This is a genomic window from Curtobacterium sp. AB451, from assembly GCF_050585845.1.
Classification (GTDB): domain Bacteria; phylum Actinomycetota; class Actinomycetes; order Actinomycetales; family Microbacteriaceae; genus Curtobacterium.
On record NZ_JBOBQG010000002.1, the window covers coordinates 505,547 to 560,560 of the forward strand.

The 55,014-nt window shown below is 71.3% G+C and carries 59 protein-coding genes, 2 tRNA genes and 1 riboswitch (2 of these 62 only partly in view); of the genes, 27 read left to right on the forward strand and 34 right to left on the reverse strand.

The features are described from left to right. Nucleotides 1-262, reverse strand: the start of a protein-coding gene (locus ACQXVK_RS06240) for a MalY/PatB family protein (protein WP_430853041.1). 926 nt of this gene lie to the left of the window's left edge; 262 of the gene's 1,188 nt are visible here — the first part of the coding sequence; the start codon lies at nucleotides 260-262; its stop codon lies off the left edge, out of view. A 142-nt stretch (nucleotides 263-404) separates the two neighbouring features. Between ACQXVK_RS06240 and ACQXVK_RS06245 the strand changes: the two genes are divergently transcribed. Both ACQXVK_RS06245 and ACQXVK_RS06250 read left to right on the forward strand, forming a co-directional pair. After that, on the forward strand, nucleotides 405-2,861 hold the full coding sequence (locus ACQXVK_RS06245) for a GH92 family glycosyl hydrolase (RefSeq protein WP_430853042.1): 2,457 nt from the start codon (nucleotides 405-407) through the stop codon (nucleotides 2,859-2,861). Nucleotides 2,862-3,146: 285 nt separating this feature from the next. After that, a complete protein-coding gene (locus tag ACQXVK_RS06250) occupies nucleotides 3,147-3,449 on the forward strand; it encodes a hypothetical protein (protein ID WP_430853043.1) in 303 nt (100 codons plus the stop codon). A 5-nt stretch (nucleotides 3,450-3,454) separates the two neighbouring features. On the opposite strand, the gene nagA is transcribed toward ACQXVK_RS06250, so the two are convergent. From nagA to clpS, 8 genes are all read right to left on the reverse strand, one after another. Further along, complete coding sequence (nagA, locus tag ACQXVK_RS06255) at nucleotides 3,455-4,585, reverse strand: N-acetylglucosamine-6-phosphate deacetylase (protein WP_430853114.1); 1,131 nt, start codon at nucleotides 4,583-4,585, stop codon at nucleotides 3,455-3,457. A gap of 83 nt (nucleotides 4,586-4,668) precedes the next feature. Next, a complete protein-coding gene (locus ACQXVK_RS06260; RefSeq protein WP_022908302.1) occupies nucleotides 4,669-5,067 on the reverse strand; it encodes a YrdB family protein in 399 nt (132 codons plus the stop codon). Nucleotides 5,068-5,074: 7 nt separating this feature from the next. Next, a complete protein-coding gene (gene purU, locus ACQXVK_RS06265) occupies nucleotides 5,075-5,953 on the reverse strand; it encodes a formyltetrahydrofolate deformylase (RefSeq protein WP_402266968.1) in 879 nt (292 codons plus the stop codon). A 189-nt stretch (nucleotides 5,954-6,142) separates the two neighbouring features. Then, nucleotides 6,143-7,495 (reverse strand): MFS transporter, encoded by a 1,353-nt coding sequence (locus tag ACQXVK_RS06270; RefSeq protein WP_430853044.1) that lies wholly within the window; start codon nucleotides 7,493-7,495, stop codon nucleotides 6,143-6,145. 165 nt (nucleotides 7,496-7,660) lie between these two features. Next, entirely contained in the window at nucleotides 7,661-8,086 is a 426-nt protein-coding gene (locus ACQXVK_RS06275) for a MarR family winged helix-turn-helix transcriptional regulator (protein WP_430853045.1), read from the reverse strand. Nucleotides 8,087-8,098: 12 nt separating this feature from the next. Further along, complete coding sequence (locus tag ACQXVK_RS06280; protein ID WP_022906662.1) at nucleotides 8,099-8,224, reverse strand: hypothetical protein; 126 nt, start codon at nucleotides 8,222-8,224, stop codon at nucleotides 8,099-8,101. Further along, nucleotides 8,221-8,697 (reverse strand): DUF2017 family protein, encoded by a 477-nt coding sequence (locus ACQXVK_RS06285; protein WP_430853046.1) that lies wholly within the window; start codon nucleotides 8,695-8,697, stop codon nucleotides 8,221-8,223. Before ACQXVK_RS06285 ends, ACQXVK_RS06280 begins: the two co-directional genes overlap by 4 nt. Beyond that, nucleotides 8,694-8,981 (reverse strand): ATP-dependent Clp protease adapter ClpS, encoded by a 288-nt coding sequence (clpS, locus tag ACQXVK_RS06290; RefSeq protein ID WP_022906660.1) that lies wholly within the window; start codon nucleotides 8,979-8,981, stop codon nucleotides 8,694-8,696. Before clpS ends, ACQXVK_RS06285 begins: the two co-directional genes overlap by 4 nt. 37 nt (nucleotides 8,982-9,018) lie before the next feature. After that, nucleotides 9,019-9,104: riboswitch (ZMP/ZTP riboswitch) on the forward strand. Nucleotides 9,105-9,164: 60 nt separating this feature from the next. Between clpS and glyA the strand changes: the two genes are divergently transcribed. The 4 genes from glyA (at nucleotide 9,165) to ACQXVK_RS06310 (ending at nucleotide 12,570) form a co-directional block, all read left to right on the forward strand. After that, nucleotides 9,165-10,448 carry a serine hydroxymethyltransferase gene (gene glyA / locus ACQXVK_RS06295; protein WP_430853115.1) on the forward strand — a complete coding sequence of 428 codons (1,284 nt, stop codon included), beginning with the start codon at nucleotides 9,165-9,167 and terminating at the stop codon, nucleotides 10,446-10,448. Next, on the forward strand, nucleotides 10,445-11,368 hold the full coding sequence (locus ACQXVK_RS06300) for a tetrahydrofolate dehydrogenase/cyclohydrolase catalytic domain-containing protein (protein WP_430853047.1): 924 nt from the start codon (nucleotides 10,445-10,447) through the stop codon (nucleotides 11,366-11,368). The genes glyA and ACQXVK_RS06300 overlap by 4 nt, the downstream gene beginning before the upstream one ends. 216 nt (nucleotides 11,369-11,584) lie before the next feature. Beyond that, nucleotides 11,585-12,037: a hypothetical protein gene (locus ACQXVK_RS06305; RefSeq protein ID WP_022906657.1), complete on the forward strand. Its 453-nt coding sequence runs from the start codon at nucleotides 11,585-11,587 to the stop codon at nucleotides 12,035-12,037. Beyond that, entirely contained in the window at nucleotides 12,034-12,570 is a 537-nt protein-coding gene (locus ACQXVK_RS06310; protein ID WP_430853048.1) for a hypothetical protein, read from the forward strand. Before ACQXVK_RS06305 ends, ACQXVK_RS06310 begins: the two co-directional genes overlap by 4 nt. A 31-nt stretch (nucleotides 12,571-12,601) precedes the next feature. On the opposite strand, the gene galK is transcribed toward ACQXVK_RS06310, so the two are convergent. Both galK and galT read right to left on the reverse strand, forming a co-directional pair. Next, entirely contained in the window at nucleotides 12,602-13,738 is a 1,137-nt protein-coding gene (gene galK / locus ACQXVK_RS06315) for a galactokinase (RefSeq protein WP_402266987.1), read from the reverse strand. Then, nucleotides 13,735-14,844 (reverse strand): galactose-1-phosphate uridylyltransferase, encoded by a 1,110-nt coding sequence (gene galT, locus ACQXVK_RS06320; protein ID WP_430853049.1) that lies wholly within the window; start codon nucleotides 14,842-14,844, stop codon nucleotides 13,735-13,737. Before galT ends, galK begins: the two co-directional genes overlap by 4 nt. Nucleotides 14,845-14,908: 64 nt before the next feature. Between galT and ACQXVK_RS06325 the strand changes: the two genes are divergently transcribed. Next, nucleotides 14,909-15,769: a DeoR/GlpR family DNA-binding transcription regulator gene (locus tag ACQXVK_RS06325; protein ID WP_402266993.1), complete on the forward strand. Its 861-nt coding sequence runs from the start codon at nucleotides 14,909-14,911 to the stop codon at nucleotides 15,767-15,769. Continuing rightward, entirely contained in the window at nucleotides 15,766-16,698 is a 933-nt protein-coding gene (locus ACQXVK_RS06330) for an aldose 1-epimerase family protein (protein ID WP_022906653.1), read from the forward strand. Before ACQXVK_RS06325 ends, ACQXVK_RS06330 begins: the two co-directional genes overlap by 4 nt. Before the next feature lie 187 nt (nucleotides 16,699-16,885). Here ACQXVK_RS06330 and ACQXVK_RS06335 read toward each other — a convergent pair whose 3' ends face one another. From ACQXVK_RS06335 to ACQXVK_RS06355, 5 genes are all read right to left on the reverse strand, one after another. After that, a complete protein-coding gene (locus ACQXVK_RS06335) occupies nucleotides 16,886-17,206 on the reverse strand; it encodes a hypothetical protein (protein ID WP_022906652.1) in 321 nt (106 codons plus the stop codon). Between the two features lie 165 nt (nucleotides 17,207-17,371). Then, on the reverse strand, nucleotides 17,372-18,181 hold the full coding sequence (locus ACQXVK_RS06340; protein ID WP_430853050.1) for an SGNH/GDSL hydrolase family protein: 810 nt from the start codon (nucleotides 18,179-18,181) through the stop codon (nucleotides 17,372-17,374). Between the two features lie 63 nt (nucleotides 18,182-18,244). Continuing rightward, entirely contained in the window at nucleotides 18,245-19,348 is a 1,104-nt protein-coding gene (locus ACQXVK_RS06345; RefSeq protein ID WP_430853051.1) for an acyltransferase family protein, read from the reverse strand. Between the two features lie 247 nt (nucleotides 19,349-19,595). After that, nucleotides 19,596-19,668, reverse strand: a tRNA-Lys gene (locus ACQXVK_RS06350). Nucleotides 19,669-19,720: 52 nt separating this feature from the next. After that, nucleotides 19,721-19,882, reverse strand: coding sequence for a hypothetical protein (locus ACQXVK_RS06355; RefSeq protein WP_022906645.1), 162 nt, complete (start codon nucleotides 19,880-19,882; stop codon nucleotides 19,721-19,723). 125 nt (nucleotides 19,883-20,007) lie between these two features. Between ACQXVK_RS06355 and ACQXVK_RS06360 the strand changes: the two genes are divergently transcribed. The 3 genes from ACQXVK_RS06360 (at nucleotide 20,008) to ACQXVK_RS06370 (ending at nucleotide 22,694) form a co-directional block, all read left to right on the forward strand. Continuing rightward, the gene (locus ACQXVK_RS06360) at nucleotides 20,008-20,637 is read left to right on the forward strand and encodes a DNA-directed RNA polymerase subunit beta (protein ID WP_402267005.1); all 630 of its coding nucleotides are present in this window, start codon (nucleotides 20,008-20,010) and stop codon (nucleotides 20,635-20,637) included. Between the two features lie 579 nt (nucleotides 20,638-21,216). Continuing rightward, complete coding sequence (gene sigK / locus ACQXVK_RS06365; protein ID WP_022906643.1) at nucleotides 21,217-21,816, forward strand: ECF RNA polymerase sigma factor SigK; 600 nt, start codon at nucleotides 21,217-21,219, stop codon at nucleotides 21,814-21,816. Then, complete coding sequence (locus ACQXVK_RS06370; RefSeq protein ID WP_402267008.1) at nucleotides 21,813-22,694, forward strand: anti-sigma factor; 882 nt, start codon at nucleotides 21,813-21,815, stop codon at nucleotides 22,692-22,694. The genes sigK and ACQXVK_RS06370 overlap by 4 nt, the downstream gene beginning before the upstream one ends. A gap of 522 nt (nucleotides 22,695-23,216) precedes the next feature. Here the strand turns inward: ACQXVK_RS06370 and pstB are convergent. The 8 genes from pstB to ACQXVK_RS06410 form a co-directional block, all read right to left on the reverse strand. Continuing rightward, a complete protein-coding gene (gene pstB, locus ACQXVK_RS06375; RefSeq protein ID WP_416394363.1) occupies nucleotides 23,217-23,996 on the reverse strand; it encodes a phosphate ABC transporter ATP-binding protein PstB in 780 nt (259 codons plus the stop codon). A gap of 31 nt (nucleotides 23,997-24,027) precedes the next feature. Beyond that, nucleotides 24,028-25,113 (reverse strand): phosphate ABC transporter permease PstA, encoded by a 1,086-nt coding sequence (gene pstA / locus ACQXVK_RS06380; RefSeq protein WP_430853052.1) that lies wholly within the window; start codon nucleotides 25,111-25,113, stop codon nucleotides 24,028-24,030. A 13-nt stretch (nucleotides 25,114-25,126) separates the two neighbouring features. After that, the gene (gene pstC, locus ACQXVK_RS06385; RefSeq protein ID WP_416394365.1) at nucleotides 25,127-26,074 is read right to left on the reverse strand and encodes a phosphate ABC transporter permease subunit PstC; all 948 of its coding nucleotides are present in this window, start codon (nucleotides 26,072-26,074) and stop codon (nucleotides 25,127-25,129) included. Between the two features lie 144 nt (nucleotides 26,075-26,218). Then, entirely contained in the window at nucleotides 26,219-27,328 is a 1,110-nt protein-coding gene (locus tag ACQXVK_RS06390; RefSeq protein WP_022906638.1) for a phosphate ABC transporter substrate-binding protein PstS, read from the reverse strand. 265 nt (nucleotides 27,329-27,593) lie between these two features. Next, on the reverse strand, nucleotides 27,594-28,541 hold the full coding sequence (locus tag ACQXVK_RS06395) for an NUDIX hydrolase (RefSeq protein ID WP_416394367.1): 948 nt from the start codon (nucleotides 28,539-28,541) through the stop codon (nucleotides 27,594-27,596). Then, nucleotides 28,538-30,703, reverse strand: a complete 2,166-nt coding sequence (locus ACQXVK_RS06400; RefSeq protein ID WP_402267020.1) for an RNA degradosome polyphosphate kinase — start codon at nucleotides 30,701-30,703, stop codon at nucleotides 28,538-28,540. The genes ACQXVK_RS06395 and ACQXVK_RS06400 overlap by 4 nt, the downstream gene beginning before the upstream one ends. Nucleotides 30,704-30,794: 91 nt before the next feature. Then, a complete protein-coding gene (mshD, locus tag ACQXVK_RS06405) occupies nucleotides 30,795-31,598 on the reverse strand; it encodes a mycothiol synthase (RefSeq protein ID WP_430853053.1) in 804 nt (267 codons plus the stop codon). Next, complete coding sequence (locus ACQXVK_RS06410; protein ID WP_022906634.1) at nucleotides 31,598-32,281, reverse strand: winged helix-turn-helix domain-containing protein; 684 nt, start codon at nucleotides 32,279-32,281, stop codon at nucleotides 31,598-31,600. The genes mshD and ACQXVK_RS06410 overlap by 1 nt, the downstream gene beginning before the upstream one ends. A 117-nt stretch (nucleotides 32,282-32,398) precedes the next feature. On the opposite strand from ACQXVK_RS06410, the gene ACQXVK_RS06415 reads away from it, so the two are divergent. The 3 genes from ACQXVK_RS06415 to ACQXVK_RS06425 all read left to right on the forward strand — a co-directional run bounded on the left by ACQXVK_RS06415 (nucleotide 32,399) and on the right by ACQXVK_RS06425 (nucleotide 34,531). After that, the gene (locus tag ACQXVK_RS06415; RefSeq protein ID WP_148286910.1) at nucleotides 32,399-32,680 is read left to right on the forward strand and encodes a hypothetical protein; all 282 of its coding nucleotides are present in this window, start codon (nucleotides 32,399-32,401) and stop codon (nucleotides 32,678-32,680) included. A gap of 163 nt (nucleotides 32,681-32,843) precedes the next feature. After that, nucleotides 32,844-33,446: an FABP family protein gene (locus tag ACQXVK_RS06420; protein ID WP_022906631.1), complete on the forward strand. Its 603-nt coding sequence runs from the start codon at nucleotides 32,844-32,846 to the stop codon at nucleotides 33,444-33,446. Beyond that, a complete protein-coding gene (locus ACQXVK_RS06425) occupies nucleotides 33,446-34,531 on the forward strand; it encodes a YgfZ/GcvT domain-containing protein (RefSeq protein ID WP_430853054.1) in 1,086 nt (361 codons plus the stop codon). The genes ACQXVK_RS06420 and ACQXVK_RS06425 overlap by 1 nt, the downstream gene beginning before the upstream one ends. A 149-nt stretch (nucleotides 34,532-34,680) precedes the next feature. On the opposite strand, the gene ACQXVK_RS06430 is transcribed toward ACQXVK_RS06425, so the two are convergent. Next, nucleotides 34,681-35,454, reverse strand: coding sequence for a class I SAM-dependent methyltransferase (locus ACQXVK_RS06430; protein WP_430853055.1), 774 nt, complete (start codon nucleotides 35,452-35,454; stop codon nucleotides 34,681-34,683). Nucleotides 35,455-35,510: 56 nt separating this feature from the next. On the opposite strand from ACQXVK_RS06430, the gene ACQXVK_RS06435 reads away from it, so the two are divergent. Next, the gene (locus tag ACQXVK_RS06435; protein ID WP_022906628.1) at nucleotides 35,511-36,257 is read left to right on the forward strand and encodes a phosphoglyceromutase; all 747 of its coding nucleotides are present in this window, start codon (nucleotides 35,511-35,513) and stop codon (nucleotides 36,255-36,257) included. A gap of 57 nt (nucleotides 36,258-36,314) precedes the next feature. Here the strand turns inward: ACQXVK_RS06435 and ACQXVK_RS06440 are convergent, their stop codons facing one another. Together ACQXVK_RS06440 and phoU are read right to left on the reverse strand one after the other, a co-directional pair. Next, nucleotides 36,315-36,863: an AAA family ATPase gene (locus ACQXVK_RS06440; protein ID WP_430853056.1), complete on the reverse strand. Its 549-nt coding sequence runs from the start codon at nucleotides 36,861-36,863 to the stop codon at nucleotides 36,315-36,317. Between the two features lie 148 nt (nucleotides 36,864-37,011). Continuing rightward, a complete protein-coding gene (phoU, locus tag ACQXVK_RS06445) occupies nucleotides 37,012-37,683 on the reverse strand; it encodes a phosphate signaling complex protein PhoU (protein ID WP_022906626.1) in 672 nt (223 codons plus the stop codon). Between the two features lie 156 nt (nucleotides 37,684-37,839). On the opposite strand from phoU, the gene ACQXVK_RS06450 reads away from it, so the two are divergent. Together ACQXVK_RS06450 and ACQXVK_RS06455 are read left to right on the forward strand one after the other, a co-directional pair. After that, nucleotides 37,840-39,003, forward strand: coding sequence for a sensor histidine kinase (locus ACQXVK_RS06450; protein ID WP_022906625.1), 1,164 nt, complete (start codon nucleotides 37,840-37,842; stop codon nucleotides 39,001-39,003). Continuing rightward, nucleotides 39,000-39,680, forward strand: coding sequence for a response regulator transcription factor (locus ACQXVK_RS06455; protein ID WP_022906624.1), 681 nt, complete (start codon nucleotides 39,000-39,002; stop codon nucleotides 39,678-39,680). The genes ACQXVK_RS06450 and ACQXVK_RS06455 overlap by 4 nt, the downstream gene beginning before the upstream one ends. Nucleotides 39,681-39,767: 87 nt before the next feature. On the opposite strand, the gene ACQXVK_RS06460 is transcribed toward ACQXVK_RS06455, so the two are convergent. Next, on the reverse strand, nucleotides 39,768-40,358 hold the full coding sequence (locus ACQXVK_RS06460; RefSeq protein WP_022906623.1) for a hypothetical protein: 591 nt from the start codon (nucleotides 40,356-40,358) through the stop codon (nucleotides 39,768-39,770). Nucleotides 40,359-40,515: 157 nt separating this feature from the next. On the opposite strand from ACQXVK_RS06460, the gene ACQXVK_RS06465 reads away from it, so the two are divergent. From ACQXVK_RS06465 to rlmB, 4 genes are all read left to right on the forward strand, one after another. Beyond that, nucleotides 40,516-40,998 (forward strand): CarD family transcriptional regulator, encoded by a 483-nt coding sequence (locus ACQXVK_RS06465; RefSeq protein WP_017888066.1) that lies wholly within the window; start codon nucleotides 40,516-40,518, stop codon nucleotides 40,996-40,998. A 49-nt stretch (nucleotides 40,999-41,047) separates the two neighbouring features. Next, nucleotides 41,048-42,223 (forward strand): 2-C-methyl-D-erythritol 2,4-cyclodiphosphate synthase, encoded by a 1,176-nt coding sequence (gene ispF / locus ACQXVK_RS06470; RefSeq protein ID WP_430853057.1) that lies wholly within the window; start codon nucleotides 41,048-41,050, stop codon nucleotides 42,221-42,223. Nucleotides 42,224-42,286: 63 nt separating this feature from the next. After that, entirely contained in the window at nucleotides 42,287-43,696 is a 1,410-nt protein-coding gene (gene cysS, locus ACQXVK_RS06475; protein WP_430853058.1) for a cysteine--tRNA ligase, read from the forward strand. Between the two features lie 28 nt (nucleotides 43,697-43,724). Beyond that, nucleotides 43,725-44,735: a 23S rRNA (guanosine(2251)-2'-O)-methyltransferase RlmB gene (rlmB, locus tag ACQXVK_RS06480; protein ID WP_022906620.1), complete on the forward strand. Its 1,011-nt coding sequence runs from the start codon at nucleotides 43,725-43,727 to the stop codon at nucleotides 44,733-44,735. Between the two features lie 174 nt (nucleotides 44,736-44,909). Here the strand turns inward: rlmB and ACQXVK_RS06485 are convergent, their stop codons facing one another. Together ACQXVK_RS06485 and ACQXVK_RS06490 are read right to left on the reverse strand one after the other, a co-directional pair. Next, the gene (locus ACQXVK_RS06485; protein ID WP_402267045.1) at nucleotides 44,910-46,211 is read right to left on the reverse strand and encodes a DUF4032 domain-containing protein; all 1,302 of its coding nucleotides are present in this window, start codon (nucleotides 46,209-46,211) and stop codon (nucleotides 44,910-44,912) included. A gap of 82 nt (nucleotides 46,212-46,293) precedes the next feature. Next, nucleotides 46,294-47,394: an ABC transporter ATP-binding protein gene (locus ACQXVK_RS06490; protein ID WP_022906618.1), complete on the reverse strand. Its 1,101-nt coding sequence runs from the start codon at nucleotides 47,392-47,394 to the stop codon at nucleotides 46,294-46,296. Nucleotides 47,395-47,636: 242 nt separating this feature from the next. Between ACQXVK_RS06490 and ACQXVK_RS06495 the strand changes: the two genes are divergently transcribed. Next, nucleotides 47,637-48,575, forward strand: a complete 939-nt coding sequence (locus ACQXVK_RS06495) for a DsbA family protein (protein WP_430853059.1) — start codon at nucleotides 47,637-47,639, stop codon at nucleotides 48,573-48,575. Between the two features lie 16 nt (nucleotides 48,576-48,591). Here ACQXVK_RS06495 and ypfJ read toward each other — a convergent pair whose 3' ends face one another. Beyond that, the gene (ypfJ, locus tag ACQXVK_RS06500) at nucleotides 48,592-49,485 is read right to left on the reverse strand and encodes a KPN_02809 family neutral zinc metallopeptidase (RefSeq protein ID WP_430853060.1); all 894 of its coding nucleotides are present in this window, start codon (nucleotides 49,483-49,485) and stop codon (nucleotides 48,592-48,594) included. 59 nt (nucleotides 49,486-49,544) lie between these two features. Here ypfJ and ACQXVK_RS06505 point away from each other — a divergent pair, with 59 nt between their 5' ends. Next, entirely contained in the window at nucleotides 49,545-50,486 is a 942-nt protein-coding gene (locus ACQXVK_RS06505; protein WP_430853061.1) for a 2-deoxy-5-keto-D-gluconate 6-phosphate aldolase domain-containing protein, read from the forward strand. A gap of 4 nt (nucleotides 50,487-50,490) precedes the next feature. On the opposite strand, the gene ACQXVK_RS06510 is transcribed toward ACQXVK_RS06505, so the two are convergent. Then, nucleotides 50,491-51,255, reverse strand: a complete 765-nt coding sequence (locus ACQXVK_RS06510) for an NAD(P)H-hydrate epimerase (RefSeq protein WP_430853062.1) — start codon at nucleotides 51,253-51,255, stop codon at nucleotides 50,491-50,493. A 34-nt stretch (nucleotides 51,256-51,289) separates the two neighbouring features. On the opposite strand from ACQXVK_RS06510, the gene ACQXVK_RS06515 reads away from it, so the two are divergent. Together ACQXVK_RS06515 and ACQXVK_RS06520 are read left to right on the forward strand one after the other, a co-directional pair. After that, nucleotides 51,290-52,090 carry an alpha/beta fold hydrolase gene (locus ACQXVK_RS06515; RefSeq protein WP_430853063.1) on the forward strand — a complete coding sequence of 267 codons (801 nt, stop codon included), beginning with the start codon at nucleotides 51,290-51,292 and terminating at the stop codon, nucleotides 52,088-52,090. Nucleotides 52,091-52,143: 53 nt separating this feature from the next. Then, complete coding sequence (locus tag ACQXVK_RS06520; RefSeq protein WP_022906612.1) at nucleotides 52,144-53,175, forward strand: aldo/keto reductase; 1,032 nt, start codon at nucleotides 52,144-52,146, stop codon at nucleotides 53,173-53,175. Nucleotides 53,176-53,362: 187 nt separating this feature from the next. Here the strand turns inward: ACQXVK_RS06520 and ACQXVK_RS06525 are convergent. After that, a tRNA-Thr gene (locus ACQXVK_RS06525) sits at nucleotides 53,363-53,435 on the reverse strand. A 58-nt stretch (nucleotides 53,436-53,493) separates the two neighbouring features. Beyond that, nucleotides 53,494-53,898 (reverse strand): peptide-methionine (R)-S-oxide reductase MsrB, encoded by a 405-nt coding sequence (msrB, locus tag ACQXVK_RS06530; protein ID WP_022906611.1) that lies wholly within the window; start codon nucleotides 53,896-53,898, stop codon nucleotides 53,494-53,496. Between the two features lie 81 nt (nucleotides 53,899-53,979). On the opposite strand from msrB, the gene ACQXVK_RS06535 reads away from it, so the two are divergent. Beyond that, complete coding sequence (locus ACQXVK_RS06535) at nucleotides 53,980-54,468, forward strand: GNAT family N-acetyltransferase (protein WP_022906610.1); 489 nt, start codon at nucleotides 53,980-53,982, stop codon at nucleotides 54,466-54,468. After that, nucleotides 54,468-55,014, forward strand: the 5' portion of a protein-coding gene (locus tag ACQXVK_RS06540) for a DUF2332 family protein (protein WP_430853064.1). Its footprint extends 524 nt past the window's final position; 547 of the gene's 1,071 nt are visible here — the first part of the coding sequence; its start codon is at nucleotides 54,468-54,470; its stop codon lies off the right edge, out of view. The genes ACQXVK_RS06535 and ACQXVK_RS06540 overlap by 1 nt, the downstream gene beginning before the upstream one ends.

Here is a 55,014-nt window from a genome sequence, read left to right on the forward strand (position 1 = left end):
TCGTCCGGACCATGTCGGGGTCGAGCCGCCACGACCAGCGGGCCTCGGCGAAGTCGGCGAACGCCTCGGGGAGCGCCCGGCCGTGCCCGACGTAGCCGGTGTCGCCGTTCGTGACCGCGGCCACGAGGGCGTCCCGCACAGGCTCGGCGAGCATGCTGTCCATCTCGGCGACGAACATCGGCAGCACCTCCGGCGGGTGTGCCGTGTACTTCTCGCTGGTGCGGGTGCGGTGCGCATCGAAGAGGGAGACCATGACGCTCATGGGGCCATCCTCGCAGCGGACGGTGTGATCTGGACCTCAGTCGAGGTCGGCGAGGGTGTACGGTCCACGCCGACGTGAACAGCGGGGGAGCGCTCGGTGACCGACCGCACGTCCCCCGTCCGAGGGGTCTAGCGTCGCCGACGTGAACCGTTCCCGCGTGCACCGTCGCCCGCTCCTCCGTCCGCTGCCGCTCGCCGCGGTGGCCACGATCGCCGCGTTGCTCGGGACGGGGATGGTCGCCGCACCGGCGGTCGCCTCGCCCTCGGGACAGGTAGGGCAGGGGACCCGGACCGTCTCCGACCCCGCCCGGTACGTCGACCCGTTCATCGGCACGAGCGGCGACGGCAACACCTGGCCCGGTGCCACCGCGCCGTTCGGCATGCTGCAGTGGAGCCCGACCGGCACCGCAGGCGACCAGACCTCGACCCCGGTCGCGAACGGCTACTCGTACGACGTCGACCGGCTGCGTGGCTTCAGCCTGACGCACCTCAACGGCGCCGGCTGCGCACCTGGGGCCGCGGGTGACGTGCCGATCATGCCCGTCACGACCCCGGTCACGACGTCGCCGTCGGCCGACTCCACCGACGCGGTCTACGCCGCCGGCTACTCGCACGACGACGAGTCCGCGAGTCCCGGTCGGTACAGCGTCGCGCTCGACAACGGCGTCCGCACCGACCTCGCCGTCACGACGCGCGCCGGCGTCGGCGAGTTCGCGTTCCCGGCCGGCAAGGCCGCGAACCTGCTCTTCCGCACCTCGAACTCGATCAACGGCAGCGAGGCCGCGACCACCCGCGTCGACCCCCGTACCCGCACCGTGAGCGGCAGCGTCCTGACCGGCGGCTTCTGCAGCCGCCGTGCGAACGGCGGCGGCGCCACTAACCCGGACCGCCGCAGCTACTACCGCCTGTTCTTCACGGCCACCTTCGACCGGGCGTTCACGAGCACGGGAACGTGGCAGGACGGCACGGTCCAGCCAGGAGGCACGGCCTCCTCCGGTGGGGAGGGGTACCTGACCGGCGCCGACCGCGCCGGACGCGGCTCCGGCGCGTGGGTCGGATTCGACGCGCGTCGCGGTGCAACGGTGCGCGCGCGGATCGGCATCTCGTACGTGAGCGCCGCAGGAGCGATCGCGAACCGCGACGGCGAGGTGACCCCGCGCGCGACCGTCGCCAGCGTGGCGGCCGGCACCCGCGCCTCCTGGAACCGTGAACTGTCGCGCCTGCGCGTCGGGGGCGGCACGACGGACCGGACCACCCAGCTGTACACGTCCGTCTACCACGCACTCATGCAGCCGAACACGCTGAACGACCGCGACGGGCGGTACCTCGGGCCGGACCAGCGGGTGCACCGGATGGACCGGGGCCACCGGGCCGTCTACGGCACGTACTCCGGGTGGGACCAGTACCGCGCGCAGATCCAGCTGCTCGCCCTGCTGCGGCCGGACGTCGCCGGGGACATGGCCCAGTCGATGCTGCGGTTCGCCGAGCAGAACGGCGGTGTGTGGGACCGATGGCTGCACCTCGGTGCCCCGACGCACGTGATGACGGGGGACCCCTCGGCGGCGACGCTCGCCACCTGGTACGCCATGGGGGTCCGGAACTTCGACGTGCGGGCCGCCTACCAGTCGCTGAAACGTCAGGCGACCGTCGAGAACGCCGACGCCGAGAGCGACATCGGCTGCCCGGGACAGTGCCTCGCACAGCGGCCGGCGCTCGACGAGTACCTCGAGCGGCACTACGCCGCGAACGACGACTGCTCGTGCTGGGGTGGCGCTGCCGAGACGCTCGAGGACTCGATCTCCGACAGCGCGCTCGGGTACTGGGCGGGGTCCCTCGGGCTGGGCTCCGATGCGCGGATGTTCGCGGAGCGCGGGACCTACTGGAAGAACACGTTCGACCCGGCCGTCGGGTACCAGGCCGCTCGCCAGGCGGACGGCTCGTGGACGCCGGGCTGGTCGCCCTCGACCGGCACCGGGTTCGCGCAGGGCACGAGTGCGCAGTACACCTGGCTCGTGCCGCAGGACGTGCAGGGGCTGTCGACGGCGTTGGGTGGCGACGACGCGGCGGTCGCGCGACTTGACGCGTTCTTCCATGACAGCACCGGCGCGTTCGCGGTGACCGGCGGCGACCCGACGAAGTTCGACCCGACGAACGAGCCGGACATCCACACGCCGTGGATGTACAACGCGCTCGGGAAGCCGTGGAAGACGCAGGAGACCGTGCGACGGGTCGTCGACGATGCCTACACGACCGGTCCGAGCGGGCTGCCCGGGAACGACGACCTCGGCACGATGAGCGCCTGGTACGTGTTCGCGTCGATCGGGTTGTTCCCGCAGACGCCCGGGCGGGTGGAGATGCTCGTGGGAAGCCCGACGTTCACCACCGTCGACATCCGGCGGTCGAGCGGGGAGCGGATCGCGATCCGCTCGTCGAGCACGGACCCGTTCGTGCACGGTGCGCGGTTGAACGGGCGGACCCTCGAGAAGTCGTGGGTGCCAGCGTCTTTCGTGACCCGCGGTGGCACGCTGTCGCTCCGGGTCGGGGACACCGCGGACACGACGTGGGCGACCGGCGCTCGGGAACGCCCGATCGACCGCTGACCCGGGGTGATGCTCGTCCTTCGGTGGTGCGGTCGGCGGCGGGGTCTGTGCCGCGCGGTGCCGAGTGGCCGTGCGGTCTCCGCGCGCCGACGCTTTCGTCGCCCGCGGCGCAGGTCGAGCGGCAAGCCGACGGGCTTCGGCTTCGTGCTTCCCCCTGCCACGGGAACCAGGGTACGGCGCGCACCGATTGCTCAGAGAGCGTCGACGGAACAGCCGGCACGCTGGCCGGAGGGATCGGGTCCTGATGTGCAGGCCCTACGATCGACCCGACAGAGGGGGACCACCGTGACCGAACTCGCTGACTGGGAGACCGAGGGCGCCAAGGCCCGACCCGCGTCGCCGGACGAGCGGAACCGGGTACCAGCACCGGCCGCGCTCCGCGCCACGACCTGGATCGGGCTGCTGCTGCTCGTCGCGGCGATCTTCGTGCTCGCGGGTGCGTCGTACCTCGGCGTCCGCGAGGATGAGACCGAGTCGCACGCCCTCGCCCGACTCGTGATCGTCGTCGTCATCGGGGTCGGTGTCGCCGTGGTCGGAGCGGTCGCCCTGTTGCTCCGGCTCGTCGCAGGAGCACTCGCCCGGCGGTGACCGGGTCAGCCCAGTTTGCGCCCGCCGCCCCACACCCGCTGCACCTCGAGCGTCGGTGACAGCGCCACGAGGTCGGCCGCGTAGCCCGGCGCGAGCCGCCCCATCCGGTCGCCGAGCCCCAGTGCTGTAGCCGGCACGCTCGTCAGGGCCGCGACGGCCTCGGGCAGCGTCCGTCCGGCGAGCGAGACCGCGTTCCGCAACGCCACGTCCTGCGTCAACGTCGACCCCGCGATGGTGTTCGTTCCGGCGACGTGCGCGACGCCTTCCGTCACGGTGACGTCGAGCGACCCGAGCCGGTAGGAGCCGTCGGCCGCGCCAGCAGCACCCATCGCATCGGTGATGAGCGCCACTCGGCCCGGGGCAGCGCGCAGCAGGGTGTCCGCGACGACCGGGTGCACGTGCACGGCGTCGAGGATGAGCTCGAGCGTCACGCGGTCGTCCGCCACGGCGGCACCGATCGGCCCCGGCGCACGGTGGTGCAGCCCCGGCATCGCGTTGAACGCGTGGGTCAGCAGCGTCGCACCGGCGTCGAACGCGGCACGGGCCTGGTCGTAGGTGCCGACGGTGTGGCCGACGGCGACGGTGACCCCGGCGGCGACGAACCGGCGGACGGCGTCGAGCGCGCCGGGGAGTTCCGGGGCGACGGTGACCTGGCGGATGACGCCCTCGCCGGCTTCGAGCAGCGCCTCGACCGCGGCCGGCGACGGGTCGATCAGGAACGACTCGTTGTGTGCGCCCTTGTTGTGCGGGGAGAGGAAGGGGCCCTCGAGGTGGACGCCGAGCACGAGCGGGTCGTCGGCCATCACCGCGCGGATGCGGTCGAGCGACGCCGTGAGCGCGGGGACCGGGTTCGCGACGAGGGACAGGACCGAGCGGGTCGTGCCGTGTGAGCGGTGCACGGTGAGGGCGGCACCGACGGCTTCGTCCTCGTAGGCGACCCCGCCACCCCCGTGCCCGTGCAGATCGATGAAGCCGGGCACGAGGACCGCGTCGCCGAGGTCGACGACCTCGTCGACCGACGTCGCCGTCGGTCCCTCGGAACCGGAGCCGACCGCGTGGATGCGGTCACCGACGACGAGGACCCAGCCGTCCGCGGTGGAGCCGCCGGCATCGACGACGTGGGCCGACCGGAACAGGGTGCGCCGCGCCTCCTGGCCGACGGACGCGCCGGACGCGGCGGACGCGACGGACGCGCCGGATGCGGCGGACGCGCCGCCGCTCACCGGGTCTCCTTGCGGAACTGCACCACGCCCGACAACGCTGCGACCACGATGAAGACGATCCCGACGACCGGGTGCCCGATCGAGATCCAGGCCGCACCGGCCGCGATCACGAGCGCGACCTCGACGATGGTCTTGCCGACGATGTCCGTCTCGATGGGGGAGCGCGGCGACCGGAACAGGTACCAGACCACCGCGGCGAACACCGGCGCGCCGATCATGAACAGGATGCCCGGCACCGGGAACGGCCACGCGATGTAGCCCCAGTACGCCAGCGAGACCAGGCCGAAGGCGCACACGAGGACGCGGAGCACCGTCCAGCCGTCGAGCCTCCGCGGGCGGATGGCGTGCGGGTCCGGGGTGTCGCCCCAATCGACGGGGGACTGCGGTGCTGACATGCGGTGCCTACTTGAAGATGATGGTGCGGGCGCCGTCGAGGAGGACCCGGTCCTCCGCGATCCAGCGCACTGCCTGGGTGAGCGTGCGGGACTCCTCGTCCTGGCCGATCGACACGAGCTCGGCGGGGTCCTTCGTGTGGTCCACCCGCACGACGTTCTGCTCGATGATCGGGCCCTCGTCGAGGTCGCTCGTGACGAAGTGCGCCGTCGCACCGATGAGCTTCACGCCGCGGGCGTGGGCCTGCCGGTAGGGGTTCGCCCCCTTGAAGCCGGGCAGGAACGAGTGGTGGATGTTCACCGCGCGGCCCTCGAGCGCGGCGCAGAGCTCGGGCGAGAGGATCTGCATGTACCGGGCGAGGACGACGAGCTCGATGTCGTGCTCCTCCACCGCCTGCAGCACGCGGCGCTCCATCTCCTGCTTGCTCGCCGCGTCGGTCACCGGCCGGTGCTCGAACGGCACGGAGTAGAACGACGCGAGCTCCGACAGGTCCCCGTGGTTCGAGAGCACGAGCGGCACCTCGATCGGGAGCTGTCCGCCGCGCTGCCGGTAGAGCAGGTCGTTCAGACAGTGCCCCGCCTTCGACACGAGCACGAGGGTGCGCATCGGCCGGCCGACGAGGTCGAGCTGCACGCGCGCGGTGTAGCGCTCGGCGACGGGGGCGAGGGCGGCCTCGAACGTGGCGCGGTCGACCGGGGCCATCACCTGGAGGCGCATGAAGAACGTGTTCGTGTCGGCGCTCGAGAACTGCTGCGACTCGGTGATGTTCCCGCTCGCGGCGACGACTGCCCCGGAGACGGCGTGCACGATCCCGGGCTGGTCGTCGCAGACCAGCGTGAGGGTCCAGTGCGTGGGGGTCGTGGCGCTCGGGGCGGTCGGGTCGGTCACCGGTTCAGGGTACCGGGATCGGGCTGTCGGGAGGCGCGGTGCGGCCCCGCCGGTCGGGCTGCGGGTGCCGTCGGACCGGATCGTGCGCCGTCGCGCCGGATCGTGAGCCGTCGGGCCGGATCGTGCGCCGTCGGGCCGGATCGTGAGCAGGAATGGTCGGGTGCCGTGGCGCGAGGCGACCATTCCTGCTCACGAAGTGCGGCTCGCGGGCGCGGGGAGCGGCCGCGCCAGCGCCCGGTCGGCGATCGTCAAGACGCTGAGCAGCACCGCGACGCCCACGATCACCCACGCCAGCACGTGCAGGTCCGGCGTCGTCGGAGCCTGGCCGAACACCCCGCCGATCAGCGAGGACGCCGCGATCGCCCCGATGTACACGCTCGTACGGGACAGCCCCGCGGCCGTGCCGATGGACGTCGCTGGGGCGACCCGGTACAGCGCCGCCTGGTTCGACACCGACGCCAGCGCCTGCGGGACCCCGAAGAGCGCCGGTGCCAGCACGAGCAGGAACACGGGCGACCCGGTGTGCAGCAGGAGCAGGAGCAGCCCGCCGACGATCGGCACGACGGCCGCGACGGCGAGCGGCCCCCGCACGGCGGTCTTCCGGGCGATGAGGAACGACGCGACCCCGGCGACGACGGCCGCGGGCAGCTGGATGTACCCGGCGACGTCGCTCGAGTAGCCCGCGACGTCCTGCACCCACTGCGAGAAGCCGTAGGTCATCGTGTACGCGAGCATGTAGACGAGGAACAGGCGCACGTACGTCCGCGAGAGCGCGCCGTTCCGCGCGAGCATCCGGACGTCGACGAACGGTCGCGCCGCTCGGAGCTCCCAGGCCACGAGCGCCACCAGGAGCACGACGGCCGTGCCGAGCAGCCACCAGAGCCCGGCGGACAGGTCGAGCAGGAACACGAGCAGCGCCGAGACGGTCCCCGTCATGAGCAGCATGCCGAACGGGTCGAGCGCGGTGAGGACGGGTACGTCCTCGTCCTCCCGCGGCCGGAGCCGGTCCGACGGCAGCCACATCGCGGACACGACGATCCCGAACACCGCGAGCGGGACGTTCACGAGGAAGATCGCGTGCCACCCGAACGCCGCGATGAGCGCCCCGCCGAGGGGTGGTCCGGCGGCGGCGGACACGAGCGAGGTGATCGAGAGTGCGCCGAGCACGAGCGGCGGGGTGGGCTTGCCGATGCGGGTGGAGTGCTGGCGCAGGGTCGTCAGCGCCGCCGGGTACGCCGACGAGGTCCCGATGCCGATCAGGACGCGGGCGAACACCGCGCCGCCGAACCCGGTCAGGAACTCGGGCACGATGCCCGCGATCCCGACGATGACGAGCCCGGTCAGGAAGACCTTCTTCGGGCCGAACCGGTCGGCGAGCTTCCCCATCGTCGGCTGGGCGACGGCGCTCGCGAGGTAGAGCGCCGCGACGAGCCAGATCGCCTGCGCCGCCCCGATCCCGAGGTCACGGGAGATCGGCGCGAGGGCGACCGACACCATCGTCGTGTTGATCGGGTTGAGCAGCGGCCCGACGAGGACCGGCACGAGGAGCTTCGGGCCGAAGCCGCTGCCCTCCGGGTCGGCCGTGCGGGAGACGGGTGTGGAGGCGGTTGCGGTGGACGTGGCTGGCTGCCTTTGCGACTCGGGTCGCGTCGTGACGGCCAGGAGGCGCGGCTCGCGTCCATCGACGCGGGTCGCCCCTCCTGGTGGTCACGGTTCGACGAGCGGTTCGAGGATCTGGAGGGAGCGGACGACCACGGCGCGGTCGTCGGGGTCGAGCGTCGCGAGGCGCTCGGCGAGGAGGCGGGTCCGGGCGCGGTGGGACTCGGCGCGGGCGGTCCGGCCGGCGTCCGTCGCGGCGACGATGGTCCGGCGGCCGTCGGTCGGGTCCTGCGTGCGGGTCACGAGGCCGAGGTCCTCGAGCGCCTGCACGGTCGCGCCCATCGACTGCGGGCGGACGCCTTCGGCGCGGGCGAGTTCGGCGGTCGTGGTCGCACCGTCACGGACGAGCCGCCCGAGCGCCGCGGACTGGGACGCCGTGACCTCGTCGACCTTGCCGACGAGGGTGGTCCGGCGGATCTTGCCGTACAGCGTCAGCAACTCACCCGCGAGCGCGTCCGAGCCGACTGAATCCATACCGTCACGGTACTACTTCGACAGGCGAACTTGCAAGGCTTCCTTCTGATCGCAGTGCGTGCCACCAGCGCCGTCGTCCGTCGAGAAGGCGAGCAGCGCCTCCAGGTCGTCGCCGACCGGACGGAAGCCGAGGCTCATCGCGTCGCGGTCAGGGTGTCGACCAGGTGCTCCTGCACGTACCCCAGCCAGTCGTAGACGTCCCGCAGTCCGACGCCCGCGTCGGCGGTGTACGACCGTTCCTCGGTCGCGGAGTCCACGATCCCGAGCCGGTCCGCGATGGTCAGCCGCAGGTCGGTCAGGCAGCGCAGCCAGGCCTGCTCGTCCTCGTGGTCGAAGGCGCCGTCACGGGCACCGGTGAGGCACGCGTGCACGGTCGCCGCGTTCGTGCTCTTCCGCGCCACGAGGTCCGACTCGGTCCAGCGTCGGAACTCGGCGCTGGCCTCGGCGTCGTCGCGGTAGGCGTCCGGGAATATCCGTGCCGCGACCGGGTCCGCGGCGAGGTCCCCGCCGAGCACCTGCTGCAGCTGCTCGGTCAGCGACGTGAGCACGCCGCGCTCGCCGGAGGACATGGCGAGGTGCACGCCGTCGGCACGCCGGACGAACGGGATCACGGGGCGGGCGCCCGGTCGACCGAGGCCTGCAGTCCGTAGCCGTGCATCGCCTCGACGTGTGCCTCCATCGCCTCGCGGGGCCCGGTCGCCACGATCGCGCGGCCGTCGTCGTTCACCTGGCGCATGAGCCGCTCCGCCTTCGCCCGCCCGAACCCGAAGTGCGACTGGAAGACGTAGGTCACGTACGACATCAGGTTGACGGGGTCGTCCCAGACCACGGTCACCCAGGGGGTGTCGGAGCGGGTCGTCGTCCGCTCGTCGACGTCGGGGCTGAGCATGGTCATGCCTCCAGGGTGACACGAACCGGTGCGCTCGGTACGATCGTGGGGTCGCGACTGGCGTTGGATGGGTCACCATCGGGGAGCGACACCTGACACGGTGCGCGGCCGTACGCCTGGGCCGCGCCCAACCGTCCACCTCCGTCGTGCACGCGCGCGACGGGACAGACAACGAGGAGTCCCGTGTCCATCACCGATCTGCCCGCTGCGACCACGCAGTCCAGCTTCAACGCCCCGCTCAGCGAGGTCGACCCCGAGATCGCCCGCGTGCTCGAGCAGGAGCTCGGCCGGCAGCGCGACACCCTCGAGATGATCGCGTCCGAGAACTTCGTGCCGCGCGCCGTCCTCGAGTCCGTCGGCTCCGTCCTGACGAACAAGTACGCCGAGGGCTACCCGGGCAAGCGCTACTACGGCGGCTGCGAGTACGTCGACGTCGCCGAGCAGCTCGCCATCGACCGTGCGAAGGCCCTCTTCGGCGCCGAGTACGCCAACGTCCAGCCGCACTCCGGCGCGACCGCGAACGCCGCCGTCCTGCACGCCATCGCCTCCGCCGGCGACACCATCCTCGGGCTCGAGCTCGCGCACGGTGGGCACCTCACCCACGGCATGAAGCTCAACTTCTCCGGCCGCATCTACAACGCGGTGTCCTACGGCGTCGACCCGGAGACCTTCGAGGTCGACTACGACGACATCCGCGCGAAGGCCGTCGAGCACCAGCCGAAGGTCATCATCGCCGGCTGGTCCGCGTACCCCCGCCAGCTCGACTTCGCGAAGTTCCGCGAGATCGCGGACGAGGTCGGCGCGAAGCTCTGGGTCGACATGGCGCACTTCGCCGGGCTCGTCGCGGCGGGCCTGCACCCGTCCCCGGTCCCGCACGCGCACGTCGTGTCCTCGACCGTGCACAAGACGCTCGCCGGCCCCCGCTCCGGCATCATCCTGTCCAACGACGAGACGCTGTTCAAGAAGCTCAACTCGGCCGTGTTCCCGGGGCAGCAGGGCGGCCCGCTCATGCACGTGATCGCCGCGAAGGCCACCGCGTTCCTGCTCGCCGGCACCCCGGAGTTCAAGGACCGCCAGGAGCGCACGCTCCGCGGTGCTCGTCTGCTGGCGGACCGCCTCACGCAGGCCGATGCAAAGGCCGCCGGGATCGACGTCCTGACCGGTGGCACCGACGTGCACCTGGTGCTCGTCGACCTGCGCACCTCCGAGGTCGACGGCAAGCAGGCCGAGGACCTCCTGCACGAGGTCGGCATCACCGTGAACCGGAACTCCGTGCCGTTCGACCCGCGCCCGCCGATGGTCACCTCCGGTGTCCGCATCGGCACCTCGGCGCTCGCCACGCGCGGCTTCGGCGACGCCGAGTTCACCGAGGTCGCCGACATCATCGCGCTGACGCTCATGCCGAACCCGGACATCGAAGCGCTCTCGGCGCGGGTGAAGACCCTGACCGACGCGTTCCCGCTCTACGCGTGAGCGCCGCGCTCCCTCGTGAGCGCTGGGCAGGCGAGGGCAGTGCCGTCCGCATCGACGGCACCGCCCTCGCCGCCCGCACGCTCGACGACCTGAAGGTCCGCATCGACCGGCTGCACGACCACGGGTTCCGCCCCGGTCTCGGCACGATCATGGTCGGGCAGAACGCCGGCTCGGTGTCGTACGTCGCCGGCAAGCACCGCGACTCGGCGCAGATCGGGCTCGACTCGGTCCGCATCGACCTGCCCGAGACCGCGTCGGCCGCCGACATCCGGGCTGCGATCCTGCAGATGAACGACGACCCCCGGGTCACCGCGTTCATCGTGCAGCTCCCGTTGCCGCAGGGCATCGACCCGATCCCGATGCTCGAGCTGATGAACCCGGCCAAGGACGCCGACGGCCTGCACCCGACGAACCTCGGCGAGCTCGTGCTCGCCGTGCCCGGTGTTGCCGGCACGATCGACGCGCCGCTGCCCTGCACCCCGCGCGGCATCGTCGCGATGCTCGAGGCGTACGAGGTCCCGATCCGCGGGCAGCACGTCACGATCATCGGGCAGGGGCTGACGGTCGGTCGTCCGCTCGGCCTGCTGCTCACCCGGCTCGAGGCCACCGCGACGCTGACGCACTCGCTCACCGAGGACGTCGCCGCCGAGTGCCGCCGAGCCGACATCATCGTCGCGGCGGCCGGGGTCGCCGGACTCGTCAAGCCCGACTGGGTGCAGCCGGGTGCGGCGGTCATCGACGTGGGCATCAGCCGCGTGGTGTCGCCGGAGACGGGCAAGGCCAAGCTGCGCGGCGACGTCGACCCCGAGGTCGCCTCGGTCGCGGGCTTCCTGTCGCCGACGCCCGGGGGCGTCGGCCCGATGACCCGCGCGATGCTCATGAAGAACGTCGTCGAGGCGGCGGAGCGCCACCTGCACTAGCCGCGCGCGCGTGCGTGCGTGTGCGCGCCGCGATGTGCGCTTCGTGAGCAGAAATGGTCGGGTCCCGTCGTCGGACCCGACCACTTCTGCTCACGAACCACGTTCGGGAGGCGCGGGTCGGCGCCGCCACATCCGCGCGGGTCCGAGGTGGCCGGATTCGGGGCGACCCTCGGATGGGCGCTTCTGTGACGTCCGGCGCCGCGCTACCGTTCGAGCATGACCACGTCCGTCGCGGAACCCGGAGCGCGCGAGTCGCTCTTCACGAAGGACGCCCGCAAACTCATCTGGATCACACTGCTGTGCCTGTTCCTGCAGGTCCTCGGACAGAACTGGTCCGCCGACCCGCGGCTGCCGGGCAGCACGGACACGCACGAACTCGGCTTCGTGCAGTTCGAAGCCCGGCCGTGGATCGGGTGGGTGCTCCTCACCGTCGGCTTCGCGGTCGGCGGCTTCGTCGTCGGGGTCGCTCGACGGGGAGCCGCACGGTGGGACCAGGACCGCGTGCTCGCACTCGGTCTGACCGGGGTGGTCGGGGTGACCATGCTGGTGTGGGTGCTGTTCATCGTGCAATGGCAGTGGGTGTTCTGGGCCGTTGCGCACGGCGACGTGCACCCCGTCACGATCGGCGACGTCTCGTGGTCGATCCAGCGTCTCGAGGGCGCGCCGTGAGCGTCGACCGCGGTGATCCGGTCTCGCACATGGGGGAGCACATGCAGACCGCACCGGTGATGGCGCACGCCGGACGGAAGCTGCGACCGCGGGCATGGGGCCTCGTGCTGATCGGAGTCGTCGCGCTCCTGTCGTACCCGACGCTCACGATGTGGTCCGCCGCGGCGGAGTACGGCGGGACGGACGGCGACGGGCACTGGATCGACGACGCGGGCAACCTGCTGTCGAGTGCCCCACGCACAGTACAGGTCGAGGGACATCCAGCGCCGGCCGCGATCGCCGTCCTGCTGCTCGTGGTCGTCGTCGGCACGTTCCTCCCGCCGACGCTCGAGCGGCTCGGCAAGCGATCGCTCGGCGACGTCATCCGGTTCGCGGCGTACCTGGCCGTCCCGGTGGTGGTCGTGCTGGGCGTGCTGGTCTACACCGTGTGGCAAGGACACGTCGTGATCGACCAGATCCACCACGAGGTCCTGCACCCGCACGGGTTCCCGTGGGGCGGCGTGACGGTCACCACAGGGCACGCGACCCGCTGACCGGCGGCTCGACCGGCGCGGCGGAGGCGCGTCAGTCGCGCCGGGCGCCCTGCGCGGCGTGCACCGTGAACACCGTCGGCTCGCGGTACCCGGCAGCGGCGAAGGCGGCGGTGACCGCGTCTGCGATCGTCTGCCGCGCCTCCTGGTCGACCAACGCGATCGCCGCACCACCGAAGCCGCCGCCGGTCATCCGCGCGCCGACCGCACCGTGCGCCATCGCGGTCTCGACCGCGAGGTCGAGCTCCGGCACCGAGATCTCGAAGTCGTCGCGCATCGACGCGTGCGAGGCGACGAGCAGCGAGCCGATGGAGCGCGGTCCGTGCTCGCGCAGCGTGCGGACGGTGTCGAGGACACGCTGGTCCTCGGTCACGACGTGCCGGACGCGACGGAAGGTCTCGTCGTCGAGGAGTTCCTGCGCCCGCGGCAGGTCGTCGACCGACAGGTCGCGCAGCGCCTCGACGCCCATCACCGAGGCACCCCGCTCGCACGAGTCGCGTCGGGCCTTGTAGCCACCGGTGGCGTGGGCGTGCTCGACGCGGGTGTCGACGACGAGGACCTCGAGCCCGTTCGCCTCGAGCGCGAGGTCGACGACGGCGGTGTCGAGCGTGCGGCAGTCGAGGAAGACCACCGCGTCCTGCTCGCCGAGCAGCGAGGCGGACTGATCCATGATGCCGGTCGGCGCACCGACGGCGTGGTTCTCGGAGTACTGGCCGACGCGTGCGAGCTGCTTCCGGCTCAGGCCGAGCTCCCACAGGTCGTTGAACGCGAGTGCGACGCCGCACTCGATCGCCGCGCTCGAGGACAGGCCCGCGCCGACGGGGACGTCCGACTCGATGAAGACGTCGAAGCCGGTCTTGTCCGTGAGGTCCGCACCCGCCTGCTCACGCAGCGCCCACGCGATGCCGAGGACGTAGGCCGACCAGCCGCTCATCCGCGACGGCTCGAGCTCGTCGAGGCTCAGCTCGAACACCGAGGACGCGTCGAAGGCCGAGGCGACCCGCAGCACGCGGTCCGTCCGCGGGGCGATCGAGGCGGTCGTGCGACGGTCGATCGCGAAGGGCAGGACGTAGCCGTCGTTGTAGTCGGTGTGCTCGCCGATGAGGTTGACCCGACCGGGCGCGGAGTACCGCACCGTGGGCTCGTACCCGTAGACCTGCTGGAACGTCATGCGCGTTCGATCCCTCCTCGGATGAACTCGGCCGCCTTCTCGGGGACGAGGTCCCCGATCCACGCGCCCATGGCGGCTTCACTGCCGGCCAGGAACTTGAGCTTGTCCGCCGCGCGACGCGGGGACGTGATCTGGAGCATGAGCCGCACGGTGTCGCGGCCGGTGTGCACCGGCGCCTGGTGCCAGGCGGCGATGTACGGCGTCGGGTCGTCGTAGAGCTTGTCGATGCCGCGGGTGAGCCGCAGGTGCATGTGCGCCAGCTCGTCCTTCTCGGCGTCGGTGAGGCCGGCGAAGTCGGGGACGTGCCGGTGCGGGAGCATGTGGATCTCGATGGGCCAGCGCGCGGCGAACGGCACGAAGGCGGTGAAGTGCTCACCGGCGAGGACGACCCGGTCGGACGCGCGCTCGTTCGCGAGGTGCTGCTCGAACAGGTCCGGCCCGAACCGCTCGATCGACGAGAGGAGGCGCTGAGTGCGCGGCGTGACGTAGGGGTAGGCGTAGATCTGCCCGTGCGGGTGGTGGAGCGTGACGCCGATGGCCTCGCCGCGGTTCTCGAACGGGAACACCTGCTGGATGCCCGGGAGCTCGGAGAGCGCCGCGGTGCGGTCCGCCCACGCCTCGACCACGGTGCGGGCGCGCGACTCGGAGATCGACGCGAAGGAGCCCGCGGTCGCGGGCGAGAAGCACACGACCTCGCAACGCCCGACGCTCCGGAACTGCCGGTTCAGCCCGACGTCGGACAGGGAGTCGAGCGACGACGGTGCGTCGGCAGCCCCGTCCGGACCCGCGAGCTCCGGACCGAACGACGGCGAGCGGTTCTCGAACACCGCGACGTCGTACCGGCTCGGGATCTCGGAGGGGTTCTCCGGCGTCTGCGGGGCGAGCGGGTCCTGGTCGGCCGGCGGCAGGAACACCCGGTTCTGCCGGCTCGCCGCGATGGAGACCCACTCGCCGGTCAGGACGTCCTGGCGCATGCGCGCCGTCTCCGGCCGCGGGTCGAGCACGCGCTGGTCGATGCTGCGTTTTGCGGGCAGCGTCGAGTCGGCGTCGTCGAAGTAGAAGAGGTCGCGTCCGTCCGCGAGCTTCGTCACGCGCTTGGTGATCACCGCACCACCCTAGCGGCTCCGCGAAGCATTGCGAAAGTGTTCGGAAGCACGCGAAACTGGTGTCATGACCGACGACGACCTCGCCTTCCTGGCCGGTGCCCTCCCCGCGCCGCTGCGGCAGGACCGCATCGTCTCCATCGTCGACGGTGCGCCCGGCCTCGTCCGGACGGCCGCGTTGGCAGCGGCGCTCGGCACCAGCGAGGTGACCGTCCGACAGGACCTCGCCTCGCTCGACCAGGAGGCGCGGATCCGGCGGGTGCACGGCGGTGCGGTCCGCCTCGGGGCCGGTTCCACCGAGCGCCCCTTCGAGGAGACCGCCGTCGAGCACCAGGTGGCGAAGGCCGCCATCGGCCGCGCTGCGGCCGCCCTCGTCCGCTCCGGCCAGTGCGTCGTGCTCGACGTCGGCACGACGCCGGCCGCGGTGGCGACGGCCCTGGTCGCCCGGGAAGACCTCGTCGACGTCACGGTGGTGACCAACTCGTTGACGACCGCACTCGTGCTCGAGGCCGCGGTGCCGCGCTTCACCGTCATCGTCACCGGCGGCACACTGCGCCCGCTGCAGCACTCGCTGGTCGCGCCCTTCAACGGGGCGGTGCTGCCGATGATCGCGGCGGACACCGTGTTCCTCGGCGGCACCGGGCTCGACGTCGCCCACGGCCTCACCAACGTGAACCTGCCCGAGACCGAGGCGAAGCGGATGCTCGCGGCCACGGCTCGGCGTACCGTCGTGGTCGCGGACGGGTCGAAGTTCGGCCGAGCCCACCTCGGGGTGGTCCGCGCGCTCGAGGACATCGACGTCGTCGTCACCGCCGAGACCACGGCGGAGCAGGTCGCCCCGATCCGGGCGGCAGGCGTCCAGGTGGTCGTGGCGGACGAGCCCGCCGGTGGCGATCCGGCACGCAACGGAAGGAACCAGACCGCATGACCGCAGCGCCCACCGGAGGCCAGTACCACCTCCGTCACGCCGGCCCCGACGGCGTCGTCGAGGCGATCGTCACCGAGGTGGCCGCCGGCATCCGCGAACTCCGTGTCGCGGGCTTCGACCTCACCGAGCCGTTCCCGGTCACGTCGCAGCCGCCCGGGGCGAACGGGATCGTGCTCGCACCCTGGCCGAACCGCGTTGCCGGCGGTGTGTGGGAACTCGACGGCACGCGGCAGCAGCTCGACGTCTCGGAGCCGAAGTACGGCAACGCCTCGCACGGGCTGCTCCGCTTCGCCCCGTACCGCGTGGTGACCCAGACCGAGTCCGGCATCGTGCAGGAAGCCACCATCCACCCCCAGCACGGCTGGCCCTTCACCCTCGAGACGCGGGTGCACCACGAACTCGTCGACGACGGCATCCGTGTGACGCACGAGGTCGTGAACCGCTCCGGCGTCAAGGCGCCGTTCGCGATCGGGGCGCACCCCTACCTGCGTGCCGGTGACACCCCGGCCGACGACCTCGTCGTCCGGCTCGACGCCGCGACCGCGTTCACCGTCGACGACAGGAAGATCCCGAACGGCACGGTCCCGGTCGAGGGCACGCCGTTCGACCTGCGGTCCGGCGTCCGCGCCGGTGACGCCGACCTCGACACCGCCTACACGGACGTCACCCCGGACGCCGACGGGATCCGCCGCACGACGATGCACGGACCGGAGGGCGACGGCGTCGAACTCTGGCAGGACGGGTCGTTCCCGTACGTGCAGGTCTTCACGTCCCGCGAGTTCCCCCGCGGCGACGGCACCGGGCTGGCCGTGGCGGTGGAGCCGATGACGGCGCCCGCGAACGCGCTCAACTCCGGCGAGGGGCTGCGCTGGCTCGAGCCCGACGAGTCCTGGACCGGCAGCTGGGGCATCCGCCGCGTCTGGTCCTGACCCGGACGGTCGGCGAGGGCGAGCCGCACCCGAGACTCGGCTCGGCGGACAGTTTCGTGCCTCGTGCGCCGCGGAAGTGTCCGCGTGGGCGAGACTCGGCTCGGCGGGTGACGGGCGGTCGGGCTGCTCCGGACACGAACAAGGCCGCCCCGTGTGGGGCGGCCTTCGTCGTTCGGTGGGGCGGGGCTCAGGCGCGGCGCATGCGCAGCGCCTCGACCGCAAGCGACTCGCTCGCGTACCGGCCGACCTCGTGCGCCCAGGCCGGGTCGTCCCCGCGGAGGGCGATGAAGTCCTTGCGCTGCCGGCAGACGTAGCCGAGCACCGAGGTGCCGGTCGCCACCTCGACGAAGTCCTTGCGGATGTGGCGGGTCGTGACCTGGGCGTTCCGGCGGAGCGTGTCGAGCAGGAGCTCGTTGCTCATCGTCGTGTTGGTCGCTGCTGCGAGCTCGACGATGCGGCGCGCGTCACCGGTGGTGCTGGTCTGCGTGGCTTCGATGGGCTCGATCACGGTGTACCCCGTTCGTTCTGCGATGGTGCGATGCTGCAGGATCCGTCGATCGGATCCGGGAACAACACTATCGGCGGTAGCCCAACAGTCGGCTGAACGCGGACTGAACTGTGCAGTGGAACCGCCATGAGACGACTGAAGGCGACTTGTACCCCATGCGGGAGCTCAGAGGCACTGCTCGCCGTCGGGCTTCGTCGCGAGGTCCTCGAGCTCGGCGTCGATCTTGCCCGCGAGGTACCGGTACCCGGCGTCGTTCAGGTGCTCGTCGTCGGTCGCGGCGTAGCTGCCGCTGTTCATCGCGGTGAACCACTGGCCGTCGAGGGCGTCGACGAACGGGACGTCGGCGGCTCGCGCGCCGGCGGCCACCGCGGCGTTGATGCCCGTCGTCGCCTGGGCCCGCGGCTGCGGCGCCGACGGTCCGATCGCGATGACGACGGCGTCGGGCCACTGTTCCTCGGCCTGCCGGAGCGTGCTCTCGACGGTCCGCTCGAGGGTGGCGGAACTCGTGAGCCAGTCGTTCTGGCTGCCCTGCACGAGGACGAGGTCCGGCGAGAGTGCTGCGCGCCGCTCGATCCTCGACTGGTAGATGGCCCGCGCCGACCTGGCCGCCCCACGGTTGACGTACCCGGTGCCGGGGCCGCCGTCGATGGTCGCGTCCCAGTCACGTTCGGCGACGAGGTCCTGTGCCCAGCCGTGGAGGTTGTCGGACGATCCGCGACCGGTCGTGTACGAGTCCCCGACGATGAGGACGTCGGAGCCCGGCGCCGTGGCGGCCGACACCTGCGCCGACGAGAAACGCGACGTCGCGGGGACGACCTGGCACGCGTTCGAGACGGCTGGCAGCAGGGCGAGGAGGCCGGCGATGCCGAGACCCATGGCGCCGATGGCGACCGCAGGGATCACCCGTCGGCGTCGGGTCTGCACGGTGGAACGACGGGAGCCGCCGGACCTGCCGCCGTCGGTTCGTCGGGCCACACCGGGATTGTAGAGGGTCACCCCGCAGAGCCTCGTGACCGGCCACGGCGAGGTGCTGAACCGTCAGACAGCCTGCGGCACCGGGGGCTTCGTTGACAGCGTCTTCGCGATCCGCTTCGCCAGACGGTGCGCGGGGAGCTCCACGAACCGCGAGAAGACGACGGCCACACCGAGCCCGATCGGGATCGCGACGACGATCAGCCACGACGGGAACGTGGCCGGCAGCAGGTTCGCGAGCGACACCGTCACCGGCTCGTGCACGAGGTAGAGGCTGAAGGAGAGGCGTCCGAGTTCCCGCGGGACGCCGCCGAGCAGGAAGCGCTCGGCGGGGAGCCACTTGCCGGCCAGGACGACGATGACCCCGGCCGACGCGAGCACGATCGCTCGGACGGCCGGCGACCACCATGCGTCGTCCGGCAGCCACCATTCGGCGGTGATCCCGGCCAGGGACGCGGGCAGGAGGACCCACCCGACGAGGGTGCCGACGTCCGGGATCCGTTCCCAGCCTGCGGCGAGCGCTGACCCGATGAGGAACATCGGCAGGTAGGTCAACCAGAGCACGTGTTCGTACCAGCCGATCGAGGACAGCACGATCCCGATGATCCCGGTCGCCCACCACCAGCGTCTCGTCACGGCGGCGATCGACACGAAGAGCGGGAGGAGGAGGGAGAAGAAGACCTCCCACGTGAGGGACCAGAGCGGGCTGTTCACCAGCGACGGCGACAGGAGCGTGACGTCGTTGAACAGGCTGTGCAGGGACAGCGGTTCGGCGTGCCGGTTGATCCAGTACGACTGGTGCGGTTGGTCCTGTCGGGGGACCAGGAAGAACAGGGCGAGTGCCAGTCCGATCGACACCAGCACCGGCAGGTAGAGGCGCACGAGTCGGCTCGGGTAGTAGGCGATCCAGTCCTGCGAGCGGCGGAGTGCCGGCAGGGTGAGCACGAACCCGCTGAGGACGAAGAAGACGAAGACGGCCTCGCTGCCGGCCCACAGCACGTGCGCCGGGGAGTAGACGAGCCAGCTGGCCCACCCGGGGACGGCTGCGCGGTAGTTGCCGTCGGAGAACGCCGGGATGGTGAGCAGCGTGTGGTGGACCACGACGACGGCTGCGGCGACGCCGCGGAGTCCGTCCAGTGAGCCGATCCTGCCGGTGGGGCGATCGCGCATGGGGCCGATCCTAAGCGACGCGCCTTGACGCGAGCGGTCGTGGTGGGGGACGTGGGCCGGGAGGGTGTGGGCTCCGTGGGGCTCGAACCCACGACCCTCGGATGAAAAGCCGGCGTTCGGGAGGGTGTGGGCCCCGTGGGGCTCGAACCCACGACCCTCGGATGAAAAGCCGGCGTTCGGGAGGGTGTGGGCCCCGTGGGGCTCGAACCCACGACCCTCGGATGAAAAGCCGGCGGCCGGGAGGGTGTGGGCCCCGTGGGGCTCGAACCCACGACCCTCGGATTAAAAGTCCGGTGCTCTACCAACTGAGCTAGAGGCCCTCACCCGCAAGGCTAGCGGGTGAGGGCCTCTGGGAAGAACCGGGTGGGCGGGTCAGCCGCGGCGTCCGGTGAGCGTGCGCAGCAGCCACAGGACCACCGCGACGATGAGCAGCACGATGCCGACCCAGAGCAGGAACTTCAGGCTCGCGGTGAAGCCACCGACGAACAGCAGGACGACCGCGATCACGGCCAGGATGATGAGCAGGGGGTTCATGGGAGTCCTCTTCCTTCGCGTGCGGGAGGAGCGCCTCCCGGTCAGTCACGGTACGCGCGGCGGAGGCGTTGCGTTCTGGGCGAACGACGCCCGGGCACGTCGCCGACCGTGCCTACACTGACGCGGTGCCTCGCGATCACCACCGTCCCGTCCACTTCACCGACCAGGAGTTCGCCGCGATCCAGGGCGGCGAGGACCCCGCCGTGGTGAACCGCGTCGCGCACGAGACCGCGAACGCCCTGCTCCACCGTGTGCGGCAGGACCCGGACCCGGCGGTCGTCGAGCGCCTGGTGACCTACACGGACGTGCACGGCATCGACGCCATCGCCGAGCTGTGGGCGCGGGTTGGGGCGCACACGCTCCCCGGCGCGCTGTGGCGGATCTACCTCGTCCGGACGGTGATCCGGCAGAACCCCGAGGAGATCGCGTACCTCTTCGCACGGGGCACGGAACGGATCGGGACGATCGACCAGGCCGTCGCCGGGGCCGAGCAGCCGACCGGTCCGGCGGAGATCCTGACCCTGGCGGACCGCATCCTGCACGGCCTCTACACGGGGGACCTCGCGGTGGCGCTCGACCGGGGCGCCGCGTTCTGCCGACTCACCGCGGCCGGGGCGACGGCCGTCGCGGACGACGCGGACCTGACGGCGGGCGCCCGGGCGTCGGAGCTCACGACCCGCGCGCTCCGCCTGTCGGAACTGGCGGCCGACCTCACCGAGGCGGCGTCGCTCTGGCGCCGCGACAGCTTGGACTGAGCGGCCAGCGGGGCGGGCGCGCACCGCGCCTCCCGGCCAGCAACGCGACCAGCCAGCAACACGACCGGCCGGCCGAGCGACCGGCCAGCAACGCGACCGGCCGCGAGCCGCGAGAGCGCCCGGGCCGACGACGCCACCCGCGACGCCCGACTCCAGGCATGGAAGAACCGGGCCGCAGAAGCGCCTCTCGGCGCGAGGCCGCTCGAAGCGGCGAATTTTGGAGCCCGGGGCTTGCTGCGGCCCGGCGACACCGAGTCTACGAGACGCTCGCGGTGCTCGTGGCCCTGTTCACTCTCGGTGGACAGATCCGCGCTCGGGCGTGCCCCGGGAACGAGGGGTGAGAACCGCTCCAATCCGCTCGGGCGAGGGTGCCGAATCATCACCGTGGCAGGTGATGAGCCGGCCACGACAGCGAGGGTCCCGTGCGACCCGGTCCGCTCCCTGGCGGTCAATTCCCTGCGGGTCACGCGGGCCCTCGCGCTCGACCGACCGCTGACCCGACCACGCGACCCGAGCGCGTGGTCGGGTCGCGGCCCACAACTCACAGCCAGATCGCAACCGAGAGGAGGGAAACCTGCAATGCTTGCCATCGTGGATAGCGACACCGAGAGCTGGAGTTCGACCGAGCCGGCTCAGGCGTCCCCAGACGACCTCCTCGCCCGCGTGGCGACCGGCGACCAGGCAGCCTTCTCCGACCTGTACGACGTCCTCTCCGGACGCGTGCTCGGACTCGTGACGCGGCTCCTCCGGGACCGTGCACAGTCCGAAGAGGTCACGCAGGAGGTCTTCCTCGAGGTCTGGCAGCAGGCCACCCGCTACGACCGCAAGCGCGGTACGGCAGCGAGCTGGATCCTCACCATGGCGCACCGCCGAGCGGTCGACCGGGTGCGGGCCTCGCAGGCGTCGCACGACCGCGACACGAAGATCGGCATCCGCGACTTCGAGGCCGGCTTCGACCAGGTGTCCGAGTCGGTCGAGATCCGGATCGAACACGAACGCGTCAGCCGGGCGCTCGCGAAGCTCACCGAGTTCCAGCGCCAGGCCGTGCAACTCGCTTACTACGGCGGCTACTCGCACAGCGAGATGGCCGACCACCTCGGTGTCCCGATCGGCACCGTCAAGACCCGTCTCCGTGACGGGATGATCAGACTCCGCGACGAGATGGGGGTGACATCATGACCGAACGACACGACGACCCGGCACTGCTGACCGGTTCGCACGCCCTCGATGCACTGTCGGACGAGGAGCGAGCACTGTTCGACTCCGCGCTCTCGACCGCGCCGGAGCTGCAGGCCGAGACGGACTCGCTGCGCGAGACCGCGCTGCAGCTCGCCTACGCGGTGACCCCGATCGAGCCGCCCTCGTCGCTCAAGGCGTCCCTGATGGCCCAGATCGCGACGACCCCGCAGGCTGCTCCGGTGGCCCCGCAGTCCGTTGCGTCGGCCACGAGCGCCCCAGCCACGACGACCACGGTCGACGACGCCGGCCAGGAGGCGCGGTTCTCCCCCGCCTCGACCCGCACCTCCACCGGTGGTGCGGCTTCGGACAAGGCTCGCCGCCGCTGGTTCCAGCGTCCGGCAGCGGCACTGTCCGCCGCAGCGGCCGTCGCCGTGGTCTTCCTCGGCGTCGGACTCGGCGTCGGCACGACCTTCGCTCCCTCGAACCAGCCCGGTCCGGGGACGACGCAGGCGTCCGGCGGACTCGACCGCATCTACGCCGCGTCGGACTTCAAGCGCACCACGGCGAAGGTCTCGGGCGGCGGGACGGCCACGGTCGTCTGGTCGAACGAGGTCGGCAAGTCCGCGGTCATCCTCGACGGGGTCCCCGCGGCTCCGGAGGGCAAGACCTACGAGCTCTGGTACATCGGTTCCGAGGGCACCGGCGGCAAGATCAACGCGGCCGGCCTGATGGACCACGTGTCCACCGGTGTGCACTCGGCGGTCCTCACCGGGACGCTCTCGCACGGTGTGACGATCGGCATGACGGTGGAGCCCGCCGGCGGCTCGGAGCAGCCGACGACGACCCCGATCATGGCGGTCCCGACCACCTCGGCCTGACCCGGGCGCCCTGGGCGTGCCCGCGAGGGCGTACCTGGTCGAAACGGGCGTACCTGGTCAGAACTTCTGACCAGGTACGCCCGTTTCCTCATTCCATCGCGGCCGTCCTGGGAAGGAACGTGCCAGCGTGCCCGGTCACGGGCGGACTCGGCGGGGCGGGAGCGGGCCGCGCCTCCCGTCCGCCGCCCGCCCCCGCAGCGCACACCGCCCCGTCACCCGTGCCGAAGCGGGCGTAGCTGACCGAAGCGGGCGTAGCTGACCGAAGCGGGCGTACCTGACCGAAGCGGGCGTACCTGACCGAAGCGGGCGTACCTGACCCAAAGCGGGCGTACCTGACCGAGACGGGCGTACCTGACCGAAACGGGCGTACCTGACCGAAGCGGGCGTGCCTGGTCGAAACTTCTCACCAGGTACGCCCGTTTCCTCATCCCCTCGCGCGCGTCCTGGGAAGGAACGACACGGAACGGCGACGGCCCCGCCGGACCGGAGTCCGACGGGGCCGTCGTGAAGGGGGGCGGTCGATCAACCGAAGCGGCCGGAGACGTAGTCCTCGGTGGCCTGGACGGACGGGTTCGAGAACATCGTGGCGGTGTCGTCGAACTCGATGAGCTTGCCCGGCGCACCGGTCCCCGCGATGTTGAAGAACGCCGTCTTGTCGCTGACGCGCGAGGCCTGCTGCATGTTGTGGGTCACGATCACGATCGTGTACTCCTTCTTCAGCTCCTCGATGAGGTCTTCGATCGCGAGGGTCGAGATCGGGTCGAGCGCCGAGCACGGCTCGTCCATGAGGAGCACGTCGGGCTGCACCGCGATCGCACGGGCGATGCAGAGACGCTGCTGCTGCCCGCCGGACAGGCCCATGCCGGGCTTCTCGAGGCGGTCCTTGACCTCGTTCCAGAGGTTCGCGCCCTGCAGGGAGCGCTCGACGATCTCGTCGGCCTCGGAGCGGGAGAGCCGCTTGTTGTTGAGCTTCACGCCGGCGAGCACGTTGTCCTTGATGGACATCGTCGGGAACGGGTTCGGGCGCTGGAAGACCATGCCGACCTGCCGACGGACGAGCACCGGGTCGACGCCCGCGCCGTACAGGTCGTCGCCGTCGATCTTGACGGAGCCCTCGACGTAGGCGCCGGGGATGACCTCGTGCATGCGGTTGAGGGTGCGGAGGAAGGTGGACTTGCCGCAGCCGGACGGGCCGATGAACGCGGTCACGGTGCGGGGCTCGATCGTCATGTCGACGCCCTCGACCGCCTTGAACTTCGAGTAGTAGACGTTGAGGCCGTCGACCTCGATGCGCTTGGACACTGTGTTCCTTCGGGGTGGGTGGTTCCGCGGGTCAGCGCGGGAGCTTGGGGGCGAACAGGCGCGTGATGAAGCGTGCGAGCAGGTTGAGCAGCATCACGATGAGGATGAGCACGAGCGCGGCGGTCCACGCCCGGTCGACGAACGGCACCGGGTTGGCGCCCTGCTGCGAGTACTGCGTGTACGCGAACACCGGCAGGGTCATCATCGGGTCCTTGAACAGGTCGTAGTTCAGGCTCGCCGTGAACCCCGCCGTGACGAGCAGGGGAGCGGTCTCGCCGATGACGCGGGCGATCGAGAGCATGACGCCCGTGGTGATGCCGGCGAGCGACGTGGGCAGCACGACCTTCAGGATCGTCAGGTACTTCGGGACACCCAGTGCGTACGAGGCCTCGCGGAGCTCCATCGGGACGATCTTCAGGACCTCCTCGGTGGAGCGCACGACGATCGGGATCATCAGCACCGAGAGGGCGACGGAGCCGACCAGGCCGAAGCGGGCACCCGGACCGAGGAAGAGCGCGAACAGCGAGTACGCGAAGAGACCGGCGACGATCGAGGGGATGCCCGTCATCACGTCGACGAAGAAGGTGATGCCCTTCGCGAGGACGCCCTTGCCGTACTCGACCAGGTAGATGGAGGTGAGCAGACCGATCGGCACCGAGATGAGCGCGGCGAACAGCGTGATCTCGAGCGTGCCGACGAGCGCGTGGATGGCGCCGCCGCCCTCGGAGATGACCCCGCGCATCGAGTACGAGAAGAACTGCGCGTCGAACCGGGCGAGGCCGTCGCCGAGCACCGTCCACAGCAGCGACACCAGCGGCAGCACCGCGATGACGAACGCCGTGACGACGAGCGAGGTGACGAGCCGGTCGACCGCCTTGCGGCCACCCTCGACGATGCGCGAAACCACGACGATGAGGACGTCGAACAGGACCGTGCCGAGGAACACCGCGGCGACGACGTTGAAGTCCTTGACCGCGCCGCCGACGTTGAGGAGGGCGAACACGAGGATCAGGGCGACCCAGGAGCCGACGAGGAGCAGCCACGGCACGGACTTGTGCAGCTTGCCGGTGGCGTAGACGTTGCCGGACACTCCGGACTGACGGATGGCGAGGGACATCGGGGCGGACCTCTCAGCTCACTCGCTTGCGGACGATGTACCGCGCGAGCATGTTGATGACCAGGGTGATGACGAAGAGGATCAGGCCCGTCGCGATGAGGGCGTTCAGGGCCGTGCCGGACGCCTCGGCGAACTGCAGGGCGATGTTCGCCGCGATCGTCGAGGGGTTCTGCGCGATGAGGACCTGGAAGGTCACGTTCGTCGACACCGACAGCACCAGCGCGACCGCCATCGTCTCGCCGAGCGCGCGGCCGAGACCGAGCATGATCGCGGACACGATGCCGGACTTGGCGAACGGCAGCACCGACAGACGGATCATCTCCCAGCGGGTGGCGCCGAGGGCCAGGGCGGCCTCCTCGTTGAGGGTCGGCGCCTGCAGGAAGATCTCACGCATCACGGCGGTCATGATCGGGATCGCCATCACGGCGAGCACGATCGACGCGGTGAGGATCGTGCGGCCCGTCCCGGTCACCTGACCGGAGAAGAGCGGGAACCAGCCGAAGTAGGTGTTGAGGAAGACGTAGAACGGCTTCACGAACGGCGCGAGGACCACGATGCCCCACAGGCCGTAGACGACCGACGGCACCGCGGCGAGCAGGTCGATGACGTAGCCGAGGACCGGCGCCAGACGACGGGGCGCGTAGTGCGAGATGAAGAGGGCGATGCCGAGCGCGAGCGGCACGGCGATCACGAGCGCGATGAGCGCGGACCAGATCGTGCCGAACACGAGCGGACCGACGAAGTCCCAGAAGTTCGTCGCGCCGTTGGGGAGCTCGCCGACCTTGGCGCTGAAGGCCGGGAGGCTCTGCCACACGAGGAACGCGGCGACGAGGATCAGGACGAAGAGGATGAGACCGCCGGAGATGACCGAGGCGGCGGAGAAGACGCGGTCGCCGATGCGGACGACGGGCTTCGGCTTGGGGGTGACGGTGGCCCCTGGCTGGGCCGGTGCGGTCGTCATGGGGCTCCTGTCGGAGGTACGCCGGGGGAGGCGGGAGGTCGGGTGTCCGGTGCTGCGGTGTCGCGCTCGGTTCCCCGAGTGGACGGGCGAGTGCCCGGACGCCGGTCGAGTGGGTGGGACCGGCGTCCGGGCGCTCAGGGTGCCTTACTTGATGGAGGCGACGGCCTTGGCGGCCTTCTCCGACAGGTCGGTCGAGAGGGCGGCCGACTTGGCCTCCTTCGCGGCGGCGTCCTGCGCGTCCTTCGAGACGACGTAGTCGAGGTAGCCCTTCACGAGCTCACCCTTCGCCGAGTCCTTGTACTCCTGGCACGCGATGGCGTAGGAGACGAGCACGAGCGGCCACGCGTTGTCGGCGGTGTCGGTGCGGTTGATGTCGATCGCGAGGTCGTTGTCCGCGCGGCCCTCGACGGTCTTCGAGTCGGCGACGACGGTGGCAGCACCCTCGGCCGAGATCGTGGTGGCCTTGTCGCCGACCATGAGCTTGGCCTTGTCGAGGTCACCGGCGCCGGAGTCGTCGATGTAGGTGATGGCGTTCGAGGCGCTGGCCATCGAGGAGGCGACACCCGAGGTCTTCGCGGCGGCGTCACCGACCTGGTACGGGAAGGTCTGGCTCGGGTCCTTACCCCAGACGTCCTTCGCGTTCGCGTCGAGGTACTCCGAGAAGTTCTCGGTGGTGCCCGAGTCGTCCGAGCGGTGCACGACGGTGATGTTCGCGTCCGGGAGCGTCGCGTCCTTGTTGAGCGCGGTGATCTCGGAGTCGTTCCACTTCGTGATCTTGCCGGAGAAGATGCCCGCGATGGTCTTCGCGTCGAGCGTGAGGTCCTTGACGCCGTCGACCTTGTAGGCAATCGCGATCGGGGAGATGTAGACCGGGATGTCGATGGCCTTCGAGTCCGCGGCGCAGGCGGCGAACGAGCCCGAGAGCTCCTCGTCGCTCAGCGCGGCGTCGGAGCCGGCGAAGTCCGCGGCACCCGAGATGAAGTTCTTGCGGCCGGCGCCCGAACCGTCGGGCGAGTAGTTGACCGTGACGCCCGAGGCGACGTTCTGGAAGCCGGCGGTCCAGGTGGCCTGCGCGGTCTGCTGTGCGGACGAGCCCGAGCCCGTCAGCGTGCCCGAGAGCTTCGAGTAGTCGGTGCCGGAGCTGGAGCTGGAGGACGGGCTGGTGCTCGCGCCCTCGTTCGCCGCGCACGAGGAGAGCACGACCGCGCCGGCGATCGCGATTGCCGCGACCGTACCGATTCGCTTGATGTTCACAGGGGTCCCTTCGGGAATGTCAGTGCAGGTGGGACCGCTGCTGGTCCCGTGGGCCGGTGCTGACCCGGGAGCGACTGTAGGGACACGAGGTGACGGGGATCACCCGCCCTGGTGAACGGGAGGTGAACGAGGGGTTGTCCCGGACGGGGCGACGTGCGCCGAGCCCGTGGCGGGTGCAGGATCGGGAACGGCGCGCCGAGAACGGGCGCATGCATGCGCATGCACCCCAGGAGCCGGGAGGCGCGGCTCGGCCCCGGCGTCCGGCCTACGCGGGGACGGGGTTGCGGTGCGTCTCGACGGCCACGAGCGTGCCGTCGGCGATGTGCATCACCGAGAAGTCGCCCACCGAGAGCATGGCGGCCCGGCGGAGGTCGAAGCGGCCGCTGTCGTCGGCCGTCGCGGTCGCGATGCGGGCGATGATGTCGGGCAGCACGGGACCGTGCGAGCACAGGACGGTGGTCTTCGCCTTGTCGAGCCGCTTCTGCACGACGCCCTTGACGTTGGCCGCACCGTGGTCGTGTGCGTCCTGGCTGATGTCCGGCGTGCTCGACACCCCGAGGTGCGTGCGGTCGGAGAGCGGTTCGACCGTCGCGAGGCACCGGGCGGCGGTGCTGCTGACGATCTTCTTCGGACCGAACGCGGCCACCGGCGACGCGACCGACTTCGCCTGCGACCGGCCGACGGGCAGCAGCGGACGGGTGGCATCCGGGCCGTTCCAGTCCGAGCCTGGCACCGTCTTGGCGTGCCGCAGGGCGATGAGTGCGAAGGTGCGGTGGTGCCCCGCGGCGACGCGGTCCGCGAACCGGTCGAGGATGGCGACGTCACGGTCGTAGGTCAGCCGGTGGCGGGCGTCGTCGAGGGTGACCCACTCGATCGCGGCGACCTCGTCGTTCGGGTGGAACCTGCCGGCGCGCTCGTACTCCTTGGAGGGCACCCGGGCGGACCAGTAGTGCACGACCTTGTCGCGGCCGCTCGGCAGCACGTACTCGGCCGTGCCCAGGGGTGCACCGAGGTGCACGCGGTACCCGGTCTCCTCGACGATCTCGCGCACGGCGGTCGTCGGGACGCTCTCACCCGGGTCGACCTTGCCCTTGGGGAACGAGACGTCCTTGTGGTGGTCACGGTGGATGAGCAGCACGAGCGGGATGCCGTCCTGCTCGCGCCAGACGACGGCACCCGCAGCGACGACCGGCCCTTGGGAGCCGCCGCTCACCGAGTGGAGCGCTTCCGCGCCGAGATCTTCCGCATGAGGACATTCTGCACGTCGTCGAGCGGTCGGCCGTCGTCGTCCGTCGAGTGGCGCGTCCACTCGCCGTCCGACTCGAGGTGCCACGAGCTCGTCGTGTCCGCCATCGCGAGGTCGAACATCTCGTGGACCTCGTTCACGTGCGCCGGGTCCGACAGCCGCACGAGGGCCTCGACGCGGCGGTCGAGGTTGCGGTGCATCATGTCCGCCGAGCCGATGAGCACGGCCGGGTCGCCGCCGTTGTGGAACGCGAACGCCCGCGAGTGCTCGAGGTACCGACCGACGACGCTGCGCACCCGGATGGTGTCGCTGACGCCTTCCATGCCGGGCTTGAGCGAGCAGATGCCGCGCACCCAGACGTCCACCGGCACGCCGGCCTGGCTGGCCAGGTACAGCGCGTCGATGATCTGCTCGTCGACCATCGAGTTGACCTTGATCCGGATCCCGGAGGGCTTGCCGGCCCGAGCGTTGTCCGCCTCGGTCTGGATGCGCTTGAGCAGCCCCTTCCGCAGGTGCAGCGGCGCGACGAGCAGGCGCTTGAACTTCTTCTCGATCGCGTAGCCCGACAGCTCGTTGAACAGGCGCGTCAGGTCCTTGCCCACGACGTCGTCCGACGTGAACAGCCCCATGTCCTCGTAGATGCGCGAGGTCTTCGGGTTGTAGTTGCCCGTCCCGATGTGGCTGTAGTGCTTGAGCGTGCCGCCCTCCTGCCGGATGACGAGCACGAGCTTCGAGTGCGTCTTCAGCCCGACCAGGCCGTACACGACGTGCACGCCGGCCTTCTCGAGCTTGCGGGCCCACGTGATGTTGTTCTGCTCGTCGAAGCGCGCCTTGATCTCGACGAGGGCGAGCACCTGCTTGCCCGCGGCGGCCGCGTCGATGAGCGCTTCCACGATGGGGCTGTCGCCGGAGGTGCGGTACAGCGTCTGCTTGATCGCGAGGACGTTCGGGTCGGCCGCGGCCTGCTCGAGGAACGCCTGGACGCTCGTCGCGAAGGACTCGTACGGGTGGTGCACGAGCACGTCCTTCGCCGCGATGGCGCGGAAGAGGTCGGGCTTCGTGTTCGGTTCGCCCGGCTGGAACTGCACCGGGGTCGTCGGCACGTGCTTCGGGTAGTGCAGGTCCGGACGGGCGATCTTCGCGATCTCGAACAGCCCGCCGAGATCGAGCGGCGAGGGGAGGCGGAAGACCTCTTGTTCGGTGATGTCGAGCTCGCGCACGAGCAGGTCGAGCGTCACCGGGTCCATGTCCTCGGTGATCTCGAGGCGGATGGGCGGTCCGAACCGACGACGGAGCAGCTCGCGCTCGAGGGCCTGGATGAGGTTCTCGGCCTCGTCCTCCTCGATCTCGACGTCCTCGTTGCGGGTGACCCGGAACACGTGGTGCTCGAGCACCTCCATCCCGGGGAAGAGGTCGTCGAGGTGGTTGGCGATGAGGTCCTCGAGCGGGATGAACCGCAGCAGTCCCGAGTCGTCGTCCGGCAGCTTGATGAACCGCGAGAAGTTCTGCGGCACCTTGAGGCGGGCGAACTCCTGCCGCTGCGACTTCGGGTTCCGCACGCGGACCGCGAGGTTGAGCGACAGCCCGGAGATGTAGGGGAAGGGGTGCGCCGGGTCCACCGCGAGCGGCATCAGCACCGGGAAGATCTGCTCGTTGAAGTACTCGCGCATCCGGAGCCGGTCGGCCTCGTCGAGGTCGGACCAGTGCTCGACGTGGATGCCCGCGGCGTCGAGGTCCGGCTTGAGGGACCCGATGAACGCCTGCGCGTGACGGTCCTGCAGCTCGTGCGCCTTCGTCGCGATGTCGCGCAGGACGTCGCTCGGAGCCCGGCCGACGTTGGTCGGGACGGCGATGCCGGTGTCGATGCGGCGCTTCAGGCCGGCGACCCGGACCATGAAGAACTCGTCGAGGTTCGACGCGAAGATCGCCAGGAAGTTCGCGCGCTCGAGCAGCGGCTGCGTGCGGTCCTCACCGAGTTCGAGGACGCGCTGGTTGAACCGGAGCCAGCTGAGCTCGCGGTCGAAGTAGCGGTCGGTGGGCAGCGACTCGTGCTCGATCTCGACGACCTCGTCGAAGTCGTCGAGGTCCGGTGCGACGGAGTCGCCGTCGAGCTGCGGTTCGGTGTCCATGCCCACATCCTGCCACCCGACCCCTGCGCCGGGAGGGCCCCACGTGGACGCTGTGGAAACCCGCGGTGAACGACGTGGTGCGCCGTCGGGCTCAGCCCGCGGCGTACTGCACGTCGATCGCGTGCTGCGTGAACCCGGACCGCCGGTAGAGCGCCAGCGCGGGTTCGTTGTCGCCCTCGACGTAGAGCGCGGCGGCGGTGAGCCCACGACCGGTCAGACGAGCGGTCCCCGCACGCATCAGGACGCCGCCGAGCCCCTGTCCCTGCAGGTCGGGCCGGACGGCGACGGCGTAGAACTCACCGATGCCGTCCTCGACCTTGAGCCAGCACGACCCCGCCAGGGCGTCGGAGTCGTCGCGGAGCAGGAGCAGGTCCTCGCCCGAGAACCAGTCGTCCGCCTCGCGGGCGCGCAGGTCCTCGAGCGTCATCCGGCCCTGTTCCGGGTGGTGGGCGAACGCGGCGGCGTTGAGCGCGAGCCAGTCGGCCTCGTCGCCCGGGTCGCCCGCGCGGAACGCCGACAGGGTGTAGCCGTCGGGCACCGCCGGGTCCGGGGCGACCGACGCGATCGGTGCCCGGAGCTGCAGGAGCGTCCGGACCGCCGTCCAGCCGAACCGCGACGCGAGCGCCCGCGCGGCGGGGTGGTCCCCGTGTGCCCACGCGAGCCGGGGCGCCGCGGCCCCGCCGCCCGGGGTGAGCGCCTGCCGGGCGAGGGCGGTCCCGAGGCCGTGCCCCCGCGCCTCCTGGGTGACCACGAGCTCCAGCTCGCCGTCGCGCACCACGGCGACCCCGCGCTCGTCGCCGAGCACGCTCGCGCGACCGGCGCGCACGTCGACCAGGGTCTGGTCGGAGAACGGCGGTGCCTCACCCGGGACGGCGAAGCGCGACAGGTCGACCACTACTGGCCCGCGAGCCGGTCGGCCTCGTCGTCGTAGACGTTGAAGCGGTAGCCGACGTTGCGCACCGTGCCGATCAGGGACTCGAGGTCCCCGAGCTTCGCGCGGAGCCGTCGCACGTGCACGTCGACCGTGCGGGTGCCGCCGAAGTAGTCGTACCCCCACACCTCGCTGAGGAGCTGCTCGCGGGTGAACACCCGCGACGGGTGCGTGGCGAAGAAGCGGAGGAGCTCGAACTCCTTGAACGTGAGGTCGAGCGGCCGGCCGCGCACCTTGGCCGAGTAGCTCGCCTCGTCGATGACGACACCGGACGCCTGGATCTTCGACCCGGTCTGGTTCTTCGAGGCGCGACCGGCGGTCAGGCGGATGCGGGCGTCGACCTCGGCGGGGCCGGCGGTCTCGAGCACGACGTCGTCGACGTTCCACTCGCTGTTGACCGCGGTCAGGCCGCCCTCGGTGACGACCAGGATGATCGGCGTGGTCGAGCCGCTCGTCGCGAGGATCTTGCAGAGGGCCTTGGCGCTCGCCAGGTCCGTCCGGGCGTCCACGAACATGAGGTCGCTCTGCGGGGCGTTGACGAGCTGGGCGGCCTCGGCGGGGACGTGGCGGATCCGGTGGCTCAGCAGACCGAGGCTCGGCAGGACGTCGCCGGGCGCGGCTGAGGTGAGTACCAGGAGCTGGGCCACAGGACCTCCAGGGCGTGGGGGAGTCGTGCACACATCCTAGTGATGCTCGGGAAGCCCCCTTCCCGGCCGGACGGTCGGGACGGGCGTTCCCGCGGCGGTCCTGTCATGATGGGGCGCGTGACCGAGCCCGTGCAGCCCACCGACCAGCGCCGCCTCCGGCTGACGTCCGTCCTGCCGGTCTGGCTGCTCGCGATCGTCGGGGCCGTGCTCGTGCTCACGCTGACCGAGAAGGACTCGTTCGCCTGGCTGCTCCTCGTGTTCGTGCTGTGCGTGCTGGTCAGCTTCGTGCTGCAGCTCATCACCGCGACGAAGGACGGGCTGGTCGAGCGGATCAGCATCGCGTCGTCGGGGGCCTTCGTCGTCGTGCTCGTCACCGCGGTCCTGCTGCTGACCCGGTGACCCGCCGCCCGACGGCTGGCGTCGTCAGGCGTGCCGCGTAGACTCGCGGCATGGATTCGCTGCTTGCGCTCGAGCTCTTCTACGTGGGCCTGCTCGGCCTCGCGTCGCTCGCGATCGCGTTCGTCTCGGTGACCGTCGTCGTGAAGCTGTTCAAGGGTCAGCGTTGATCGAACTGCCCGAAGGTCTCGCGCCCGAACTCGTCCCGCTGTCGTGGCTCGTCGGCGTCTGGGAGGGCACCGGCGTGGTCGAGTACCCGGTCGGCGACGAAGCCGAGCCCCGGAAGTACGAGTTCGGCCAGCGCGTGAGCTTCAGCCACGACGGACTGCCCTACCTCAACTACTCGTCGACGACGTGGCTGCTCGACGACGAGCACACCCCGCTCGCGGCCGAGATGGGCTACTGGCGGATCGACCGTCCGTCCGAGCCCGGTGACCGCGGCCCGGCGATGCTCCTCGGCGAGGGGCCGACGCCGTTCGGCACCGTCGAGAGCGTCGAGGCACTGCGGAACACCACCGACGGGTTCGACGTCGAGGCGGCGATCATCCACCCCACCGGCGTCAACGAGCTCTACGTCGGACGGGTCCGCAAGGGCCGGATCGACCTCGCCACCGACGCCGTGATGCGCTCGCCGAACGCCAAGGACTACTCCGCGGCGACCCGGCTCTACGGTCTGGTCGAGGGCAAGCTCTTCTGGGCGTGGGACATCGCCGCGCTCGGCAAGGAGCTGACCTCGCACGCCTCGGGGCAGCTCGCGAAGGTCGACTGATGTCCGCCTTCGCCGGTCGCGCCGGCTTCGTGGCGACGGACGCAGGCCCCGCCGCGCACTTCGGCAACCCGCTCGGCGAGCAGCGGCTGCTGGCCCGTGGCCGCGCCGTCGTCGAGCTCGGCCTCGGCGTGGTGACCGTGACCGGTCCGGACCGCCTGTCGTGGCTCAACTCGATCACGTCGCAGCTGCTGACCGGCCTGTCCGTCGGGGCGAGCACCGAGACGCTCGTCCTCGACCAGTCCGGCCGCGTCGAGCACGCGGCACGCGTCGTCGACGACGGTTCGGTGGCGTGGCTGCTGACCGAGCCCGCAGACGCTCGGCCGCTCGCCGCCTGGCTCGACTCGATGCGGTTCATGCTGCGCGTCGAGGTCGCCGACCGCTCCGCCGAGTTCGCGACGATCGGGTGGTTCGGCGACACCGCGCCGTTCGCCCCGACCGAGCTGCCCGAGACCCCGCTCGTCGAGTGGGTCGACCCGTGGGCGTCGGTCACGCCCGGCGGGTGGGGCTACGCCGTCCAGGAGGCGCACCCCGCCTCCGACTGGACCCTCCGCATCGCCGTGGTCACCCCCGGCACCGCCGACCAGATCGCCGCGTCCGACGAACCCGTCGCGGGGCTCCTCGCGTACGAGGCGCTGCGGATCGCCGCCTGGCGCCCCTCGCTCGCCGACGTCGACGAGCGCACGATCCCGCACGAGCTCGACTGGCTCCGCTCCGCCGTGCACCTGTCGAAGGGCTGCTACCGGGGCCAGGAGACCGTCGCCAAGGTCCACAACCTCGGCCACCCGCCGCGCCGGGTCGTGATGCTGCACCTCGACGGGTCCGACGGCGTGCTGCCGGCTCCGGGGACGCCGGTCGTCGCCGGCGAGAAGGAGGTCGGGCGCGTGAGCGCGTCGGGCATCCACCACGAGCTCGGGCCGATCGCGCTCGCGGTCGTGAAGCGCTCCCTCGACCCGGCGGCCACGCTGACGCTCACCGCCGACGACGTGGTCGTGGCCGCGACGCAGGAGGTCATCGTGCCCCCGGGCGCCGGCGCCACCGCGGACGTGCCGCGGCTGCCCCGGCTCGGCGCCGTCCGCCGCTCCTAGCCGCGGCTCGCGGATCGCGGCGGGCCGCGCCGAGTCTCGGCTCCGCGGACACGTCCGCGCGGCCTGGGCCGCGAAACTGTCCGCCCGGCCGAGTCTCGGCAGCGCGGGCATCGGCCGCGGCCGCGCGGCAGTGCGGCTGCGCCGGGCGGTCAGGCCGGGGCCACCGCGGCCCAGGGCACGCTGAGCTCCCCGAGCCGCCACCGCGTCACCCCGTGCAGCACCGGCCACCCCCGGTCCCGCATGCCCCGGACGGCCGCGATCCACCGCTGCCGGGGGCCGTACGTGCCGAGCGGTGCGGCGACCGCCCACGCCAGGTCGAGGTCGCCGAGGAACGCGTGCACCCGCTCACCCGGCACGTTCCGGTGGATGAGGGCCTTCGGCAGCCGTTCGGCCACGACCGAGGGCACGTCGAGTCCGGCGAGGCGGAGCGACACCGTGAAGGTCTGCGGCGCGACGTCGTCGAGCGTCACCCAGGACGCCACCCGTCCGACCTCGTTGCAGGTCCCCTCGACGAGTGCGCCGCCGGGCTGCAGCCGGTCCTGCATGATCCGCCAGGACGCCTCGACCTGGGACTCGTCGTACTGCCGCAGCACGTTGAAGGCCCGGATCACGGCGGGGCGGCGGCCCCCGGGTGTCGGCGTCTCGAAGCCGCCGAGCCGGAACGTCACGCCGTCCCGGGTGCCGGCGTTCGCGAGCGCGACCCGGGCCGGTTCGATCTCGATGCCGGTGACCTCGACGTCGGGGCGGACGGCGGCCAGGCGGTCCCGGAGCTCGAGGGTCGTCGTCGGCGACGCCCCGTACCCGACGTCCGCGACGAGCGGGTCCGTGCTCCGGCGGAGGGCCGGCAGCGTGGCGATCCACCGGTCGACGCGGCGGAGCCGGTTGTACCCGGTCGTCCCGCGCGTCACGTTCCCGATGGGCATGCCCACCAGGGTACGGGGCCGCGGAACGGGCGCACGGCGCTCGGTAGACTCGGGGCATGACCTCCACGCTCGTCCTGCTCCGTCACGGCAACAGTGACTGGAACCAGAAGAACCTGTTCACCGGTTGGGTCGACGTCCGGCTCAGCGAGCTGGGCGAGAAGGAGGCGAAGCGCGCCGGCGACCTCATCGCCGAGTCCGGCATCGTCCCCGACGTCCTGTACACCTCGCTCCTCACCCGTGCGATCCAGACGGCGGACATCGCGCTGCTCCAGGCCGACCTGGCGTGGCTGCCCGTGAAGCGCGACTGGCGCCTCAACGAGCGCCACTACGGCGACCTGCAGGGCAAGGACAAGGCCCAGACGCTCGAGCAGTACGGCGAGCAGCAGTTCATGGAGTGGCGCCGCTCGTTCGACGTGCCGCCGCCCCCCATCGCCGACGACGCCGAGTGGTCGCAGTTCGGCGACCGCCGCTACGCCGACCTCGGCGACCAGCTGCCCCGCACCGAGTCGCTGAAGCTCGTGATCGAGCGCCTGCTGCCCTACTGGGAGTCGGACATCACGAAGGACCTCGCCGACGGCGGCACCGTCCTCGTCACGGCGCACGGCAACTCGCTCCGCGCGCTCGTGAAGCACCTCGACGGCATCTCCGACGAGGACATCGCGGGCCTCAACATCCCGACGGGCATCCCGCTCGTGTACGAGCTCGACGACGACTTCCGTCCGACGAAGCCGGCGTACTACCTCGACCCCGAGGCCGCCGCGGCGGGTGCTGCGGCCGTGGCCGCCCAGGGCGCCAAGAAGTAGCAGTGCGTCCGAACGCCCCGCCTGGTCACCAGGCGGGGCGTTCGTCGTCTCGTCCGCTCACACGAAGTGCGACGCGATCTCCTGCACCAGTGCGCCGACGTCGTACGGCTTCGTCGTGTCCACGCGGACCACGGGGACGCCGGGCAGCCCGACCGGACCGGCCGTGGCGGCGTGCTCGTCCCAGAACGCGAGCACGCCGGCGAGGTCACCGTGCACCTCGTGGCGCACCGGCACGGTGCCCGGGTCGTAGCGGTCCCGCAGCCGCTCCTCGGCGGTGGCGCGGTCGGTGTCGCACCACACCTCGACGGCGCGCGGTGACCCGGCGGAGGCGAGCCGCGCCTCCAGGAGGGCACGGTCGCGCGAAGGCAGCCAGACGGCGTCGAGGACGACCCCGTTCTCGACCGCGTCCGCCATCGACCACATCGTGTCCATCGCGATGCCGCCGAGCGGACGCGAGGCGATCATCGGGCCGACGAGGTCGGCGAGGGGCTCCTTGATCCGGTCCTTCGACAGGAACGGGCAGCCGAGCACCTCGGCCAGCGCCGCCCCGATCGTGCTCTTGCCCGAACCGGGCATCCCGTTGACGACGATCGCGACCTGTGCCATGCCTCGATCCTCGCAGAACGCAGCGAGCGAGCAGAACGCAGCGAGCGAGCGGAACGCATCGAGCCGGCGGAACGCGGCGAGTGGGCAGAACGCAGCGAGCCGGGCGGACCGTGTGGTCCGTCCGGCTCGGTGACGCCGCAGCGTCGGGTCAGGCGGGCGACACCGTCACCGAGGACGCGCCGGCCCAGTCACCCGTCGCCAGGTACTCGACCTTCTTGGCGATGGACACCGCGTGGTCGGCGAACCGCTCGTGGTAGCGCGAGGCGAGGGTGGCGTCGACCGTGTCGATCGGCGCGCCCTTCCAGGTCTCGCCGAGCACGAAGTCGAACACGCTCGCGTGCAGCTCGTCGATGGCGTCGTCCTCGTCGCGGATCTCCCCGGCGAGGGCGATGTCCTCGGTGGCGAGCAGGCGCGTGAGCTTCTGCGCCATCGCGACGTCGAGCTGGCCCATCTTCTTGAAGGTGCCGCGGAGGCCCTTCGGGACGACCTTCTCGGGGAAGCGCTGGCGGGTGAGCTGGGCGATGTGCTCGGCCATGTCGCCCATGCGCTCGAGCGACGAGCTGACGCGCAGGGCGGTGACGACGACGCGCAGGTCACGGGCGACGGGGGCCTGACGGGCGAGGATGTCGATCGCGATCTCGTCGAGGCTGTTCGCCGCCTCGTCGATCTTGGCGTCGTCGGCGATCACCTCCTCGGCGAGGGCCACGTCGGACTCGCTGAACGACTGCGTGGCTCGGGTGATGGCGGACTCGACGAGCCCGGCGATCTCGGTCAGTCGCTCCTGGACGTCCTGGAGTTCCTGCTGGAAGACTTCGCGCATGGGGGAGTACCTCTCTCTGCGTACCGGTCGAGTGTCGTCAGGTCAGGTGAACGAACGGTGACGTCCGGCTGAACGCTTCGCGATCCGGACCGGGAACCACGCCGGACGCGGGTGAACGGGGTCGGAACCGCGTGTGACCATCCCTACACTGACGGCATGGACAACGCGTGGCTGGTGCCACTGTCGATGCTCCTCGGCGGGGTCTTCGGAGCGGGCGTCGTGGTGCTGATCATCACCGCCGAGCGCACGGCTCGTGCTGCCGACGTGGCGGAACGCACCCTGCCCGACGGCGTCGCCGCGGTCATCGCCACGATGCACAACCCGGCCGTGGTGGTCGACCCCTCGAACACGGTCGTCGCGGCGTCGCCGCAGGCGCTCACGGTCGGGCTGGTCGTGCGGCGCAAGCTCGTGCACCGGGAACTCGTCGACCTCGTCGACCGGGTGCGCCGGAGCGGTGAGATGAGCGCCGAGGACCTCGAGCTCCCGCGTCGGAACAGCGACCAGATCGGCTACCTCAGCTTCCGCGCGGCGCAGCTCGGCAACCGCTACGTGCTCGTCACCGCCGACGACCTCACCGAGACCCGGCGCATCGACGAGGTCCGGCGGGACTTCGTCGCGAACATCTCGCACGAGCTGAAGACCCCGATCGGTGCGATCGGCCTGCTCTCCGAGACCCTCGTCGCCGCGGCCGACGAACCGCAGCACGTCCGGAAGTTCGCCGCGCAGCTCGTCACCGAGTCGGAACGGCTGGCCGCCCTCACGAAGGACATCATCGAGCTGTCCCGCCTGCAGTCCGTCGACACGCTCGAGAACAGCGAGGAGACGTCGATCGACCGCATCGTGCAGGCCGCGGTCGACGCGAACGAGATCGTCGCCCGCGCACGGGACATCGAACTCGTCCGGGCGAAGAAGTCGAAGCTGCGCGTGATGGGCGACCCCGCCCTGCTGCAGATCGCGGTGTCGAACCTCATCGCCAACGCGGTCAAGTACTCGCCGGACCACACCCGCGTCGGCGTCGGCGTCCGGTCGACCAAGGGGTTCGTCGAGATCGCGGTCACCGACCAGGGCGTCGGCATCCCCGAGGCGGACCTCGACCGGGTGTTCGAACGCTTCTACCGGGTCGACCCCGCCCGCTCCCGTGCCACGGGCGGCACAGGGCTCGGCCTCGCCATCGTGAAGCACGTCGTCGGCAACCACGGCGGGGACGTGCGCGTCTGGTCGCAGCCCGGCAAGGGCTCGACCTTCACCATCCGCCTCCCCGAGGCGGACCCCGAACTGACCACAGCACTCGAAGAGCAACTGGAAGAGCAGCCATCGTGACCAAGATCCTCATCGTCGACGACGAGCCGGCCCTGAGCGAGCCCCTGGAGTTCCTGCTGCAGCGCGAGGGGTACGACACCTCCGTCGCTGCGGACGGCGTGACCGCGCTGTCGAAGTTCGACGCGGAGAACCCCGACCTGGTGCTGCTCGACCTGATGCTGCCGGGGCTGTCCGGCACCGAGGTCTGCCGCCAGATCCGGACCCGGTCGAACATCCCGATCATCATGCTCACCGCGAAGGACTCCGAGGTGGACATCGTCGTCGGGCTGGAGCTCGGCGCCGACGACTACGTGACGAAGCCGTACTCGACCCGCGAGCTCCTCGCCCGCATCCGTGCCGTGCTGCGGCGCCGCACCGAGGACGACCCGGCGGACAGTGGCATCCTGCAGGTCGGGGGCATCCGGATGGACGTCGAACGGCACACCGTGGCGGTGGACGGCTCGGAGACGCCGATGCCGCTCAAGGAGTTCGAGCTCCTCGAACTGCTCCTCCGGAACGCCGGGCGCGTGCTCACCCGTGGGCAGCTCATCGACCGGGTATGGGGGTCGGACTACTTCGGCGACACCAAGACGCTCGACGTGCACATCAAGCGCATCCGGTCGAAGATCGAGCGCGTCCCGAGCGCCCCGGAGATCCTGGTGACGGTCCGCGGGCTCGGCTACCGCATCGAGGGCTGACGCGACGCGTCGCGTCGGCTGACGCACTGGAGGCGCGGTGCCGGTCCCAGGGACCGGCACCGCGCCTCCAGTGCGTGCGGCGGGTGCCTACTTGCCGGTGGCGTCGTCCGACGGCGTGGCCTCGGGCGTCTCGACCGGCAGGGTAATCTCGCTGGTCGGCTCCGGCGAGGAGGTCGGCGCGAGGGTCGCGTACTCCTCCTGCTGGCTCGTCAGCACCGGGACGCTCGCCGAGACGCCCTCGGCGCCCGAGTACGAGAAGTAGACCTTGACGAGGGAGCCCGGCTTGGTGTCGGCGTCGTCGAAGACGACCTCGCGCGATTCGCCGGCGGCGGTGCCCTGCGTGGTGCCGTTGTCGTTCTGGGTCGACGTGGTGGCCTGCTCGGAGGGCTCGGCGGCACCGCCGAGGTCGATGTGCGTGTTCGCCGGGACGGTCACGGTCTGGGTGTCGCCCCCGACCTCGATCGAGAGCGTCACCTCGCCACCGTTGTTCACGAGCGTGCCGACGAAGCGGGCGCCCTCGGAGTCGTCGGCGATGAGGAGGGCGTTGCGGATGTCGACCTTGCCCGTGGTGACGTTGACGCCGTCGGTGATCTGCTTGATCTCGGCCGTCTGTGCGGGCGACATGAACTCGCAGCCGGTGGCGCCGAGCGCGATGGTTGCCGCAACGGCGACGGACACGAGTACCCGAGCTCGCAAGAGATTCCTCCGGAAGATCACGATGTGGACCGGACGGTCCGGATCCATCCTACCGATGAGCGCGGGTGCCAGGTGTCACGAGCCCATTACCCGAACAACGCTTGTGGTAAACTGGGTGTCTCGGAACGGAGCCTGATACATGCAATTCGAGGTCGGCGAGACCGTCGTCTACCCCCATCACGGGGCGGCAACCATCTCTGAAGTCAAGACGCGCGTCATCAAGGGTGAGGAAAAGGTCTACCTGAAGTTGCGGGTCACCCAAGGTGACCTGACGATCGAGGTCCCGGCGGACAACGTCGACCTGGTCGGGGTCCGTGACGTGATCGGCAAGGAAGGCCTCGACAAGGTGTTCGAGGTCCTGCGTGCCCCCTTCACCGAAGAGCCCACCAACTGGTCGCGCCGGTACAAGGCGAACCTCGAGAAGCTCGCTTCCGGCGACGTCATCAAGGTGTCCGAGGTCGTCCGCGACCTCTGGCGTCGCGACCAGGACCGTGGCCTGTCCGCGGGTGAGAAGCGGATGCTGGCCAAGGCGCGCCAGATCCTCATCTCCGAGCTGGCGCTGGCCGAGAAGACCGACGAGGACAAGGCATCGACCGTCCTCGACGAGGTCCTCGCCTCCTGAGCGCACCGAACCACTGAACACGACCCCGACCGTTCTGTTCCCCTCCGGGGTGGACAGGGCGGTCGTCGTCGTTGCGGCCGGTTCCGGCACCCGGCTCGGCATCGGGACGGCCAAGGCGTTCGTGCCGGTCGCCGGCACGCTGATGCTCGCGCGGGCGCTCGAGCCGCTGTTCGCCCTGCCGTCGCCGACGCTCGTCGTGGTGGTCGCGCCGGCGGCGCTCCTCGACGACTGCCGACAGCTGGTCGCGTCCGTCGCCGGGGCTGCGGTCGCGTACACGGCCGTCGTCCCCGGAGGCGCGGATCGCCATGCCTCGGTCGAGGCCGGCCTGGCCGTGCTGCCGGACACCGTCACCGCGGTGCTGGTGCACGACGCGGCGCGGTGCCTGACGCCGGCCGCCCAGTTCGAGCGGGTCTTCGACGCGGTGGCCGGATCGCTCGCTGCCGGTGCCGGTGCCGGGTTCGTCCCCGCGCTGCCCGTCACGGACACCGTCAAGCGCGTCGAGGGGGACGTCGTCGTCGAGACGGTCGACCGCGCGGCGCTCGTCGGGGTGCAGACCCCGCAGGGCTTCCCGCTCGGAGCGCTCCGGCGGGCGTACGCGGTGTCCGAGCGCGCCGAGACCGACGACGCCGGGGTGTTCCAGGCCGCCGGTGGCACGGTGCGGTCCGTCCCGGGCGACGCCGACGCCTTCAAGATCACCACGGCGTGGGACCTCGGCCGCGCCGAGTCGATCGTCCGCGCCCGCAGCAGTGCGCCCGTGCACACCCGGGTCGGCCTCGGGGTGGACGTGCACGCGTTCGACGACGCCTCACCGTGCCGGGTGGGGCTGCTCGACTTCCCCGGCGAGCCCGGGCTCTCCGGCCACAGCGACGGGGACGCGGTCGCGCACGCGGTCTGCGACGCCCTGCTCTCGGCGGGCGGACTCGGCGACATCGGCGGAACGTTCGGCACGTCGGACCCCGCCTACGCCGGTGCGTCCGGTGACGTCTTCGTCCGGGGCGCGGTCGCGATGCTGGCGTCCGCCGGACTCGTCCCCGTGTCGGTCACCGTGCAGGTCATCGGGAACCGCCCGCGCATCGGCGCCCGACGCACCGAGATGCAGGACGCCCTCGGGGCCGTCGTCGGAGCCCCGGTCGCGGTCTCCGGCACCACGACCGACGGTCTCGGCTTCACCGGGCGCGGCGAGGGGCTCGCCGCGATCGCGACGGCCGTCGTCCGGGCGGCATGACGTCCGTCGTCGGGCGGCATGACGTCCGTCGTCCGGGCGGCCTGACGTCCTAGGCTTGGGGGCGTGACCGTTCGCCTCTACGACTCCCGCGCCGCTGCCGTCGTCGACCTCGTCCCGCTGGTCGACGGACAGGTGAGCATGTACGTGTGCGGTCCGACCGTGCAGTCGTCGCCGCACATCGGGCACCTCCGTTCCGCCCTCGTGTACGACATCTGGCGCCGCTGGCTCACCCACCGCGGCCTGCACGTCACGCTCGTGCGGAACGTCACGGACATCGACGACAAGGTGCTCGACCTGGCCGCCGGCACCGACGAGCCGTGGTTCGCGCGGGCCTACCGCGTCGAGCTCGAGTTCACGGCCGCGTACAACGCGCTCGGCATCCTGCCCCCGACGTACGAGCCGCGGGCGACCGCGAGCGTGCCGCAGATGCACGACATCATCGCCAGGCTCATCGACCGCGGGCACGCCTACGCCGCCGCCGACGGCTCGGGCGACGTCTACTTCGACACCGGCAGCTGGGCGTCCTACGGTGCGCTCACCCGGCAGCGCCGCGAGGACATGGTCGAGGCCGCCGACGCCGACCCCCGCGGCAAGCGCGACCCCCGGGACTTCGCGCTCTGGAAGGGCGCCAAGCCGGGTGAGCCGTCGACCGCGAACTGGGACTCGCCCTGGGGACCCGGCCGACCGGGGTGGCACATCGAGTGCTCGGCGATGTCCCGCCGGTACCTCGGCCCGGCGTTCGACATCCACGGCGGTGGTCTCGACCTGCGCTTCCCGCACCACGAGAACGAGCTCGCGCAGTCCACGGCTGCGGGGGACGCGTTCGCGTCCTACTGGCTGCACAACGGGCTCGTGACCGTCGAGGGGCAGAAGATGTCGAAGTCGCTCGGCAACTCGATCTTCGCCGCCGACTTCCTCGGGTCCGCTCGGCCCGTGGTCGTCCGGTACTTCCTCGGCGCCGCGCACTACCGCTCGTCGATCGACCACCACGACGGCTCCCTGGCCGAGGCCGAGGCGGCGCTCGACCGCATCGACGGCTTCCTGGCACGGGCCGCCGCACGGCTCGAGGGCGTCCACCTGGCCGTCGCCCCGGGTGTGCCCGATGCCTTCGCTGCGGCGATGGACGACGACCTCTCGGTGCCACAGGCCCTCGCCGTGCTGCACGAGACCGTGCGCGCCGGGAACGCCGCCCTGGACGCGGACGATGCGGAAGCGCTCGGAACCGCGTACCATCAGGTGGCTGCGATGGTGGAAGTGCTCGGCATCGACCCGCGAGCCGCCCACTGGTCGGGCGGCGGCCACGACGCATCGGCCGCACCGCTCGCAGCACTCGTCGAACGCCTCGTGCAGGAGCGCGCCGACGCCAGGGCGGCACGCGACTTCGCCACGGCCGACCGCGTGCGCGACGACCTCGCATCCGCGGGCATCACGATCGAAGACACCGCAGCAGGTACACGCTGGAGCATCGCCTGACAACGGCAGTGCCGGACAGGAGAGAGCAATGAAGAACGTCTCGGGCAGCAAGAAGGGACGGCCGGGCGCCGTCCGCTCAGGCCGCAAGGGCAACAAGCAGGTCGGCTCCGGCGGCCAGGGCGCACAGGCGCTCGAGGGTCGCAAGCCGACCCCGAAGGCCGAGGACCGTCCGTACCACCCCGCCGGCAAGCGCAAGGCCGCGAAGGAGCGCTTCGAGGCAGCCCGTGGGCGCCACGGCGCGTCGAGCTCGCAGCAGCAGCGCTCCGGCCGCCCGCCGCAGCGCAAGACCGACGACTCCGAGCTGGTCACCGGCCGCAACTCGGTGCTCGAGGCCCTGCGCACGAAGACCCCCTCGACGACGCTCTACATCGCCGCCCGCATCGAGGTGGACGACCGCGTCAAGGAGATCCTCGCGCTCGCCAACCACCGCGGCGTCCCGATCATGGAGATCATGCGTCCGGAGCTCGACCGCATCACCGGGCACGACAGCGTGCACCAGGGCGTCGCGCTCAAGGTCCCCGCGTACGAGTACGCCGTGGCCGAGGACGTCGTCGAGCGGGCGTTCGCGAAGGACGAGGTCCCGCTGCTCGTCGCCCTCGACGGCATCACCGACCCGCGCAACCTCGGCGCGATCATCCGCTCCACCGCGGCGTTCGGCGGCCACGGTGTCGTCGTTCCGCAGCGCCGGTCCGTCGGCGTGACCGCGTCGGCGTGGAAGACCAGCGCCGGTGCCGCCGCCCGCACGCCCGTGGCGATGGCCCCGAACCTCACGCAGACGCTCAAGTCGCTCAAGTCGATGGGCCTGTTCGTGCTCGGCCTCGACGGCGACGGTGACGTGGAACTCGACGGCCTCGCGCTCGCCGACCGACCGATCGTGATCGTCGTCGGGTCCGAGGGCAAGGGGCTGTCGCGCCTGGTCACCGAGACCTGCGACGCGATCGTCTCGATCCCGATCTCGAGCGCGACGGAGTCCCTCAACGCGGGCATCGCCGCGAGTGTCACCCTGTGGGAGGTCGCCCGGCGCCGTCGCGCCGAGTAGCCGCGCACGTCCGACGCCCCGCGATCGTCCGGCGAGCGTGCAGGACACGCCGTCTGCGCGACGTCCGTCGGGCAGGATCTGCCGCTCGGGTCGCACGAACGTGACAGAGAAGGCCCGCTCGCGGAATCGCGAGCGGGCCTTCCGCGTCTGCGCGGCGCGAGGAGCGGGCGCGCGTCAGACGCCGGCGCGCCAGTCCTCGACGTCCTCGGACTCCGCCGCGTCGTCGACGACCGGGATCGGCAGCGTCATCGAGGACGTCGGCGGGTTGATGAGCAGCCGCTCGTCGCGGCGGTGCCGGAGCACGTCGTTGATGTACGCGGTCGTGGCCTCGGGGAGCGACACCGACCGCTCCTCTTCCTGGGACATGAACCAGCGGTGCTCGAGCAGTTCGTGGAACACCTCGGCCGGCTCGAGCCGCCCGCGCAGGTCGCGCGGGATCGAGCGGATCACCGGCTCGAACACCCGCGAGACCCACTCGTGCGCCACCATCTCCTCGTCGAGGAGGTCGCGGCCGTTGCGCGCCCGGTACGAGTCGAGGTCGTTGAGGAGCCGTCGCGCCTGGTTCTCGCCGGCGTCGAGGCCGGTCAGACGAAGCAGCCGTCGCTGGTGGTGGCCGGCGTCGACGACCTTGGGCTGGATGCGGACCTGCGATCCACCCTCGGTCGTGTGGATCGACAGCTCCTCGATGTCGAAGCCGAGCGCGTTGAGGCGTTCGACCCGGTCGTTGATGCGCCAGCGCTCCCGGACGTCGAACTGCTCGGTGCCGGTGAGTTCCTTCCAGAGCGTCCGGTACTGCGCGACGATCCGGTTCGAGACGTCCACGGCGTCGGCGTTCTCGTCGAGGCGGCCGCCGGCCTCGAGGTCGAGGAGCTCGCCGGCGATGTTCACGCGCGCGACCTCGAGGTCGTTCTCCCGCTGCCCGTTCGACAGGCCGCCGGGGTAGAGCTTGCCGGTCTCGGCGTCCACGAGGTACGCGGCGAAGGCTCCGGCGTCGCGCCGGAACAGCGTGTTCGAGAGCGAGACGTCGCCCCAGTAGAAGCCGATGACGTGCAGCCGGACGAGCAGGAGCGCGAGGGCGTCGACCAGGCGGGTGGCGGTCTCGGGTCGGAGCGTCTGCGAGTACAGGGCGCGGTACGGCAGCGAGAAGCGCAGGTGCCGGGTGACGAGGACGGGGTGCAGGGCCTCGCCGTCGGCGCTGACCCGGTTCGTGATCACCGCGACGGGGTCGACGCACGGCACGTCCATGCGCTGCAGCGTGCGGAGCATCTCGTACTCCGAGCGCGCCACCTCTTCACCGGTCTCCTTCACGGCGACGACGTACCCGCCGAGCTGCACGAACCGGACGAGGTGCCGGGAGATGCCCTTCGGGAGCGCGACGATCGTGGAGTCCGGCCAGTCGGCCAGCGGGAGGTCCCACGGCAGGTCGAGGAGTCCGGGGTCGACGGTGGCGGCGGTGATGGACATCGAGTCGGGCACGGTTGGTTCCTCTGGTACGTGTGCGACGGACGGGAGGCGCGGTGCCAGCTGGCACCGCGCCTCCTGTTGGGACCTTCCAGCGTTACGCGCTGACGACGGCCTTGTCGTCGAGGCGTTCGCCCGACTCGGTGTCGAATGCGTGCACGTGGCCCTGCTTCGGCGTGACGACGATCGTGTCACCGATCGACGGGTGCGAACGCCCGTCGACGCGGGCGACGATGTCGACGCGCGACCCGTTGACGTCGGCGTGACCGTAGAGGTAGCCGTCGGCGCCGAGCTCCTCGACCACGTCGACCGTGACCGGCAGGCCCTCGCCCGACTGCGCCACGACGACGTCCTCGGGGCGGATGCCGACGGTGATCTGACCGGAACGCGCGTTCGAGAGCGTGTCGCGGTCGATCGGGTGGTTGAGCGTGCCGAACTTGATGCCGCCCTCGACCACGTCGGCCGGCAGGAGGTTCATGGCCGGCGAGCCGATGAAGCCGGCGACGAACACGTTGTTCGGCTTCTCGTAGAGGTCGCGCGGCGAGCCGACCTGCTGCAGGATGCCGTCCTTGAGCACCGCGATGCGGTCACCCATGGTGAGGGCCTCGGTCTGGTCGTGCGTGACGTAGACCGTGGTGACACCGAGACGACGCTGCAGCGAGGCGATCTGGGTGCGCGTCTGGACGCGGAGCTTGGCGTCGAGGTTCGACAGCGGCTCGTCCATGAGGAACACCTGCGGCTGACGGACGATCGCGCGGCCCATCGCGACGCGCTGACGCTGACCACCGGAGAGCGCCTTCGGCTTGCGGCCGAGGTACTGCTCGAGGTCGAGGAGCTTGGCGGCTTCCTGCACGCGGGTGGCGCGCTCGTCCTTGCCGACGCCGGCGATCTTGAGCGCGAAGCCCATGTTCTCGGCGACGGTCATGTGCGGGTACAGCGCGTAGTTCTGGAACACCATCGCGATGTCGCGGTCCTTCGGCGGGACGTCCGTGACGTCGCGGTCGCCGATGCGGATCGCGCCGGAGTTGACCTCTTCGAGGCCGGCGAGCATGCGCAGGGAGGTGGACTTGCCGCAGCCCGAGGGGCCGACGAGGACGAGGAACTCGCCGTCGGCGACGTCCAGGTCGAGGGAGTCGACCGCGGGACGGTTGCCTCCGGGGTAGAGACGGGTTGCCTTGTCATAGGTGACGGACGCCATGAGCGTTCGGTCCTTCCTTCACCGGCAGGTACGTGCCGGACGATCCGAGTGAAGCGGTTGCCCGTGGGGGCCCCGGATGGTCGCCGTCGACCATCGAGGTTCATACAACACGATCTCTCCCGGGAACGCCAGCGTTCACACCTGGTTGGGTGGTTCCCACCGGGCCCCGGTACGATCGGCGGGTCCGTCCGGCCCGCGGGGGAGGCCGTCCGGACGACGATCAACGTGAGGACACTCGACGCATGACCAACCGCCCCGAGGGTGACGCCCGCGCCGCGCGGAACGAACGACGCGAAGCCGCCCGACAGCGCGCCCAGCGTGCCCGTACCCAGCAGAAGCGCCGCCAGCGCGGACTCCGACTCGGCCTGCAGATCGGCATCGGTGCCGTCCTGCTCGCCGCCGCGACGGTCGTGACCCTCGTGCTCGTCGACTCGGTGCAGCCTGCCGGCCCCGGCCCGGCGAACACGTCGCAGGGCGGCATCACCATCGGGCAGGACCTCAAGGCGGTCACGCCGACGTCCGGGTCGCCCGCCCCGACCTCGACCGACGCCGCCGGTTCCGTGCGCATCACGATGTACATCGACTACCTCTGCCCGATCTGCGGCCAGTTCGAGGACGCGAACGGCGAGTACATCCAGAACCTCGTCGACTCCGGGGCCGCGACCGTCGACATCCACCCGATCGCGATCCTGTCGAACCGGTCGCAGGGCACGAAGTACTCGCTCCGTGCCGCCAACGCCGCCGCCTGCGTCGCCGACAACTCGCCGGACCAGTTCTTCGCCGTCAACCAGGCGCTGTTCGCGAAGCAGCCGGAGGAGGGCACCGCCGGCCTCACCGACGCGCAGCTGACCAAGGTCGTCACGGGTGTCGACGGCGTGCAGAAGCGCTCCGCGATCACGAAGTGCATCGCGGACCAGACGTACAGCAAGTGGATCGACGAACGGACCACCGCGGTGACGAGCGGCGACATCCCCGGCTCGTCGCTCCAGGAGTTCCCGGGCACGCCCCTCGTGCTCGTGAACGGGCAGCGCTACGAGCTCACGTCACCGATCACGAACGACGACTTCCGGACGTTCGTGGTGACGGCGGCCGGCGCGACCGACGCGACGCCGACCCCGACGCCGACGCCGAGCGCCACCCCGACCGCGTCCCGGACGCCGAGCGCCACCCCGTCGAACTGAGCGGGTCCGGCCCGGCCTACAGGGACGAACCCGGCACGCTGAACGTGTCGCACGCCGTGGCGCCGCGCTGGTAGCCGCGCAGGAACCAGTTCTGCCGCTGCTCGCTCGACCCGTGCGTGAACGAGTCCGGGTCCACCCGGCCGCTCGACCGTTCCTGGATGCTGTCGTCGCCGACGGCACTCGCGGCGGACAGGGCGTCCTCGACCTGGCTCCGGGTGATCGGTTCGAAGAAGGTCCGGCCGTCCGCGTCCTTCGTGGTCGCGGCGTCGCCGACCCACGCACCCGCGTAGCAGTCCGCCTGCAGTTCGACGCGGACGCTGCCGGACGACGCCCCGGTCCCGGAGCGGTCGGTGTTCGCGAAGGTGCCCTGGAGCTGCTGGACGTGGTGGCCCCACTCGTGCGCGACGACGTACATCTGGGCGAGCGGACCACCGGACGAGCCGTACGTCGACTGCAGGTCGTCGTAGAAGGCGGTGTCGAGGTAGATCGCCCGGTCCGGCGGGCAGTAGAACGGACCGGTCGACGCCGACGCCTGCCCGCACCCGGTGCTCGTCGACCCGTCGAACAGGACGAACCCGGGGGTCGTGTAGGAGATGCCGAGCTTCCGCGACTCGGCCGTCCAGTAGCCGTCGAGCGACTCGGCGGCACCCTCCATGCGGCACTCGATCTGCAGGTTCGCGTCACGACCGGTCCGGCACTCGGCGGCCGCGTCGACGGTCCCGCCCTCCTGCTGGATCTGCGTCGTCCCACCGCCCCCGTCGATGAACCCCGTCAGGTCGACGCCGGTGAACTGTGCGATGAGGAACACGACGATGGCGCCGACACCGACCGCTCCACCGCCGATCGCAGCGCCGCGCCCGCGCCGCGTGACCTTGCCGCCCTGCAGCTTGGAGTCGTCGTTGAACGTCATGCCCCGAATGTACGGATGCCCGGGACATCGTGCCCGGGGTGGCGAGTAGACCGGAGGACATGCCCGTCCTCGACGAATCACACCCCCTGTTCCTCTTCGCGATGGACCAGCGGTCCTCGCTCCTCGAGCACACCTACGACGAGTCCGGCGGGGAGCCGCGGGACGAACCAGAGGCCGAGCGCGTGTGCGCCGGCAAGCAGCTCGTGTACCGCGGCGTCCTCACGGCGCTCGCCGCCGGGGCCGCCCGTGACCGCACCGGCGTCCTCGTCGACGAGCGCTACGGCGCCGACGTCGCCCGGCTCGCCAAGGAGGCCGGCCTCCAGCTCGCGATGCCGATCGAGCGGTCGGGCCGCGAGTGGTTCGAACTCGAGTACGGCGACGACTGGACCGCCCACGTGGACGCGTTCGACCCGGACTGGGTGAAGGTGCTCGTCCGGGACAACCCCGACTTCGACGCGGACCGCCGGGAGCGGCAGGCGTCCGACCTCGCCCGGGTCGCCGCGACGCTGCACGACGCGGGGCGGCCCTTCCTGGTCGAGCTGCTCGTACCGGCCACCGACGAGCAGCGGGCGTCGGTCGAGGACTACGACCGCGACCTCCGCCCGGACCTCGTCGTCCAGGTCGTCGAGTACCTGCAGGACCACGGCGTCGAGGCGGACGTGTGGAAGCTCGAGGGCCTCGACACGCGCGCGGACGCCGAGCGCGTCGTCCGGACCGTCCGTCGGGACGGCCGCGACCGGGTGCAGTGCATCGTCCTCGGTCGGGACGCCCCCGCGGAGCAGCTCGACCATTGGCTGCGGACCGCCGCGCCGGTGGACGGGTTCGTCGGGTTCGCGATCGGTCGCAGCAACTGGGAGGAACCGCTCGACGACGTCGTCCGCGAGCACCTCGACACCGAGGCGGCCGAGGGGCTCATCGCCGCGAACTACCGGCACTTCGTCGACACCTGGCTCGAGGCGCGTCCCGACGTCGAGCACGGCGTGGACGCCGGCGGGGTCTGAACCGTCAGGTGCGGACCAGCGGCTCCACGGCCTGCAGGTCCGCACCGATCCCGACGTCGACCAGCTCGATCCGACCGGCGAGCGTCGCGCCCGGTCCGCGGAGGAGCCCGGCCTTCACCCCGCCGAACGTCACCGTGACGTCCGCCTGCAGCACGTGGTCGTCCGCGATCGCTCCGGTGTCGACGTCGATCCCGCTCGGCACGTCGACGGCGACCACGAACGGTGCGCGCTGGTCCCGTGCGAGCTGCCGGACCGCCGCCACGACCTCGCGCGCCGGGGAGCGGAGGGCCGCGGCACCCCGCACGCCGATCCCCAGGATCCCGTCGAGCACCAGGTCGGCGTCGAGCGCGGCGTCGGTCGCGACCGCCGCCGGACCACGGTCGCCCCAGCGGGCGACGGCGGCGAGCACGTCCGCCGCCGGGCGGGCCTGCCCCGGCGCACCCGACGGGTCGTCCACGAGCCGGGCGCCGGCGTCCAGCGCCGCTGCCAGGCCGGCCGCGTGGACCCGCGAGCCGACGCGCAGGACGGTGACGCGCCTCCCGTCCGCCGCCAGGCGTGCACCCGCGAACAGGGCGTCACCGCCGTTGTCGCCGCTGCCCACCAGCAGCAGGACCGACCCCGGGCCGTCTCCCGGACGCACGGCCGGGTCGTCGAGCAGGTCCCCGACGATCCGGGCCAGCCCGTCCGCCGCACGCTGCATGAGGGGTTCACCCGCGTCGAGGTGCGGCCGCTCCGCCGCCCGGATCTGATCGCCGCCGTAGCCGTTCATGCCGACCACCCTGCGCCGGTAGCCTGGAGGGGACATGTCACTCGTCCCCGAAGCGCCCCGTCCCCGCGTCGTGATGTCACCCGACGGGCTGAAGATCGCGACCTACGACTTCGGCGACCCCGAGGCACCTGCGGTCGTCGCCGTGCACGGGTTCGCCTCCGGGGCGCTGCTGAACTGGCACGCCGCCGGCTGGACGCGCGACCTCGTCCGGTCCGGCCACCGCGTCGTCGCCCTCGACCAGCGCGGGCACGGTGCCTCGTCGAAGCCGCGCGACCCGTCCGCGTACTCGATGGACCTGCTCGTGGCCGACGTCACCGCCGTGATCGACACCTACCTGCTCGACGACGTCGCGTTCCTCGGGTACTCGCTCGGCGCCCGCGTCGGCTGGCACACGGCCGAACGACTGCCGGACCGCATCACCCGCGCGGTGTTCGGCGGCATCCCGGACGCCGACCCGATGCGCCGCGTGCGCGTCGACCAGGCCAAGGCGTACCTCGCCGACGGCACGCCGATCGAGGACCGCGTGACGAACGGCTACCTCACGATGGCCGGGAACGTCGACGGGAACGACCTCGGCGCGCTCGTGGCGATGGTCGAGGGGATGCGCGACAGCATCGAACCGACGCCCGGGAACGCCCCCGCGCAGCCGGTGCTCATGGCCGCCGGCAGCGAGGACGGCATCAAGGACAGCGCCGTCCGGCTCGCGGCGGCCGCGCCCGACGCGTCCTTCTTCGAGATCCCGGGGCGGAACCACTTCAATGCGCCGACCTCCCGGGCCTTCCGGGACGCCGCGATCGCGTTCCTGACGGACCCGGACGTGTCCGCCGCGCGCTGAGGGGTACTCGCAGGTCCTCGCGGGCACGATCGGCCGCGCGTACCGTCCCGGCCATGGACTACAGACTCCTCGGCAACAGCGGGACATCGGTGTCGACGCTGACCCTCGGCACCATGACGTTCGGCAGCGAAGCCGACGAACCCACCTCGCACACCATCATCGACACGTTCGTCGCCGCGGGCGGCACGCTCGTCGACACGGCGGACGTGTACTCCGGCAACGAGTCGGAGCGCATCATCGGCCGGTGGCTCGCCGCGCACCCCACCGAGGCGCAGCAGGTCGTCCTCGCGACCAAGGGGCGCTTCCCGCAGGGCGACGGGCCGAACGACCTCGGACTGTCCCGCCGTCACCTGCGGGTGGCGCTCGACGCGTCGCTCGAGCGGCTCGGCGTCGACCACATCGACCTGTACCAGATGCACGCCTGGGACGCGCTCACCCCGATCGAGGAGACCCTGCGCTTCCTCGACGACGCCGTGGCGGCCGGCAAGATCGGCACCTACGGGTTCTCGAACTACCTCGGGTACCAGATCACGAAGGCCGTGTACGAGGCGAAGGCGCACGGGTGGGCTCCGCCCGTGACCCTGCAGCCGCAGTACAACCTGCTCGTGCGCGACATCGAGCACGAGATCGTCCCGGCCTGCCTCGACGCCGGCATCGGTCTGCTCCCGTGGTCGCCCCTCGCCGGAGGCTGGCTCTCCGGCAAGTACCAGCGCGACGAGGCCCCCACCGGCGCGACGCGCCTCGGCGAGAACCCGTCGCGCGGCATGGAGGCGTGGGAGGCCCGGAACGGCGACGAGCGCACCTGGGCCGTCCTCGACGCGGTGTCCGACATCGCCGACGCGCACGGTGCCTCGCGGTCGCAGGTGTCCCTGGCCTGGCTGCTCGCCCGACCGGCGGTGACGAGCGTCATCCTCGGCGCCCGCACCGTCTCGCAGCTCGAGGACAACCTCGGCGCCGCCGACCTCGTGCTCGACGACGCCGAGCTCGCCCGGCTCACCGAGGTCAGCGCCCCGCGCATCGACGACTACCCGTACGGCACCGCCGGCGTCGCCCAGCGGGAGCGGAAGATCACCGGCGGGCGCTGAGCGTCCTCCGAGGAACGCGTGCGGCTTCCCGCGAGCTTGACGACGGGTGTGGACACTGCGTCGTCACCGGTGCAACGATCGCTGGAACGACCGGCTGGTTACCGTGTCGAGCGCTCGGAACGCCCCTGATCCGCGTCCCGACGCGCCGAAGGCCCCGGGTGCATCCACCCGGGGCCTTCGTCGTCGGGGCCGGCAGCGGGACTCGAACCCGCAACCCCCGTATTACAAGTACGGTGCGCTACCAATTGCGCCATGCCGGCTGACGCGCCCATCCTAGCGGCGGACGCGTCGGGCCTCACCCGCGGAGCGGCGCGTGCCTCACTCGCTCTTCTCGGAGAAGTTCAGCGAGATCGAGTTCATGCAGTAGCGGTCACCCGTCGGCGTGCCGAACCCGTCGGGGAACACGTGGCCGAGGTGCGAGCCGCAGTTGGCGCAGCGGACCTCGGTGCGGGCCATGCCGAGGGAGTTGTCCTCGAGGAGCTGCACCGCGTCGGGGTCGACCGACTCGTAGAACGACGGCCAGCCGCAGCCGGAGTCGAACTTCGTGCCGCTCTTGAACAGCTCCGCGCCGCACGCCGCACAGGTGTAGACGCCGGCGCGCTCCTCGTCGAGGAGCTCACCCGTCCACGGGCGCTCCGTCCCGGCCTGCCGGAGGACGGCGTACTGGTCCGGGGAGAGCTCCTCGCGCCACTGGGCGTCGGACTTGTCGACGTTGTATGCCATTGCTTCCTCCTGCTCTCGTCGCCGTTGCCGGACGACCACTTCGGGCCGTTGTCGGACGACCACTTCGGTAAACTCCAGACGATGTCCGAACATTCCGTGCACCACGCCCGTTGGGACCGTCTCACGACGGACGAACTGTACGGCATCGTGGTGCTCCGGAACCGCGTGTTCGCACTCGAACAACGCGTGACGGCCGAGGACTTCGACGGCCGTGACCGCGAACCGGACACCGAGCACTGGTGGTTCGGCACCGACGACGATGCGGTTGGGTACCTGCGGCTCATCCGTCCGGCTGCCGACGAGGTGCACCCCGACGGTGCCGCGGCGCCCGCCTGGGTGATCGGGCGGGTCGCCACCGACCCCGCGCACCGCGGGAGCGGGATCGCCGGTCGACTCGTCGCCGCGGTGCTCGACGCCCACGGACACGAGCCGTTCGTGCTGCACGCCCAGGAGTACGTCGCCGGGCTCTACGAACGCCACGGCTTCAGCCGCTTCGGGGAGCCGTACGACGAGGCCGGCATCCGGCACGTCGGCATGCACCGCCCCGGTGTCACCCCGACCGAGCGCTGATGGACACCCGCGCCCGGTACGCCGCCTACGCGGACCGCATCGCTCCGACGTCGCCGACGTACGCCGCGTGGGCGCGTTCGCTCGACGACGGGGTGGTCGCCGCGCTCGCCGAGGTCCCGGAGTCGAAGCGGCAGCCGGAGCTCCTCTTCGCGGTCGCCCGCCGCCTGGGTGCGGACCCGGCCGACGCCGGTGCGCTCCGCACGCTGGTCCGGGAGGCGCGACCCGCCCTGGTCTCGGCCCTCGCCTCCGCAACGGTGCAGGCGAACGACCCGCGACGCCTCGCCCCGGTGGTTCCCCTCTTCGCGGCGCTCGCCGCGCGGGTCGGCGGCCCGCTCGGCCTCGTCGACGCCGGTGCGGCGGCGGGCCTCTGCTCGATCCCGGACCGGGTGACGCTCGACTACGTCGTCCGCACCGACACCGATCGCGCCCTGCGGCGAACCGTGCACCCCGGAACGACGGGGCGCGGGGTCCGACCGGGGACGCGGACCGCGGTCGTCCGGATGCACACCGCGCCCGTGGAACCCGCCCTGCACCTCGTCGCCGAGG

Excerpts from the sequence above, each read along its gene's own strand:
- ACQXVK_RS06490 (WP_022906618.1), bottom strand. The coding sequence starts at position 47,394 with ATGGCGTCCGTCACCTATGACAAGGCAACCCGTCTCTACCCCGGAGGC.
- msrB (WP_022906611.1), bottom strand. The coding sequence starts at position 53,898 with ATGGCATACAACGTCGACAAGTCCGACGCCCAGTGGCGCGAGGAGCTC.
- ACQXVK_RS06515 (WP_430853063.1), top strand. The coding sequence starts at position 51,290 with ATGTCACTCGTCCCCGAAGCGCCCCGTCCCCGCGTCGTGATGTCACCC.
- clpS (WP_022906660.1), bottom strand. The coding sequence starts at position 8,981 with ATGACCATGCTCAGCCCCGACGTCGACGAGCGGACGACGACCCGCTCC.
- ACQXVK_RS06400 (WP_402267020.1), bottom strand. The coding sequence starts at position 30,703 with ATGGACACCGAACCGCAGCTCGACGGCGACTCCGTCGCACCGGACCTC.
- rlmB (WP_022906620.1), top strand. The coding sequence starts at position 43,725 with ATGAAGAACGTCTCGGGCAGCAAGAAGGGACGGCCGGGCGCCGTCCGC.
- ACQXVK_RS06355 (WP_022906645.1), bottom strand. The coding sequence starts at position 19,882 with ATGAACCCCCTGCTCATCATCCTGGCCGTGATCGCGGTCGTCCTGCTG.
- ACQXVK_RS06280 (WP_022906662.1), bottom strand. The coding sequence starts at position 8,224 with ATGAGCCTCGGCTTCCGTCCGGTCGGCGACGACCTGGAGGCGCTGCTC.
- ACQXVK_RS06440 (WP_430853056.1), bottom strand. The coding sequence starts at position 36,863 with ATGGCACAGGTCGCGATCGTCGTCAACGGGATGCCCGGTTCGGGCAAG.
- ACQXVK_RS06430 (WP_430853055.1), bottom strand. The coding sequence starts at position 35,454 with ATGCCCATCGGGAACGTGACGCGCGGGACGACCGGGTACAACCGGCTC.
- ACQXVK_RS06330 (WP_022906653.1), top strand. The coding sequence starts at position 15,766 with ATGACCGCAGCGCCCACCGGAGGCCAGTACCACCTCCGTCACGCCGGC.
- ACQXVK_RS06260 (WP_022908302.1), bottom strand. The coding sequence starts at position 5,067 with ATGTCAGCACCGCAGTCCCCCGTCGATTGGGGCGACACCCCGGACCCG.
- ACQXVK_RS06450 (WP_022906625.1), top strand. The coding sequence starts at position 37,840 with ATGGACAACGCGTGGCTGGTGCCACTGTCGATGCTCCTCGGCGGGGTC.
- pstA (WP_430853052.1), bottom strand. The coding sequence starts at position 25,113 with ATGTCCCTCGCCATCCGTCAGTCCGGAGTGTCCGGCAACGTCTACGCC.
- ACQXVK_RS06325 (WP_402266993.1), top strand. The coding sequence starts at position 14,909 with ATGACCGACGACGACCTCGCCTTCCTGGCCGGTGCCCTCCCCGCGCCG.
- ypfJ (WP_430853060.1), bottom strand. The coding sequence starts at position 49,485 with ATGACGTTCAACGACGACTCCAAGCTGCAGGGCGGCAAGGTCACGCGG.
- ACQXVK_RS06520 (WP_022906612.1), top strand. The coding sequence starts at position 52,144 with ATGGACTACAGACTCCTCGGCAACAGCGGGACATCGGTGTCGACGCTG.
- ACQXVK_RS06425 (WP_430853054.1), top strand. The coding sequence starts at position 33,446 with ATGTCCGCCTTCGCCGGTCGCGCCGGCTTCGTGGCGACGGACGCAGGC.
- phoU (WP_022906626.1), bottom strand. The coding sequence starts at position 37,683 with ATGCGCGAAGTCTTCCAGCAGGAACTCCAGGACGTCCAGGAGCGACTG.
- ACQXVK_RS06345 (WP_430853051.1), bottom strand. The coding sequence starts at position 19,348 with ATGCGCGATCGCCCCACCGGCAGGATCGGCTCACTGGACGGACTCCGC.
- sigK (WP_022906643.1), top strand. The coding sequence starts at position 21,217 with ATGCTTGCCATCGTGGATAGCGACACCGAGAGCTGGAGTTCGACCGAG.
- ACQXVK_RS06275 (WP_430853045.1), bottom strand. The coding sequence starts at position 8,086 with ATGGATTCAGTCGGCTCGGACGCGCTCGCGGGTGAGTTGCTGACGCTG.
- ACQXVK_RS06435 (WP_022906628.1), top strand. The coding sequence starts at position 35,511 with ATGACCTCCACGCTCGTCCTGCTCCGTCACGGCAACAGTGACTGGAAC.
- galK (WP_402266987.1), bottom strand. The coding sequence starts at position 13,738 with ATGACGTTCCAGCAGGTCTACGGGTACGAGCCCACGGTGCGGTACTCC.
- pstC (WP_416394365.1), bottom strand. The coding sequence starts at position 26,074 with ATGACGACCGCACCGGCCCAGCCAGGGGCCACCGTCACCCCCAAGCCG.
- ACQXVK_RS06495 (WP_430853059.1), top strand. The coding sequence starts at position 47,637 with ATGACCAACCGCCCCGAGGGTGACGCCCGCGCCGCGCGGAACGAACGA.
- ACQXVK_RS06510 (WP_430853062.1), bottom strand. The coding sequence starts at position 51,255 with ATGAACGGCTACGGCGGCGATCAGATCCGGGCGGCGGAGCGGCCGCAC.
- ACQXVK_RS06370 (WP_402267008.1), top strand. The coding sequence starts at position 21,813 with ATGACCGAACGACACGACGACCCGGCACTGCTGACCGGTTCGCACGCC.
- ACQXVK_RS06505 (WP_430853061.1), top strand. The coding sequence starts at position 49,545 with ATGCCCGTCCTCGACGAATCACACCCCCTGTTCCTCTTCGCGATGGAC.
- ACQXVK_RS06305 (WP_022906657.1), top strand. The coding sequence starts at position 11,585 with ATGACCACGTCCGTCGCGGAACCCGGAGCGCGCGAGTCGCTCTTCACG.
- ACQXVK_RS06535 (WP_022906610.1), top strand. The coding sequence starts at position 53,980 with ATGTCCGAACATTCCGTGCACCACGCCCGTTGGGACCGTCTCACGACG.
- ACQXVK_RS06465 (WP_017888066.1), top strand. The coding sequence starts at position 40,516 with ATGCAATTCGAGGTCGGCGAGACCGTCGTCTACCCCCATCACGGGGCG.